34 protein-coding genes (1 of these 34 only partly in view) are annotated in these 43,915 nt (G+C 42.7%); 18 read left to right on the forward strand and 16 right to left on the reverse strand.

Annotated features, from left to right (window positions below; genetic code table 11):
• Window positions 1–1,288: the 5' portion of a D-lactate dehydrogenase gene (gene dld, locus JFC08_RS04970; RefSeq protein WP_445260950.1), read on the reverse strand. 485 nt of this gene lie to the left of the window's left edge; the window shows 1,288 of its 1,773 coding nt (coding positions 1–1,288); it begins with the start codon at window positions 1,286–1,288; the stop codon falls past the left edge of the window.
• Entirely contained in the window at window positions 1,285–2,991 is a 1,707-nt protein-coding gene (locus JFC08_RS04975; RefSeq protein ID WP_193007398.1) for an L-lactate permease, read from the reverse strand. Before JFC08_RS04975 ends, dld begins: the two co-directional genes overlap by 4 nt.
• 294 nt (window positions 2,992–3,285) lie before the next feature.
• Between JFC08_RS04975 and JFC08_RS04980 the strand changes: the two genes are divergently transcribed.
• Complete coding sequence (locus JFC08_RS04980) at window positions 3,286–4,191, forward strand: LysR family transcriptional regulator (protein WP_198329931.1); 906 nt, start codon at window positions 3,286–3,288, stop codon at window positions 4,189–4,191.
• Window positions 4,192–4,454: 263 nt separating this feature from the next.
• Here JFC08_RS04980 and JFC08_RS04985 read toward each other — a convergent pair whose 3' ends face one another.
• The 7 genes from JFC08_RS04985 to JFC08_RS05020 all read right to left on the reverse strand — a co-directional run bounded on the left by JFC08_RS04985 (window position 4,455) and on the right by JFC08_RS05020 (window position 15,299).
• Window positions 4,455–6,845 (reverse strand): TonB-dependent receptor, encoded by a 2,391-nt coding sequence (locus JFC08_RS04985; protein WP_198329932.1) that lies wholly within the window; start codon window positions 6,843–6,845, stop codon window positions 4,455–4,457.
• Between the two features lie 1,046 nt (window positions 6,846–7,891).
• Window positions 7,892–10,189: a TonB-dependent receptor gene (locus JFC08_RS04995; RefSeq protein WP_198329933.1), complete on the reverse strand. Its 2,298-nt coding sequence runs from the start codon at window positions 10,187–10,189 to the stop codon at window positions 7,892–7,894.
• A gap of 174 nt (window positions 10,190–10,363) precedes the next feature.
• Window positions 10,364–11,350, reverse strand: a complete 987-nt coding sequence (locus JFC08_RS05000) for a siderophore ABC transporter substrate-binding protein (protein WP_198329934.1) — start codon at window positions 11,348–11,350, stop codon at window positions 10,364–10,366.
• Window positions 11,347–12,123, reverse strand: a complete 777-nt coding sequence (locus JFC08_RS05005) for an iron ABC transporter ATP-binding protein (protein ID WP_198329935.1) — start codon at window positions 12,121–12,123, stop codon at window positions 11,347–11,349. Before JFC08_RS05005 ends, JFC08_RS05000 begins: the two co-directional genes overlap by 4 nt.
• Window positions 12,120–13,070 (reverse strand): iron chelate uptake ABC transporter family permease subunit, encoded by a 951-nt coding sequence (locus JFC08_RS05010; protein ID WP_198329936.1) that lies wholly within the window; start codon window positions 13,068–13,070, stop codon window positions 12,120–12,122. Before JFC08_RS05010 ends, JFC08_RS05005 begins: the two co-directional genes overlap by 4 nt.
• Window positions 13,067–14,005: an ABC transporter permease gene (locus JFC08_RS05015; RefSeq protein ID WP_198329937.1), complete on the reverse strand. Its 939-nt coding sequence runs from the start codon at window positions 14,003–14,005 to the stop codon at window positions 13,067–13,069. Before JFC08_RS05015 ends, JFC08_RS05010 begins: the two co-directional genes overlap by 4 nt.
• Window positions 14,006–14,342: 337 nt before the next feature.
• Entirely contained in the window at window positions 14,343–15,299 is a 957-nt protein-coding gene (locus JFC08_RS05020) for a helix-turn-helix domain-containing protein (RefSeq protein ID WP_198329938.1), read from the reverse strand.
• Between the two features lie 35 nt (window positions 15,300–15,334).
• On the opposite strand from JFC08_RS05020, the gene JFC08_RS05025 reads away from it, so the two are divergent.
• Window positions 15,335–15,808 (forward strand): cupin domain-containing protein, encoded by a 474-nt coding sequence (locus tag JFC08_RS05025; RefSeq protein WP_198329939.1) that lies wholly within the window; start codon window positions 15,335–15,337, stop codon window positions 15,806–15,808.
• A gap of 542 nt (window positions 15,809–16,350) precedes the next feature.
• On the opposite strand, the gene JFC08_RS05030 is transcribed toward JFC08_RS05025, so the two are convergent.
• Both JFC08_RS05030 and JFC08_RS05035 read right to left on the reverse strand, forming a co-directional pair.
• Complete coding sequence (locus tag JFC08_RS05030; protein WP_198329940.1) at window positions 16,351–16,866, reverse strand: hypothetical protein; 516 nt, start codon at window positions 16,864–16,866, stop codon at window positions 16,351–16,353.
• 340 nt (window positions 16,867–17,206) lie between these two features.
• Window positions 17,207–18,163 (reverse strand): hypothetical protein, encoded by a 957-nt coding sequence (locus JFC08_RS05035; RefSeq protein WP_198329941.1) that lies wholly within the window; start codon window positions 18,161–18,163, stop codon window positions 17,207–17,209.
• 237 nt (window positions 18,164–18,400) lie between these two features.
• On the opposite strand from JFC08_RS05035, the gene JFC08_RS05040 reads away from it, so the two are divergent.
• The 12 genes from JFC08_RS05040 (at window position 18,401) to JFC08_RS05095 (ending at window position 34,499) form a co-directional block, all read left to right on the forward strand.
• Window positions 18,401–19,414, forward strand: a complete 1,014-nt coding sequence (locus JFC08_RS05040; RefSeq protein ID WP_198329942.1) for a LysR family transcriptional regulator — start codon at window positions 18,401–18,403, stop codon at window positions 19,412–19,414.
• Window positions 19,415–19,700: 286 nt separating this feature from the next.
• On the forward strand, window positions 19,701–20,999 hold the full coding sequence (locus JFC08_RS05045) for an NRAMP family divalent metal transporter (RefSeq protein ID WP_045454703.1): 1,299 nt from the start codon (window positions 19,701–19,703) through the stop codon (window positions 20,997–20,999).
• A gap of 354 nt (window positions 21,000–21,353) precedes the next feature.
• Window positions 21,354–22,244, forward strand: a complete 891-nt coding sequence (prpB, locus tag JFC08_RS05050; protein ID WP_198329943.1) for a methylisocitrate lyase — start codon at window positions 21,354–21,356, stop codon at window positions 22,242–22,244.
• A 93-nt stretch (window positions 22,245–22,337) separates the two neighbouring features.
• Window positions 22,338–22,991 (forward strand): DUF2059 domain-containing protein, encoded by a 654-nt coding sequence (locus JFC08_RS05055; protein ID WP_087815417.1) that lies wholly within the window; start codon window positions 22,338–22,340, stop codon window positions 22,989–22,991.
• 112 nt (window positions 22,992–23,103) lie between these two features.
• A complete protein-coding gene (gene prpC / locus JFC08_RS05060) occupies window positions 23,104–24,243 on the forward strand; it encodes a bifunctional 2-methylcitrate synthase/citrate synthase (protein WP_198329944.1) in 1,140 nt (379 codons plus the stop codon).
• 248 nt (window positions 24,244–24,491) lie between these two features.
• Window positions 24,492–27,125 (forward strand): Fe/S-dependent 2-methylisocitrate dehydratase AcnD, encoded by a 2,634-nt coding sequence (gene acnD, locus JFC08_RS05065; RefSeq protein ID WP_198329966.1) that lies wholly within the window; start codon window positions 24,492–24,494, stop codon window positions 27,123–27,125.
• Between the two features lie 237 nt (window positions 27,126–27,362).
• On the forward strand, window positions 27,363–28,040 hold the full coding sequence (locus JFC08_RS05070) for a tetratricopeptide repeat protein (RefSeq protein WP_193007419.1): 678 nt from the start codon (window positions 27,363–27,365) through the stop codon (window positions 28,038–28,040).
• 13 nt (window positions 28,041–28,053) lie between these two features.
• Window positions 28,054–29,283, forward strand: coding sequence for a 2-methylaconitate cis-trans isomerase PrpF (gene prpF, locus JFC08_RS05075; RefSeq protein WP_198329945.1), 1,230 nt, complete (start codon window positions 28,054–28,056; stop codon window positions 29,281–29,283).
• Between the two features lie 14 nt (window positions 29,284–29,297).
• On the forward strand, window positions 29,298–30,236 hold the full coding sequence (locus JFC08_RS05080; RefSeq protein WP_193007421.1) for a 5'-nucleotidase: 939 nt from the start codon (window positions 29,298–29,300) through the stop codon (window positions 30,234–30,236).
• 22 nt (window positions 30,237–30,258) lie between these two features.
• Window positions 30,259–32,112 (forward strand): ABC transporter ATP-binding protein, encoded by a 1,854-nt coding sequence (locus JFC08_RS05085; protein WP_227697651.1) that lies wholly within the window; start codon window positions 30,259–30,261, stop codon window positions 32,110–32,112.
• A 71-nt stretch (window positions 32,113–32,183) separates the two neighbouring features.
• Window positions 32,184–32,810: a GNAT family N-acetyltransferase gene (locus tag JFC08_RS05090; protein WP_060491140.1), complete on the forward strand. Its 627-nt coding sequence runs from the start codon at window positions 32,184–32,186 to the stop codon at window positions 32,808–32,810.
• A gap of 144 nt (window positions 32,811–32,954) precedes the next feature.
• Window positions 32,955–34,499: a bifunctional 2-methylcitrate dehydratase/aconitate hydratase gene (locus tag JFC08_RS05095; RefSeq protein ID WP_198329946.1), complete on the forward strand. Its 1,545-nt coding sequence runs from the start codon at window positions 32,955–32,957 to the stop codon at window positions 34,497–34,499.
• A 117-nt stretch (window positions 34,500–34,616) separates the two neighbouring features.
• Here JFC08_RS05095 and JFC08_RS05100 read toward each other — a convergent pair whose 3' ends face one another.
• Window positions 34,617–35,408, reverse strand: a complete 792-nt coding sequence (locus tag JFC08_RS05100; RefSeq protein WP_198329947.1) for an SDR family oxidoreductase — start codon at window positions 35,406–35,408, stop codon at window positions 34,617–34,619.
• A 240-nt stretch (window positions 35,409–35,648) separates the two neighbouring features.
• Here JFC08_RS05100 and JFC08_RS05105 point away from each other — a divergent pair, with 240 nt between their 5' ends.
• Both JFC08_RS05105 and JFC08_RS05110 read left to right on the forward strand, forming a co-directional pair.
• Entirely contained in the window at window positions 35,649–37,013 is a 1,365-nt protein-coding gene (locus JFC08_RS05105) for a DUF2868 domain-containing protein (protein ID WP_198329948.1), read from the forward strand.
• A gap of 130 nt (window positions 37,014–37,143) precedes the next feature.
• Window positions 37,144–38,775 (forward strand): DUF3482 domain-containing protein, encoded by a 1,632-nt coding sequence (locus JFC08_RS05110; RefSeq protein WP_198329949.1) that lies wholly within the window; start codon window positions 37,144–37,146, stop codon window positions 38,773–38,775.
• 38 nt (window positions 38,776–38,813) lie between these two features.
• Here the strand turns inward: JFC08_RS05110 and JFC08_RS05115 are convergent, their stop codons facing one another.
• The 3 genes from JFC08_RS05115 to JFC08_RS05125 form a co-directional block, all read right to left on the reverse strand.
• Complete coding sequence (locus JFC08_RS05115; protein ID WP_198329950.1) at window positions 38,814–39,830, reverse strand: ArsA family ATPase; 1,017 nt, start codon at window positions 39,828–39,830, stop codon at window positions 38,814–38,816.
• A gap of 33 nt (window positions 39,831–39,863) precedes the next feature.
• Window positions 39,864–40,175, reverse strand: coding sequence for a cory-CC-star protein (locus tag JFC08_RS05120; RefSeq protein ID WP_160021768.1), 312 nt, complete (start codon window positions 40,173–40,175; stop codon window positions 39,864–39,866).
• A 115-nt stretch (window positions 40,176–40,290) separates the two neighbouring features.
• Entirely contained in the window at window positions 40,291–41,973 is a 1,683-nt protein-coding gene (locus JFC08_RS05125) for a carbon starvation CstA family protein (RefSeq protein ID WP_198329951.1), read from the reverse strand.
• A 296-nt stretch (window positions 41,974–42,269) separates the two neighbouring features.
• Between JFC08_RS05125 and JFC08_RS05130 the strand changes: the two genes are divergently transcribed.
• Both JFC08_RS05130 and JFC08_RS05135 read left to right on the forward strand, forming a co-directional pair.
• Window positions 42,270–42,938 (forward strand): hypothetical protein, encoded by a 669-nt coding sequence (locus tag JFC08_RS05130; protein WP_198329952.1) that lies wholly within the window; start codon window positions 42,270–42,272, stop codon window positions 42,936–42,938.
• A gap of 102 nt (window positions 42,939–43,040) precedes the next feature.
• Window positions 43,041–43,604, forward strand: a complete 564-nt coding sequence (locus JFC08_RS05135; RefSeq protein WP_045447249.1) for a hypoxanthine-guanine phosphoribosyltransferase — start codon at window positions 43,041–43,043, stop codon at window positions 43,602–43,604.
• An 80-nt stretch (window positions 43,605–43,684) separates the two neighbouring features.
• Here the strand turns inward: JFC08_RS05135 and JFC08_RS05140 are convergent.
• Window positions 43,685–43,915: MepB family protein (locus JFC08_RS05140; protein ID WP_198329953.1), on the reverse strand; the 231-nt coding region annotated here is incomplete at its 5' end.

Here is a 43,915-nt window from a genome sequence, read left to right on the forward strand (position 1 = left end):
CAAAAAACGTCTTCAGAAAATCTTGAGCCTCTGCTATACCTTCATCACTCATTTTTATGATGAGGTGATGCTCGTATTGATTACGGTACTCCATCATGCGCTTGGGCAAATGCTTTGGAAATAGAGTAGCGATAAACTGCATGACTTTGTCAGTGAAATGCTTTGGCATCCATGACCACTTATGAAATTTTGCATCCATAGCGCCTTTGATAGAGAACAGTCTAGGTAAAGCATTTGTACCGAGATGCTTGATACTCAAGAACGTGTCTTTACCGTATTTAGCGGAGACATCAAATATATCACGATGCATATACTCGCCCACTTCAGGGATATTGTCGAAGCGGGATAGTATCTGTCTTCTGAGCTGTGCAAGCTCACTCACACTGTTGGTGCCTATGTAGAAAGTTTGCTCTTTTGCCGCTATTGGATAAGTGTCAAGACGTACTGCAAATACGGCAAGCTTGCCAGCACAGCCGCTTGCTTCATACAGTCTGCGCTTGTCCGCATTAAAGCGACTGGGCGTGCTTGCATCAACATCTTTTACTCGGGCGATGTACTCTCTGTCAGATGCGAGCTTACCAGTGTCAGGTAATTCTCTTCTATCAAAATGACCGTTTTGCAAATTCGTTAATATTTCTTCAGGAGTATCACCCAACTTGACGTCTAGATGATTGACTAGCACCAGTTGACCGTGTTCATTTATTTGGGCAAACAATGCAAGCTCGGTGTAAGCAGGCCCTCTTTTAACCAGAGCTCCACCAGAGTTATTAGATATACCACCAATAATAGACGCACCTAACGTCGAGGAACCGATGACAGAGTGAGGCGCTCTATTGACAGCATTAAGCTGACTTTGCAACTGATGCAATGTCGCCCCAGACAAGCTAATCACTTGCTCGCCATCATTCACCAAATACAACTGGTTTATGGCAAGCGTATTAATCACCACAACGGGTCTATCGTAGTCATTACCGCTTGGTGTTGAGCCTTCAGTCAGGCCTGTTTTTGCCGCTTGCATAATGATAATACAGTCGCCTTCAACGCACACTTCTAGGCTACGCCAAATGTCCAGCAATGTTTGCGGAAACAAAACCGCTAAGGCACTGCCGCCACCAGAGCGCCACCCCATTCTATAGTGCTCATTTTTCTCTGGATCAGCTTGTACATTACTCGCGCCTAGCAAGTTGGTTAGTTTATCTAACACCTGATCAGGACTAAGCATGCCTTGAGAAGCTTGATTTGACGAAGATATATGACGCTCCTTATCTTGTAATGGTGTGTCACTCATGATGCCAAGGGACCTTGAAAACCAAAAATATAAATGGCGGCCATGACGATGATGCCACAGAACAACACATAGTATATGGTGGGTAAAATAGTACGCCTAAGTGTGGCGCCCTCCATACCAAGTAAACCCACCGTTGCTGATGCAGCCACCACGTTATGTATGGCAACCATATTACCGGCTGCGGCACCAACCGCTTGCGCTGCGATGATTAGAGAAGGTGAAATATGTAAGCTCATGGCGGCTTCATATTGGAATTGACTGAACATCATATTAGATACGGTATTAGAGCCTGCGATAAATGCACCTAAAGCACCAATGGTTGCACTAATCAATGGAAAAACATTGCCAAAAGTACCTGAAAACAACTCTGCACTGGCGACTGGCATACTCGCCACATCTGATAAGTTTATGCCTGAATTAATAAAAATTCTAACCATTGGAATCGTAAAGATAAGTACAAAACCTGCCCCTAACACAGTCTTACCTGATTCTTTAAAGGCACTGTTTAGTGCGCTGACGGGCTTTCTAGTTTGAAAAGCGGCGGCAACCAAAGCACTAATTAGTAACAAGCCGCCCGGTAAGTATAAAGGACTAAAACTGGCACTGATATCTGTCTCACCTAAAATCGAGGTTAGGTCTACTGCTACACTGTTAAGTAAAGACTGAAAGCCTGTAAATACTCTTGAAAACACCAGTAAAAGGGCAACCAATAAATAAGGGAACCACGCCATAAGGGTGGACATCTTCTTATCACTCAAGGTTAGCGTAATATCTTCTTTACTGACCACTAACTTACCAAGCCATTCACTCGGCCAGTTTTTTTGCGGTTCAAAATCCCATGTGGTTTTTGGTACCAAAAACCCTCTTTTAGCAGCATTAACAACGACAGTAATACTGACCAAGCCACCGACCAGTGACGGAAACTCTGGCCCTAAAAAAACACCGGTTATCATATAAGGGATTGTAAATGCCAAGCCTGCAAAAATTGCAAACGGCCAAATCGCAAAGCCTTCCCGCCAGCTTTTGTTTTTACCAAAGAAGCGAGTGAGCATCATCACCATAAAAAGTGGCATAAACGTACCAATGACACCGTGAATAATGGCGACTTGACTGGTAATCAGTTGTAAAAATTCGCCCCACTGTACTCCTTGTTGTGCCAGTTGAGCACTAATGGCAGCTTTATCTAACCCATCATTTACCCCTATCACAATAGGCGTACCGACCGCACCAAATGATACAGGTGTACTTTGTATCATCATTCCCATCAACACCGCACCCAGCGCCGGAAATCCTACTGCCACCAGCAAAGGCGCTGCAATAGCGGCAGCTGTACCAAAACCAGAGGCGCCCTCAAGAAAGCAACCAAAGCACCATGCAATAATAATGGCTTGCACACGCCTATCTGGCGATACATTAGTAAACCCAGCACGGATAACGGCGATTGCACCAGTATGTTTTAATGTATTCAACAAAAAAATAGCACCAAAGACTATCCACAATACCGAAACCGTAATGACCAAACCCTGAATAATAGATGATGACACTCGGTTAAGCGTCATATCCCATATAAAAATGGCAAGCGCAGCGGTAACCACTAAAATGATAGGCATTGTTTTTTTAGCTGACCATTGCAAACCTATCAGAAAAATACCACAGAGAACGATTGGCAGTAATGCCAAAAGCCCATATATTGTTTGATTCAAAATTACATCCTTTTGATTGTGTGATCTTCCTTGAACTAAGTCATCGAAGCCTTTATTTTGACGAATCTATGATGACTAAGTTGTATTAAATATTCACAAATAGGGACTGCTTATTTACTAAAGCTGTCTTGTAGACAAAGCCGAGCACGACTTGCGACAGTTTATGTCCCAATGTTAAAAATGCCCTGAAATAGTCTACGCCTTGTTAATTCATTGATATATTGCATCAATGGACAATGTTATTTTCCTTTTTTGCTATAATTAGAAACACATTACTAAAATTGGAGAACAAGTGTGACCAAAGCTGACGACATGATTTTATTCGTTCAAGTTGTCGAAGAAGGGTCATTCTCTAGAGTCGCTGAAAAATTATCATTGACGAACTCGGTAGTGAGCAAGCGCATTGCGAGATTAGAAGAGAACTTAAATATACAACTGCTTTATAGAACCACTAGAAAGTTGAGCTTAACCGATGCAGGCAGGGCGCTTTATAACAAAGCTAAAATTGCTAAATCCGCCTTTCAAGAAGCTGAAAATGCTGTCACGGGTTACGGCGAAGATATGAAAGGTCATATACGTATAACCATGCCTGTGGTCTCTGCGAATTTCATATTTAGCGAATCTATTGCCGAATTCTGTAAACAACACCCTGAAGTATCAGTAGAGTTACAAATTACCAATCGATTGGTTGACTTGATAGAGGAAGGATTTGATTTGGCACTAAGGACCGCTGTGCTTGAAGATTCTTCACTCATTGCAAGGCGCCTTATAGATAGCCAGTGGATTATATGCGCGACTCCAGCCTATTTAGAGCAACATGGTGCGCCTCAAACTCCTGAACAGTTACAAAATCATGAGTGCTTGGTTTATAAGTTTGATAATACGGCTAACAGTACATGGCCGCTATATATAGACGGCAAAGAGCAATTAATATCTGTCCATGGTCGGTTTCATAGCAATCATCTGAGTGCAATTAAACAAGCCGCGCTTAGCGATTTAGGTATCGCTTTTTTACCACAAGTGTTGATCTATGAGGAGATACAGAAAAATACACTCACGCAGATTTTACAATGTTTTACCAGCAAGAAGCTGGGGCTATATGCGGTTTATCCTAAGGCCAGACAACCGGATCAAAAGTTAAAACTGCTCGTTGCACATTTACGAGACTCATTACATCAAAAACAGGCTTACTACTACTAAGTAATAAGCCTGTTTTTGATGTATATAAAAAAACTAATAAAGCGGTCTTAAAATTAAAGAGATGGTGAAGAATTTTTTATAGATAAATTAGATTTTTAATCATATTCGAAGTTCATGAACTTAGTCACTGAATGCCTGTTTAAATACAGTCTATATGATAATGCTATAGGCTTACTATTATAAGAAATGGCATTGATTTTGAAAAATGTAAAAACCTTTTACGCTATCCAATAATTAGCGTAAAAGGTTTTCTGATATTATTTTTAATAATCCACAGTGTAGCTCAAGCCGTAAGTTGTACCCGAGGCAGGCAAACGATTCAAATCGCCATAGGTTGTTTGATGATAGACCGTTAGATAGTCCTTATTGAGTAAGTTATAAATCCCATAGTCTACTCGACCTACCGGCATTTTGACTTGTCCTAATACATCAAGTGTCATATAACCTGTGACTGGCAATGCGCTAGAATCAGGGTCTTTTTGTTGATCCTTAAAGGCTTTATCATCACCGCCAATTGCCAATGCTTGTAGACGTATATTACTGCCTTCATCGAAGTTGTATTGTGCAAATGCGGTGCCTTTAAGTGGTGTCAAGCGTACGGCATCCAGCTCCAACCAATCACCATCTTTATCATACTGGCCACGAGTATAGGCGACACTGCCACCCACTTGCCATTGATCATCAATATCATGGCTGAGCGAGCCTTCTACGCCGTAGACGCGCTCATCGGTATCGACGACTTCTACCGTATAGTCATTGGTAAAGCGTACCGTTTTATCTGATTCATTGTAAAAACCGCTCAATCGTGCAGCAGTACTGCCATGCTTACCTTGCCAGCCCAACTCGTAATTGTCGATCGCAATAGGCTGTACGTTGTCTGAGTTGACGACAAAGCCTGCTCGTACATCACGTAGCGCACGCTGAATGTCAGCAGTGGTAAAGCCTTGTGAGAAATTGGCAAATACTTGGTCATTTGGGGTTAATTGATAGCTGGTACCGATATTAAATAGGGTTTTATCGTGGTCTGTATGGCCCTTTTCCACTTGACCAGCCTGATAGTCAATGCCATAAGCATCACTGACACCGTTGATGAGAGGATCATTAAAATACTCTTCGAGCAATTGCTCATAAATGGGCGTGAAAGTAGCCGTTTCTGCTTTGAGTTTTTGATAGCGCACGCCAGCACTGGTATGCCATTTATCAGTGATATCTATATCCGCATTGACAAAAGCGCCCCATTTATCAATGGTGGTATCTGGTCCACCATTATAGCTAAGACCATTTGGCTGAGCACTTAGACCGTTACTGGTTTTAAATTTATCTAAGTCTTGACCTTCATAAGTTTGCTCGCTTTTTTCGCGTTCAAAATCAGCCCCATAGCTAAACAGCGTTTTTTTACCACCAATTTCACTATCTGTTTGCATGGCGGCGCGTAGACCCATCACCTCAATGTCAGCTTCTGATTGAGTGACGACGACTGCCCCGCCCAGTAATTCTTTTAGCGTACTCTCATCGGTAAGGCCATTAGCCACCCAGACTTCGCCCGCTTGTGCAGGGAAAACTTTACCAGAAGGATAAAAACGGCCTTTTTCGTCTCGATAGTACCCTGTGACGCTCAAATTTGAGCCCGCAATATCATCATTATTATAGTTAAGGTTCACTGATGTTTTGGTGGTATAAGGCTCGTTTGCTACGTCAGCACCATCAATCGCTTTTAAAGATGGTGGTAATTTTTTCGGTTTTAATAATACTTGTAAATTTTTACCATAATCTGGACCGTAGTCCGTATCCTGCTCATCTTTGTAGTAAGTCACTGCCAAATCGAGACGCTGACTGTCAGTGAGCTCTATACCCAAGCTACCGTTAATACTTAGCGACTCAGTATCTTGTTGGTCAGTTTGGTTAACGTCTGGGCTGATGCGATTATCATGACTATCGAACTTGCCGCCTTTCGTTTCATAATCCACATCTAGGCGACCATAAACTCGCTCACCGCCATAGCCTAATGTCTGCCCCACATGATAACCCACTGAATCTGAGTCAAAATTACGACTGCTACTGACGCCGACTCTGGTTTGCCTGATAGAGCCATACCCCACCATAGATTTTGTGACGAGATTAATCAGACCACCAGCCGCGCCAGCCCCATAAATACTGGTCGCACCAGAGAGCACCTCTACCCGCTCAAGCTGCGAAGGGTCGATACTGTTTAGCTCGCGTGACAGGCTGCGTGAGCCACTCAATGGCACACCATTCAGCAAAAACTGCACGGGACGGCCATGCATGGTCGTGCCGTAGTTACTGGTTGAGCCACTACTTGCCCCCAAACTTGGAATCAGCTGAGCCAATATATCTCCAGTAGTACGATTGCCTGTCGCCTGCATCTGCAGCTCATTTTCGGTAATTACCTGCGTGACGGCAGGCATCTCACTAATTTTTTGTGCCAAAGCCGTTCCTGTCCTTGCTTTAGCAGTGACCGTAATGGTATCTAAAGTCACGTTTGGTAACTCACTTGAGGCGGCGTTGACAGCTAAGTCTTCTGAAAGCATCGTATTTGAAGCGATGTCCATAGCACTGACATTGTTTTGTGCATATAGTTGCTGGCTGATACAAAAGGTAAGAAAGGATAGAGCAACTTGATGGTGGCGTTTCATATTCACTTCACTTAATTGGAGGATCAAAGAGTGGTAAAAGTTATATTTAGCTAATAATGCTGTGTGTACTAACTTTGTGAACAATATTGTAAATGATAATCATTGTTGTTTCTATAATTATTTACAATATCGAAAACCCTTATTGCTCCCAAAAAATACTGCTCCAGCGTCACTCAAGATTCGATATCTAAGCGGTATCCATAATTCAATTAATAGCTCTCTATATGGCTCAACACTGATATATTATTCATATCACCCAAGCGCCTGAACAAGGCTTCTTAGAGCATATGATGGCCTTGGTACGATAGAAGATGCCAAACGTACCAGAACGCCAAATGAGATTGAACTGACTATATTGCCGTCCTCTCAAAAGGCAAACTCATTGCTATTTTTATTTCAGTGGCTTTGTTAGTTTGCTTAATTTCGACAACGATTGGCGTAGTAGTCATGAGCTGGATGCTCAAGCTAAGGTGATTGTGATCTTGGGACGAGCGGTGGAAGCTGCTGGCGACGTCGATGTACTATGGATTTAGAACAACAATTACCAGAAGTGGCTCGCCGTGGTAGTACGCTACTGCTCATTTCATTAATATTAGACCAATACGGTCTTATGAATTTGCCGGCAAGAGAGATAAATACTGGGTGTTCAGTAGGTGTCACTTTCGTTCTGCTAGGCATGATCATGGAGCTGTGGCTCACTCCTTCATTTTAAGTGCCATAAAAAGCACTCCAATAGGCACCGCTAAATCTACTTTTCATCTTAAGAATTAATCGGGTGCGTTAATATGATGTGTTTAAATATAATTCAGTAAGCCTATAACAAGCTTTCAATGAGCACCATTCTATTTATGCTTTAGGTAACAACTTGCCAGTAGAATAACGAGTAATTATTGATATCGCTAAGTCTACGTCTCATCTACTTTTTGAGCCTTGAACTCACAGAAGAGTGAATTATATGCTAATAAATTTCCTATTTGGGTGCGGCAAATCTTTAGCACTATAATTCACTAATCTATAATGATATTACAAACACGCCTTAACTCAAATCAAAAATCCATTGTGGCTGACAGCATAAATGTACGCGGCTCACCCAAGCCAAGACTGGTATAATGCGGCTTTGCCCAATAAGCTTTATTAGTTACGTTAGCAACACTCGTTCTTAATGTCAGCGGCTTTTTATCAATAGAGGTGGCATAACGTGCACCTAAATCATATACAGTGCGACCTGGTAATGACAGTGAGTTGCCTGCGTCAAGATATTGCTTAGATATCGAGTTTGCATTAGCTGTCAATGTCAAGTCTTGAATAAAAGGTAGATCCCATTCAACACCAAGCTTAGACTGCCATTGTGGGACACCTGTAGCTCTATTACCCTCATTAACGCCACCAAGCGTCTTGGTTAGCTTCGCATCAATATATGAAACCCCACCCATTAGGCGTATATCTTCAATGGGTGAGCCAAAAAACCCCCATTCAACACCTCGGTTACGCTGTTCGCCAGCATAAGAAAAGATATTACTAACAGGGTCTAAATAGCTATTAGGTTTCTCTATTTCATAAACACTTAGGGTATGTGAGAACTCACCAAGATCAAGCTTTACGCCAACTTCTTTTTGTTGCGTCTTATAAGGGGCAAACATTTCACCAGCATTTTCTGCATCTATCGGTGCAGTAGAACCTTGGCTCAAACCTTCTATATAGTTAGCATACAAAGAAACTTGATCGTTTACTTTACTTAGTAGCGCTATTGATGGCGTAGTCGCACTTTCGTTGTAATCCTTTGCTGATGCCAGCATACCTGCTTGTTTACTTTCTACCTGTTGATGTCGCAGTCCTAAAGTCAGCTGATATTTATCCTCAGCAAAAGACAGTGTGTCTGCAAGACCATAGCTGGTCAAATTCGTTTTTGTGTTCAGTAGCGCAGGAGAATTGAAGGGAATATTACGCGACTCCCATACTGGTTTATATATGTTCGTGACCCAGTCTTCAGCTAATAAACCCCTTCTAGCACTTAAATCATAATCTTCCTGATAGTCAACGATGTTAAATGCCAATTGATGATTAACTCGTCCTGTTTGGAATTTACTTTTTAACCCTATCTCAGCAGACTGTCTTTCGACTTCATCATCAACTTCTCCAAGGTTAGTCCGATAATCTCCTGCGGCATTGATAATCTGCGCGACAGAGGCACTCTGCGACTTAAATTTTGTTTTACTATTTCCGCCCGCACCATAAATCATTAAATCGTCAGTCACATCATATTCACCACGTATCATTAGCCCCTTATCTTCACTATCATTAAATGCCCAGCTTGGGTTCAGTAGCGTCTCTGGTTTGGGCGGCTTAGGAATCGACAATCCTGGTGCTAGGGTGAGACCGCGAGTCGGTCCATCGACACGATCTTTACTATGATAAAGATCTGTCGATAATCGAGCACGCTCTCCTTTCCAGTCCAGTGCAACAGAAGCCAGTTGCGCTTGTTTTTTTTGATCATTTACTGCACTATCACCCTCTCTATAAGCACCATTAATCCGAACACCAAACTGCTTGTCTTCACCAAAACGACGTCCTACATCCACATGCCCACCAAGTTGTGAGTCTGATAAATATCTTGCCGTCACTCGCGTCAACGGCTCATCGCCTGCTCGTTTAGGCACTAGGTTGACTGCACCGCCTACTGAGCCTTTGGGCGGCATACCATTCAATAAAGCTGAGGGCCCTTTGAGTACTTCGATACGCTCAAACATCTCAGGTGAGCTACGATAATAAGGTGCCATACCGAATAGCCCGTCTACCGTAACATCACCAACGTCTGAAGAGAATCCACGGATAGAATAACTTTCAAGATTCTGGCCACCAACCCCACTGCTAAAGACGGCAGGATCAGTAGCAGCGATGACAGCCGTAATATCGGTGGCTTGCTGATCTTCAATAAATTTATCGGTATAGCTGATGGCACTAAACGGCGTCTCTAAAAAATCCTTATTTCCCAAGAATCCAGCGTGATTGGTATAGGTCACCTGCCCACCTGAGTAGATAGGATTGTCGTTGCGTTCTGCCACTACTGTTATCGCAGGCAAGGTCACTGTAGGAACGTTGTTATCCTCCTCTAACGGTGGGTTTTGCGCTCCATTGCCAGACTCAGTGGTTTGCTCACTATGTGTCACATTACTATTTGTCTGTGCATACGCTGATGGCATACAGATGAATACCGTCCCAGCGACTAGGCTCAAAGACATGGCAAGTCTTGCTGATACGATATAATTGAGCGCGAAAGAAGGTTTGGTCAGTGTCGCCCGCTGTTTGACCCTATTTTTATGATCTAAGTGTTGAAGTTGGTGCATGGAAACGTCCTCTTGTTTTGATGGAAAATAATAATGCGAATAAAAACACAAATGATAATCATTAACAATTTAGGATAAAAAGAGCCCTCTCTTTCTCACTTAATTATTCACTAGAGCGTGTCCTAGTCCTACGTTAAAAAACATCGTTCGTCTTAGAAGGTTCCTAGAGTGTCTCTAGGACGTTGGCTGATAGCCTTTGAGGACATCGTCCATTATGATGTTTAATGAGGTTGGGCTAGCGGCTGCTATATACCACGCATCTGCATCAACAAAAACAACACGACCATTTTTCCATGCTGTTGTTTGACGAAGTAAAGGGTTGCTCACATCATCAGGATTGATAATAGCGCGATGCTCCATGACAGCGGTACGGTCTACAATATAAAGAATGTCTGGATCTGCCTGCTGTATAAACTCACTAGAAATCGGCTGTCCATGTAGGCTGGTCTCTACAATCGTACTCGCAGGCTTGACACCCAAGTCATTAAAGATAAAACCATAGCGTGATTGCAGCCCAAAATTGCTAAAAGCCCCATTATTGTGTAAGACAACCAGTGCTTTTTCTGAGCGGTTTTTTGTGAAGTCCTGAACCTCTTTGACTCTTGCATCTAACTGCGTGGCTTTTTGTTCTGCCAATGCCTCTTTATCAAAAATACGACCTAGAGTTAATAAGTGGCTTTTAACACTGGCTATATGCTGCTGACTGTTATTAAAATTCACATCGAAATGCAGAGTCGGTGCAATCTCTGACAGCTCTTGATAGTTAGCGGCGTGAAGCGGGGTCATTAAAATCAGATCAGGATGTAGCGCATGGATACGTTCCATATTTGGCTGAACAATAGCGCCCAAGTCCTCTACTGCGGCATCCGCTTTGTACTGCGAAAGAAAGTGCGGAATATAGTCTTTGACCATTCCTGCAATCGGAACATCGAGCTGATCCAAAAAATCAGCTTCATTCATATCCAGTACCGCGACGCGTTGCGGTCGAGTATTGATGACAGTAGTACCAAGCTCATGCTTGATCGTGATGGGCGTCTCAAGTTTTTGTGACGCGTGTGCTGGCTCATTTGTCAGCTCAGTAGATTTTTTTTCGCATCCTTGTAATGATACGGCGGCCGACATGACCAGTATCCAAACCCAATCTCTCTTACTCAAATTCATACTGCATCCCCTGATAAATTGAAGTAGTTGCACAGGCAACCACGTTCACTACGAATGATCTCAAAATCAAGATCGTATAACTCACTTAAATTGGTTTCTGTCACGACCTGCTCGGACAGTCCGCTAAAGCTAAGCGTGCCATTTTTTAAAGCCACAATATGGTCAGAATAGTTGGCTGCAAAATTGATATCATGAATCACCAAAATCACCGTGCGCCCCCGCTCATCACATAGACGGCGTAAGGCTTGCATGATTTGCACTGCATGCTTCATGTCAAGATTGTTTAGTGGCTCATCCAATAACAACACATCTGTCTGTTGCGCGATGGTCATCGCCAAAAAAGCCATTTGCCGCTGTCCACCACTTAATTCATCCAGATAAGAATGACGTAGAGGCTCTAATGCCAAAAAATCAATGGCCTCATCAATGATGCGTCGATCTTCTGTGGTTAGCGCACCACGGCTATACGGAAAGCGTCCAAAGGAGATCAGCTCCTCCACGGTTAATCGTAGATTAAACCCTGGAGACTGCCGCAGTGTCGCAACATGATGCGCGTATTCAGAAGTACCAATCTCACGGATGTTGCGATCATTGAATGATATCTCACCGCTACTTGTTTCCAATAGCCTTGCCATCATCATCAACAAGGTGGATTTTCCAGCACCATTAGGACCAATTAAAGAGGTAACACTGCCAGCCTGAAATTCTAGGCTGATATCTGATAGCACAGATTTTTTGCCATAGTTTTTATGGACATGGTTGATGGTAATCATGTGAACCCTCTAGTACGGACGGTCAGCGCAAGAAAATAGATGCCACCCACAAGGTTGACGAGAATACTGACACTGGTTTTATAATTAAAGACATGCTCAACAAATATTTGAGCGACTAAAAATATGGCGATAGTAATGGCACAAGCGATGGGTAAGGTGACTTTGTGTTGGTTACTCCCTGCAAGCGCATAAGCGATGTTGGCAATGAACACACCCATAAATACCGTAGGACCAATCAAGCTCGTTGACACAGCCACCAAAATGGCAATTAAAGCCAGATATAACTTAACATATCTAGGATGGTTTACACCAAGAGACAGCGACTGCTCACGGCCAAGCGCCATCACATCTAAGACAGGCAGTGTCTTACGACTAACCCATAGTACGGTGGCTACCGCAAGCGCTCCATAAAACAGAGTCTCTGGCTGAGATCGATTAAACGAGGTGTAGCTTAACCCCTGAAAAACCGAAAACTCGCCAGGGCTAATACGCAGCTGAATAAACTGCGTAACCGTACCGATGACCATCGTCAACACCAAGCCAAATAACAACAAGGTATAGACATCATTTTTACATCGAGGGAAAAGCCAGTGATGAAGTGCCCAAGAATATGCCAGCATCAATACGATTGATACGATAAAATTACCACTGACACCTAGCAGCATCAGTCCATTTGTACCCATCACAAAGAGCAGCAGCACTTGCCACAATAAATAAACAGCCTCATAGCCCATGATAGAAGGCGCCAAAATACGATTGCCAACAATAGTTTGAAAGATTATAGATGAAAAAGCTAAGCATATACTACCGAGAACAATAGTCGCTAGACGCATCAAACGCTTAGGAATTAAGTAATCAAAATCTAAATCAGAGCCTATCAATAAGAAGATAAGCGCCAGCAATATAATCAGTATCACGGTCGCCCAAACCTTTGCCGCAGCACTCATCTCACCCCCTTCATGATTAACACAAGGAATATTACACCGCCTACCCCGCCTGCGGTAAGGCCAATGGGAACCTCAAAAGGATAAATGACGAGCCGCCCAAAAATATCACAAATCAGCAGCAAACAAGCACCGCCTAAGGCGACTACTGGCAGTGTCCGCGACAGGTTTTCCCCGTACTTTAGAGCGACTAGATTTGGAATAACCAGCCCCACAAAAGGTATGGCGCCGATGGTGATGACTGAAGCGGCCACCGTTACTGAGACTAGCATAAGCCCTAAGGCAGCTGTCGCCGCATAGCCGAGTCCTAGACTGGCGGCCATGTCCTCGCCCATACCCAGTACCGTAAAGCGATGGGCATAAATATAGGCTAATACAATGATGGGCAAAATAATATAAATCAGCTCGTAATGACCTTGTATAACCCTTGAAAAATCTCCCAATAACCACCCTTGCATACTTTGTAAAATATTATGGCGATACGCATAAAACTCCGCAATTGATCTCAGCACACTGCCATACATCAACCCAAGAACAGGAATAAGCACAGCGCTCTTAAACTTAATACGACTGATAATGAGAATAAAAAGTAAGCTTGCGGCAAAGCAAAAAACCAGCGCAAAGATCATTTTACTACTCGTACTGGCATTAGGAAGCATGGTGAGCGAGACCAAAATGCCAAGTTTGGCAGCATCCAAACCCCCTGAAGTTGCGGGCTCAACAAACTTGTTACGGACGATGTGCTGTAAAATCACGCCGCTAACAGACAAACCCACTCCTGTCAGTACCAGCGCAATCAGCCGTGGTATACGGCTCGCCGTTAAGGTCAACCATGCATCGTTGGAGAAATTAAAGAGAGCTATAAGTGAGGTCTGTTTTGAGCCCAGCATAAGAGAAACGGCACAGAGTAAAATGAGTAACAAAGATAGTGAGCGCATTATTGAAGTTCTTCTTACTTATTACGAATGACTTTTTACTACGCTGAAACATACCACCAACAGTCTATAAAACTCATTGCTAGGATTTTTCATTAAAGCATAAATGAGAATCAATCATACTATGCTTGTTTGAATAGGTAAGTTGAATATAAGGTGAAATTGGGAAGTTATACCGTGAATAAGGGAACTTATTCGGAACGATACCTCAGCATTTACCAAGGTTTAAAGATTGAATTAACTCAGGCGCAACATAGGTTTGGCATAAATAAGTCGTATATCAGCAATGCTTATTTAGCTGATTTCAGAAGATTGTGGCAGCTTGACATCTATTGGTTGGCTAGATAAGTTGTGTGGGTGTAACGCCATAAAATTTGGCAAAAGCTTTACTGAAATTGCTAGGATCACGATAGCCAACATACCATGCAGTCTCTTGGACGCTTTTATATTCATCTAGCAACAAACGCATTGCTTCCTGCATACGCAGTTCACGGATAAAGCTGCCGATTGTTTTACCCGTTTGTTGTTTGAACTGTTGCTTGAGATAGCATTCGTTTATACCCACTCGTTGAGCCAACAAGGAAATTGTTAATTTATTACTGTACTCTTGGCGAATAATATCAACGGCCTGATCAATTTGGCTTTTTTGGTTTGCTAATCGGCCTGATATATCTTGAATGCCTAAAATATCTTGGCAAAGCAGCAATGCTTGACTCTCTAAAGCTAATCGATCACTCAAAGTACAGCAAGGTAAAGAGAGGATATAAGCTGCACGAGCAAGTAGACGTGGCTGGTTGGATAAGCTGACTTGAACCATTTCAGGATCTTGATTATTAGAAGGTAATAGCCATGTTGGAACAGCGAAGCTTTCTGCCCAGCGCGACAACAATGTTTGATTAAAATCGATTGTTACGATATGGCTATTTATAGGGGAATTCTGCAAATATTCAGTATCAACTATAGAGTTTATATCACCAAAATCTCCTGATCGTCGCCAAATTTGCTGCGAATGAATACTTGTATCAGTCCGTAAATTACTAGCATGTAAGGTATAGTTCGCATCTACAATTAAGTGCATCCCTACATCACAAGAAAATGGTGCGGCGGGTTCCACCAAAGATTGGCTGCTAGCAATGCTGTTTCGACCGAGCACGATACCATTATGCAAGCTCAGTAAGTCACCATAACCAGAGCTGCCATCATAAGTTGGACGTTTAATCAAATAGTCCGAATCAGGATGATCGAAAGACCAGTATTCGGTCTGATAGTGGTCGTAAAATGCATGTAAGTTTGCCATATAAATACAATCAAGATGTTTTGGTATGTGTGTTTATGTTATATCCAGCTAAAAATAGCTTTACACGTATAAATAGCCAGTTCTCCAGTCTTGAAGCAATAATAGCATTATTAGTAATAAACAATCATCTTAATGTTAATGATTATCAATTAAATATAATTAAATATAATTCAATGGTATTCACATACCAAAAAGGAGTAAGCATGAGTCTGCTTATAGCGAATATAAAAAAAGAGCTTGATGATATTGAACAGTTTTGGAAGCCTACTGATATTGCTCAGTTTAATCAATTAACCGTAAAACTGGCTAAATTGAAAGGTGAGTATGAATGGCATAATCACGAATATGAAGATAAGTTATTTCACGTATTGTCAGGCCAGCTATTTATTATATTAGAAGACAAAACCGTAGAGGTGAACGCTGGTGAAGTTGTCGTTATTCCTAAGAACAGTAACCATAAACCTTATGCGCCTACTGAAACGAGTGTAATGTTTTTTGAACCTTTATGAATATATAGCCGGTACAATATAATTCAGATACAAGGAAGGCGAGCGAAAGTACTACAAATAGTAGACTAAGCGAGCCTGACACAGTATCTGATTTATATAGGATTGACTATAGAATTAAATCTATAACAATGTTTCTATTACAGCTATTTGATTGAAATGCATCTGAGCACTCAGTATTAATAATTTGTAAAGCCGTTAAAAATACCGCCGCCTTTGTAAATTAAATATCGAAAATGCAACATGCATAACAAACTTATCAACCATTTATTGAATACGCACTTTGCTTTTTAAAGAGTGGTTAGCCAATCACTCTTGCAGATTTTTCTCCTAATGAAGGTGTGAATATTAGCATTCTCATTACTCGCGTTTATATTATTTCAATATCAGGATATAACGAGGCTAAGTTAACCAAATCCCTCCAATGAGTAGGAGCTTCTCTGCCTGCTTATAAAGCTATCTGGAGATATGCATATGTCAAATAGATGGTTTTAAATAAGTCGTCATCTGCGTTTCAATTCTATTGTATTAGCATATAAACTTGATTATTTTTCCTCACGGTATAAGATGTTTTTTGCTTCTATTCTAAAATCTTCATGACTAATGGCAGGCTCAATGCTAGCTGTACTTAGGTTTATATGTGAGACAGACGCTTCTGGCTCACGATATAAGATATTCTGTGCTTCCTGTCTAAAATCACCATAACTAATAGCAGTCTCGGCTTGAGCATACTTAGCTTCAACATTAGCCTTAATATGATTGTTTTTAACTTCTACTAGCGGTGAGCTATCTGCTACCGTCTCGTTGATTTGATGAGTAGCTACCGTAACAGGTAGATGAACACTTACCATGGATGTTTGAGGAATTGTTGAAAAAAAACGAGCAGACACAAATATAGTCGTTAATAACAAGACACCCACTATGGCAAACCATTTTACATGACTCAGCAAACTGCCTTTTGCTAGCTTTGCTGTGTCGGTTGCTAATAGTGGCTCTTTATTAGAATTACTGGATAAGCCAACACTTTTATTGATATCACTTTTATTGTCTGAGATAGTCATAATTCAATACCGAGTCAATCCATGTTATGAACGGCCTATCACCGTATCCTTGATCTCAGGATACGGGCTCTCGGGTATGTTGCAATGATTTTTGGTATGAGCGATAGAATTGACTGATAAGCGGCTTGAAAGTACTATTATTGTATGGCTAGTTGCTGATGAGCAATTTGAAAAATGGTAATAAAAATGAGATGAATTGCAGTCTAATAAGCAAAATAGCACAGGTTATCTCGAGGTATTAAGCAGATATTTAACGCTGCTTGGCAAAATTCAGTCCATTTGAATTGATAACATGCCTTAGATTGAATGACTAGTTGAAATTATGAATGTGCAACAGACCCTAATCATTGGTCTCACGATACAAGGTACTTTGAGATTCTTCTCTAAAGTCATCATAAGTGATGGCTGCATCAGCTGCTGGCATGGTCGATGGGGCTTCAGTAGTCTCTACCCCATTAGGATTAGTGTCTGGATTCTCAGTGGGGGATTCATCTGGTTGCGATATCACTGTCGATTTGTCTATCGCGCCTGTATCCGCAGAAGGTTGGTTGTCATCGGTTACTACTGCTTTGCCAGTGCTAACAGCTGGTGCTGCATCTGTCGTTGTTGTTTTCGTCTCTGCACTATCAGGTGCAATCGTTTTCGTTGAGGTCGATAGAACGCCGGTGAAAATTAGTGTCGCTACAATAATAGCAATCAATAATGAGCCAAATATCATGCCAATAATAAGCGGTTTTTTGCTACTTACTTGCTTTTCCTTTGATTTTGCTAATTGTTTAGCAATGGCACTGTCATTTACAGCGTCGTTATTATTAGATAGTTGTTCGTTTCTAACTTTTTCCGCTGCTGATCTTTCTGAATCTTGACGTTTTAAATCATCAGTATTCGCGCTATCCGCCATATATAAAGAAGATTTATCGTTATTTGCATCAGAATCTAAAGAGTTGTCAGTATTAGCTATCGGTGCATGATTTTTCGAAAAACCCTCGTCTTTATCGTCATCAGAAAAATCTACATTAATACCTGTGCTCACGCTTTCTTGCTCTAAATTAGCAAATAATTCTAGCTCTGTGGCGCTTAATGGCTCATACGATGAAAGGTGATCGGTATTCTTTAGTGGCTTTAATGCATTTTCTTTGAAAGTAGCGTTATCCTCATTACTATCGACATTTTCGACACGCGTGATGAAACGCTCGTAGATATTATCTTTACGCATACGCTTACGTGGCTTAGTATTAGCAATTTTGGCTAAATTTGCCTCTAACTGCGCATTAGGGCTATTTTTTTTGTCGCTCATGAAGTAATACCAAACCAGTTTTTACCGCGAAAAAGTAGATGACGGCTAGAATTAAGAATAAAGTTTTTATTGTTTGCTAAAGTGTAACACTAACGTTAACAAACAATATAGTAGCTCGCCTCGTTCGCTTCAAGCATAATTTGTCGCTTGCTGCTCTTATTCGGATAAAATAATCAAGATAGCCAAAAAAATAAGCCACAAGCAACGATGACATCATAAACAAGTGAGCATAAAGATATGGATTTAAAACAGCTCAACGCTTTTATTGCTATCGCAGATTCACGGAGCTTTAGTGCCGCAGCGACTAAAACTGGATTGTCACAACCAAGCTTGAGTCGCCTGCTTAAACAGCTTGAAACAGATATGGGTGTGGAATTGGTCGATCGCTACCATAGACCGCTACATCTGACTGAAGCTGGTACATTCTTTTACGACAAAATCAGCGCCATATTGACAGAGATTGATACCGTCACCAGCATGACGCAGCGGCTATCGACGCCCAGTAGCATGCTGAATATTGGCTTTGTCCCATCCGTGCTTTATGGATTGCTTCCTGAAATCATTGCCATGCTGAAGCAATCCAGCCCCGATATCGACGTCAATCTCAAAGACATCAGCTCATATCAACAAATAGAGGCGCTCAAATCTGGTGAGATAGACATCGGATTTGGGCGTTTCCCCCATCAAGATCCATGGATTCAGCAAATACTAATGCGTCATGAGCGTTATGTCGTCGCCTTACCAAAAGCCCATCCTTTGGCGCATATAAAGGAGCAGCGATTGATAGACTTAGCAAACAATCGACTGATTCTCTACCATCAAACCCATTTACCGATAGCGACGAGCGTAAGGTCAACCAGCGCAAAGCTGGATAATAATACAAAATCCAGACGCACAAGCGCTGAGCAATCCGCACATAGCGCGCCTATTACGGAGCCTTTACTACACTTATTCGCACAATACGGTATTTCGCCTTTTATGACTACGACGGTGAGTGACTTGCAAGTAGCGCTAGGCTTGGTGGCGGCTGGCGAAGGTATTACGCTTGTGCCTGCTAGCCTAAAGACCGTGCGTACCGACCAAATCAGTTATCAACGTTTAGTACACGAAAACGTCACCTCCCCTATTTATCTGCATACGCTCAAAGATTTCGTTCATCCCAGCATTTCTGATTTACTGCGCGCCACCTATCAGGTATATGAGCAGCGCGGCATCACTTATCGGCAGCAAAAATTTGTGTCACAGCCTTAAATTATCAGATATTGAATGGATATTGTGTTATAAAGAACCGCTAAAAAATAATCAGCCTTAATGCTTGATATTAGCAACTGATTATGCTAACTAAAAAGAATGGCAATGCAAACAAATAGTAATAACAACTAGAATAATCATTCTCCTGACTGGCTTCGGTGTGCTAAAGTTGATACAAGATGAATCGTTTTATATTTAAGCAGTTTATAAAGCGCTTCTCTCATGATCATTGGCAAGCTGACACAGGTAAGTGATAATTTGCCGTTTTAACCATTTAGAGGTATTCATGACCACACAACCACTCAATAACCCACGCACCAACCCAAATGCCACTGACGATACTGCGACCTCGCCGCAAGAAGGCTTTAGCTGGCGCATCTTTGGTCCCGGTATTTTGATGGCAACCGCTGCTATCGGTGGCTCACATTTGATTTCATCGACGCAGGCTGGCGCTATATATGGCTGGCAACTGGCCATTATGATTATTTTAGCCAACGTTTTTAAGTATCCATTTTTTCGTTTTGCAACCGACTACGTCTATGACACTGGCGAGAGTTTAATTGCAGGCTATGCCAAACGCTCAAAAGTATATCTGTGGGTATATTTTATACTCTCTATCCTATCAGCCGTCATTAGTACGGGCGCAGTCTCATTAATAGCAGCGGTTATCTTAGGTTTTATGCTACCCGCTTCTCTTGGGCTATCGACGATGGCACTGTCTCTAATCATCGTGGCGGTTTCTTGGTTCTTTTTAATTGCGGGTCACTATAAACTGCTTGATGGTGTGACCAAATGGATTATGATTGCCTTGACGACTGCGACCGTCGCTGCTGTCATCATTGCTGCTGGCAAGCCGACAGTCATGGCTGCTGACTTTGTCGCCGCCTCTCCTTGGAATTTAGCAACTTTAGGTTTTATTGTGGCACTCATGGGCTGGATGCCAGCACCGCTTGAGTTTGCCGCCATTACCTCGATGTGGACATCTGCCAAAGTCAAAGCCGATCACACCACCCATCGCCAAGGTTTGCTTGATTTTAACGTCGGTTATGCTGTCTCAGCAATTTTAGCCTTATTTTTTTTGTCATTAGGCGTGTTTGTACAGTATGGCTCAGGACAAGAAATTGAGCTGGTCGGTGGCGCTTATATCAATCAGTTGATCAACATGTATACCGCAACTATCGGTGAATGGTCACGTCTATTGGTCGCTTTCGTCGCCTTTATGTGTATGTTTGGCACGACGATTACCTGTGCAGACGGTTATGGCCGTGCCAACGCTGAGTGCTGGCGCCTAATAAAAGGAGAAAGCGAAATCAACAAAAAGCAAATCGCTTTTTGGACGACCTATGCTATCGGTGGTGGGTTGATGATTATCACTTTCTTTACTGGACAATTAGGTACTATGCTTAAGTTTGCCATGATATCGGCGTTTGTCTCAGCGCCTATCTTTGGCTGGTTAAATTACTCACTGGTTAAAAACCATAAAAAACTGTCTTTTGGCATGAATGCACTCTCTATCGCGGGACTCATCTTCTTAACGGGTTTTGCGCTGTTATTTTTAGCCAATCTTGCTGGACTATTTGGCTAGGTATCGGTTTTAAAAATATCTATTTATATCATAAAAGCCCTTTTAGCTTAGCTATTAGGGCTTTTTGGTAAGCTAAAACTATGAATCGATAAAAATAAGCGCAACCGCTATTGTAAATAAATGTAAATAATGGGCTATACGTGTCTTTGCAAATTCAGCAATATGAATAATAGTTTGAGCAAACCATTACTTTATAGATAATGCTATTTATATATTGAATAATGTTAATTTTAATAAAATAGTTGTTTAAATTATCTAATTTATCGCACTCAAACAATGCTTTTTACTCACTGATTATTGGGTATAATCGAACACAATAACGATAATACTATCTCTCTATGCAAGGACACTCACATGACTCTATCATCTGCTGGCGCACGCTTTCGCAGTGCCCTCACTCAAAAAAATGATAACAACCAGCCACTACAAATTGCAGGTGCTATCAATGCCTATACTGCAATGATGGCAACCCAAGTCGGTCACCAAGCGTTATATCTCTCTGGTGCTGGTGTGGCAAATGCCTCATTTGGTCTTCCTGATTTGGGTATGACTAGCCTTGATAATGTGCTAGAAGATGCACGCCGTATCACTGACGCAGTTGATACGCCGTTATTAGTCGATATCGACACTGGTTTTGGTGGTGCGTTTAACATCGCCCAGACCATCAGAAAAATGGAAAAAGCGGGCGTGGCAGCGGTACATATCGAAGACCAAGTGGCGCAAAAGCGCTGTGGTCATCGCCCAAATAAAGAAATCGTCAGTATTTCAGAAATGGTTGATCGCTTAAAAGCGGCATTGGATGCCAAAACGGATCCTGATTTTGTGGTCATGGCACGTACAGATGCGCTATCGGTAGAAGGCTTAGACGCTGCTGTCGAGCGCGCCGTTGCCTTCCAAGAAGCAGGCGCAGACATGATTTTTGCCGAGGCGTTAACCGATATCGAAATGTATCGTCAGTTCACTGACGTATTGGATATCCCAGTACTCGCCAACATGACAGAGTTTGGTCAGACCGACCTTTACACCACTGATCAACTGTATAGCGTGGGTGTAGAGATGGTGTTGTACCCGCTATCAGCATTCCGTGCGATGAACAAAGCGGCATTAAACGTTTATCAGCATCTATTGACTGATGGCACCCAAGAAAAAGTTGTTGATACCATGCAAACCCGCATGGAGCTGTATGATTTCTTAAATTATCATGAGTTTGAGCAGACGCTAGACAAGCTATTTGCTAATAAGTAGTTAGGCATTCTTCATTGGCAATACTGAAAAGATAGCTCACCTTTGAGTGTGTTATTTTTTCGAAATCCGTCTTCATTTACTTTTAGGTTATTTATGCCATTTTTTACTGCTAATACTGCTCTTAAAACGTCACTACTGAGCAGCACGCTTGCGGCGCTATTATTCATGACGGGCTGTGATAAAACACCAGAAACCGCTGATGATACGACCAGTGGTGCAAGCACTGCTGAAGTTGATACTACCAAACAGGCTCCTGCACCTGCCACTCAAGATGACTTGGTCATGACGACGATTACGCTAGATACCGTCGACAGTCTATTGTTCGCACCAGTTATCAATAGTGGTGCGCTCAGTGCAGAGCAAGTCAGCTGTCTCGAATCACGCGACAAAGACTTGGGTAAAGCCGAAGTCGATAGCTTCTATAAGAGTCAGTTTACCGATGCAGAGTTACAAGAGTTGGATGACTTTTATACGTCAGAGGTAGGGAAAAAGCTGATTACGTTTGGTAATGAGCAACTGCGCGTCATGAATGGTGAAGAGATTGCAACACCAATGGCTGACCCTACTCCAGAGGAGATGACTGAGATTCAGACATTCATGGAATCACCACTGGGTGTCAAGTACATGAAAATCAATAATGCAGAAGGCGAAGGCAGCGCAATGGAAGTCTTGAACGTTCCTATTGAAGCCGAATTCAAGCGTTGTAATGTCGATTTAGATGGTCCACAGCCTGAACAGCCTGCGTAATACTTGACTGGCGCTATAGTCAGTCATCAACTGACAAATTTATTATTAGAAACTTAGAAACTTAGAAACACCGGTTTTCACCCAAAAAGCTACCCACAAAAGGAATTTCATCATGGCAGCACAAAACCCATCAACAAAAGTATTGTCAGGCGCAGGTCTGCGCGGACAAGTCGCTGGCAAGACCGCGCTATCTACCGTCGGCAAGTCAGGATCAGGTCTGACCTATCGCGGTTATGATGTATCAGAACTGGCAGACAAATGCATCTTTGAAGAAGTGGCCTACTTGCTGCTTTATGGCAACTTGCCAAACCAAACTGAGCTTAATGCTTATCAAGCCAAGCTCAAAAGCTTACGTGGTCTACCACAGTCATTAAAAGACGTGCTTGAGCGTATCCCTGCCGAATCGCATCCAATGGATGTATTACGTACAGGTTGCTCTATGCTGGGTAACTTAGAAACCGAAATGAGTTTTGATGAAGAAAACGACCAAGCAGATCGCATGCTTGCGGCATTCCCTTCTATCATCAACTACTGGTATCGTTTTACCCATGACAACGTGCGTATCGAAACCGAAACTGATGATGCCACCATTGGCGGTCATTTCTTGCATTTGCTAAAGGGTGAGAAACCAAACGAGCTACACGAAAAAGTGATGAACGTGTCTCTTATCTTGTACGCAGAGCATGAGTTCAACGCCTCGACCTTTACCGCTCGTGTGTGTGCTTCTACGCTATCTGATATCCATTCTTGTATCACTGGCGCGATTGGTTCACTACGCGGTCCTCTGCATGGTGGCGCTAATGAGGCGGCGATGGATATGATTGAAGGCTTTAGCTCACCTGATGAAGCCGAAGAAGAAATGATGGGTATGCTAGCGCGTAAAGACAAAATTATGGGCTTTGGTCATGCCATCTATAGCGAATCAGATCCACGTAACGTCGTTATTAAAGGCTGGGCTGAGAAGCTAGCTGCTGACGTTGGTGATGAAGTGCTATATCCAGTATCAGTACGCTGTGAAGAAGTCATGTGGCGCGAGAAAAAGCTGTTCTGTAATGCTGACTTTTTCCATGCCTCAGCCTATCACTTTATGGGCATTCCAACTAAGTTGTTCACGCCAATCTTTGTTTGCTCGCGTCTAACAGGTTGGGCAGCACACGTATTTGAGCAACGTGCTAATAACCGTATCATTCGCCCAAGTGCGGAATATACCGGTGAAGAGCTGCGTCCAGTACCAGAGATGAGCGCGCGTTAATCCATATATATTTACTATCTCGGATAAGTGCTTATGCGAGATAACCAGTTTAACTGCTAGATATATTCACAATTTAGCAGTTAAACTTTTTCTTAATAACCTCACTTTCTTTTTAGCCATATTTTTTTAGCAAAGCCTTCTTCTAACTTCTAATTCCACTAATGACTTTGCTAAAAGAATGACTATTTTTTAAATTTAAACCAGCCAACTGCCAAAGGTGAATCATGGACAACGCTCTAGTACAACCAATGAATGATCAATTCAAAAAGCCCCTGCCAGATACCGACCTCTATTACTTTGACACCCGCGAGGCTGTCGAAAATATTGAAGCTGGCGCGTATGACAAGCTACCGTTTTGCTCAAAAGTACTATGTGAAAACTTGGTACGTCGTTGCCCACCAGAAGAGCTAACAGCTGCTTTAAAACAACATATTGAGGGCAAACAAGATTTAGATTTTCCTTGGTACCCTGCCCGCGTGGTTTGTCATGACATCTTAGGTCAGACCGCGTTTGTCGATTTGGCAGGTCTACGTGATGCCATCGCTGAGCAAGGTGGCGATCCGTCTAAAGTGAATCCAATCGTGCCAACGCAATTAATTGTTGACCATTCACTAGCCGTTGAACATGCCGGCTTTGAGGAAAACGCTTTTGAGAAAAACCGTGCTATCGAAGAGCGCCGTAACGATGATCGCTTTCACTTTATCAACTGGTGCCAGTATGCCTTTGATAATGTCAACGTCGTACCGCCCGGTAACGGCATCATGCATCAGATCAATCTAGAAAAAATGTCGCCTGTCGTCCAAGTCGTCCAAAACAAAGCCGGTGAACAAGTAGCCTTTGCCGATACTTTAGTCGGTACAGATAGCCATACGCCTATGGTCGATGCGCTTGGCGTTATCTCTATCGGTGTTGGCGGATTGGAAGCTGAGAGCGTTATGCTAGGCAACCCGTCTTATATGCGCCTACCAGATTACGTTGGTGTTAAATTAACTGGCAAGTTGCAAAAAGGCATTACTGGTACGGATCTCGTACTTGCGATGACTGAGTTTTTACGTGATGCAGGCGTTGTCTCTACCTATATTGAATTCTTTGGTGAAGGTGCACGTCAGCTGAGTGTTGGTGACCGTGCTTCTATCTCCAACATGACGCCTGAGTATGGCGCAACTGCTGCCATGTTCTATATCGATGAGCAAACCATCGATTACTTACGCCTAACTGGTCGTAGTGAAGATCAGATTAAACTGGTTGAGCAGTATGCCAAGCAAGTGGGTTTATGGGCTGATGGCATGGAAAAAGCTGAATATGCTCGCGTGCTTGAGTTTGATCTATCAGCAGTTGTACGTAATATGGCAGGGCCGTCGCGTCCGCATGCTCGTGTCTCAACCACGGATTTGGTTGCCAAAGGTATTGCTCACGGTGCTGATGAAAAACTACCAGAACCCAAAGACGGCATGATGCCAGATGGCGCAGTTATTATCGCGGCTATCACCAGCTGCACCAACACCTCAAACCCACGCAATATGGTAGCAGCAGGCCTCGTTGCCCGTAACGCCAATGCTAAAGGCTTGTTACGTAAGCCTTGGGTAAAATCATCATTAGCACCAGGCTCTAAAACCGTCAAAATGTACCTAGAAGAAGCAGGCTTGATGTCTGAGCTACAAGAAATCGGCTTTGACGTGGTTGGCTTTGCTTGTACGACGTGTAATGGTATGAGTGGCGCACTTGATCCTGATATCGAAAAAGAAATCATCGATCGTGACTTGTTTAGTACGGCAGTATTATCAGGCAACCGCAATTTCGATGGTCGTATCCATCCATACGCCAAGCAAGCATTTTTAGCGTCACCACCATTGGTGATTGCCTATGCTATTGCCGGTAACATCCGTTTTGATATCGAAAAAGACTCATTAGGAAAAGACCAAAACGGCAATGACGTTTATCTAAAAGACATCTGGTTCGATGATGATGAAGTTGATGCCATCGTGGCTAAAGCGGTAAAACCTGAACAATTTAACGCTGTTTATATTCCGATGTTTGACGAAGCCAAAAAAGACACGGGTAAAGCATTAAGTCCGCTCTATAACTGGCGTGAACAGACGACTTATATCCGCCGTCCGCCGTATTGGGAAGGCAAAATGGCAGCGATGAATAAGCTAAAAGGTATGCGCCCGTTAGCGGTGTTAGGTGACAATATCACTACTGACCATTTATCGCCATCTAATGCGATTTTGGGTGACTCAGCTGCTGGCGAGTACCTTGATACCATGGGTCTGCCGGCGGAAGACTATAACTCATACGCCACGCATCGTGGCGACCACTTAACGGCGCAGCGTGCGACCTTTGCCAATCCTAAGCTATTGAATGAGATGGTACGTGACGAGAAAGGTGAAGTAATACAAGGTTCGCTTGCTAGAGTAGAGCCTGAAGGTCAAGTCATGCGTATGTGGGAAGCAATTGAAACCTATATGAACCGCGAGCAACCATTGATCATCATCGCCGGTGACGGCTATGGTCAAGGCTCAAGCCGTGACTGGGCTGCTAAAGGTGTACGTTTAGCAGGTGTTGAAGTAGTGGTTGCTGAAGATTTTGAGCGTATTCACCGCCAAAACTTGGTCGGTATGGGCGCACTACCTTTGCAGTTTAAAGAAGGTGTCAATCGTAATACTCTAAATATCGGTGGCACCGAAGTATTTGATATCGAAGGCGAAGTGTCTGCTGGCGGTGAGATGACATTGGTCATTAACCGCACAGATGGCACTGTCGATAAAGCCTCAGTGAAATGTCGTTTAGATACCGCTGATGAAGTTAAAATGTATAACGCTGGCGGTATGCTACAGCGCTTTGCCAAAGAGTTTATCGAAGGTACGTTAGATATCGTTTAATAGAAACGAATAAACAACAACGATAGCTGCCGTACACGTGACAAAAGCCAATGTTATGTTTATATGGCATTGGCTTTTTTAGTAGTCTCACAATAGATTCTGATACTCTTTAGTCTTATTAGGCTTCTATCCATTAAATACATTACTTATAGTATTTTATTTAAATGAATTTTCTTAAAAAATAAACATTTGTTTTTCTATTTAGTATAATTGTCATTTTTTATCATAAGAAGTGGCATGAAAAACATCCATAGAACTTTTATTATTTTGATTTCTGTATTGAATCTTAGCGGTTGTAGTAGTCTCACTGATTTATCAATGGTAGACGTCTCTATTTCCATTTTCGTTATTGCTATTATTATTGGTTGTTGGGTTTCTAATGTACGTACCGGCCGCGATATACAAGAGTCCGTTGATAGTATTATACAAATTCGACGGGAACAACTTGAAATGGCTAAGTCCGATTTGAGACCTGGCATTGATGAAGGCGACCCAGTTTCGCAGTATCTCTTGGCGCTTAAATTTCATACTGGTGATGGTGTCGGTCAAGACTTAGTAGCAGCGTGTTACTGGTACAGTTTGTCCGCTGAAAGTGGATTTATTCATGCCGTGACAACTTTAGCCCTTATGTATATAAAAGGATGGGGTACCAAGCAAGATTTGACTAAAGCTGCTAAGCTTTTGTCTATTGCCTCAAAAGAAGGCGATCTGCAGGCACAGAACTTTTTAGCAGCAGCCTATTTAAACGGATGGGGTGTTCGAAAAAATGAAGAAAAAGCACGTTATTGGCTGCAACAAGCAGCTGCACAAAGCTCTGAAGAATCTAGTGAGTCTATAAATATGTTGTCGCCGCAATCTATTGAATCATTAACAATGGTCATTCAAAACGGTGATGAATATATCGTACTAAAATAATAGGAATACAAAAATGACCCGACCAAACCCTGCTTTTGTCCCACAACTATCTGTCCCCGCCACCTATATGCGTGGCGGCACCTCAAAAGGTACATTCTTTAAACTATCTGATTTACCTGAGCGTTGCCAAGTCGCTGGCGAGTCACGTGATAAGTTTTTGCTACGTGTCATCGGTAGCCCTGATCCTTATGGTAAGCAAATAGACGGCTTAGGCAATGGCAGCTCCAGCACCTCTAAGACAGTCATTCTCTCTCAATCTGATAAAGCAGATCATGATGTGAATTATCTGTTTGGGCAGGTTAATATCGCTAAGCCAATGATTGATTGGGCGGGTAACTGTGGCAACTTAACTGCGGCGGTTGGTGCCTGTGCCATCAATATGGGCTTAGTCGATACTGATAAGATCGTAAATAGTGCGAATACTGGCATTTGCGAAGTACGCATTTGGCAACAGAATATTGGTAAAACGATTATCGCTCATGTACCTGTTTACATGGACGCACAAGGCAAAGTGCAAGTACAAGAAACTGGCGATTTTGAATTAGACGGTGTAACCTTCCCAGCGGCTGAAGTCAAAATTGAGTTTATCGATCCTGTTGATGCTACCAGCGATATGTTCCCTACTGGTAACTTGGTCGATGATTTTGATGTCTCTGGCTGTGGTCTAAATACTGATAGCGTCAAGGCAACTTTTATTAGTGCTGGTATCCCAACCATCTTTATGAAAGCAGAAGATTTAGGCTTTACCGGTACTGAGCTACAAGGCGACATCAATAGTAATAGCGAGCTACTTGCCAAGCTTGAAAACATCCGTGCCAAAGGTGGTGTTGCTATGGGACTATTTAAAGATGTGAGTGAGGCGCAAACCAGCCAACATATTCCAAAAATTGCATGGGTTGGCGCTGCACAAAGTTACAGCGCATCAAGTGGTAAATCAGTCGATGCAGACGATATTGACTTAGTCGTACGTGCCATGAGTATGGGTCAATTGCATCATGCGATGATGGGCACAGCAGCGGTCGCTATTGCCGCCGCAGCGACCACGCAAGGGACATTGGTCAATGAAGCAGCAGGTGCAGGCGAGCTGACCGAGGTGCGTTTTGGTCACCCTTCAGGAACCTTACTTGTAGGTGGAAAAACCGAGCAAGTCGATGGACGCTGGCAAGCCAAAAAAGTCTCGATGAGCCGCTCGGCACGCCGTATTATGGTTGGTGAAGTGTTTGTACCAGCGGATGCTTTTTAGTTAAGGAGACTTAAATGGCTTACGATCTTACAGAAAAACTAGTTATCGGTATTTCATCAAGCGCATTATTTGATCTTAAAGAATCAGATAGTATATTCAGGACAGAAGGCGAGCAAGCCTATAGAGAATATCAGAGAAAGAATCAAGATGATGCTCTTAATACTGGGGTCGCCTACCCTTTTATCAGGAGACTATTGAAGCTAAATGAGCTGCTTAAAGATCCGTTAGTAGAAGTTATTTTATTATCACGCAATGATCCTGACACCGGCCTCAGGGTTATTAACTCAATTGAACATTATAACCTTTCTATTACTCGTGCGGTTTTTTTGCAAGGTCGATCAGCACACGAATATATTCCAGCCTTTGATATTGAATTATTTTTATCTGCTAATGAGGGAGACATTAAACAAGCAATAGAGGCAGGTTACCCAGCAGGTCAGATTTTACATGGAGATATTTCTGATAATATTGAAGATACGCAATTGAGAATAGCATTCGATTTTGATGGCGTGATAATCGACGATGAATCTGAAAGTGTTTATAAAGAAAATAAAAACCTTGATGAGTTTCACCTCCATGAGTCTACTAAGGTTGATATAGCTCATAATCCAGGACCACTAAAGAATTTTATTGACCGTATTTCTCATATTCAAAAACTTGAAAATGATTATAAGCTTGAAAACCCTAATTATGAACCAATGGTAAGAGTCTCTATCGTCACTGCAAGAAACGCACCTTCACATAAACGTGCAATTAACACAATGCGTGAATGGGGTATTCTTGCGAATGAAGCTTTTTTTATGGGCGGAGTAGACAAATCAAAGGTTCTTGAGATATTAAAGCCTCATATCTTTTTTGACGACCAGATGACACATTTGAAATCATCTGGTGTATTGCCATCAGTTCATATTCCTTTTGGAATCGCTAATAAAGTAGTACATAATGAAAGCTAATTACTAATATTCATAAAAATACATGCCAACATCTCCCCAGCCACGCCATGTGCAGTTAGATAAGAAGCCGCCACTCAAAAAAACGGAGCGGCGCGCTTTGCTGTGGGATATCCTCAAAAAGCTTGCCGTCTTTGCCGCGCCATATAAAGTTTTAATTATTGCCACACTGATACTAACGGTGCTTGGCTCCTTTACAGCGCAAGTTAATGCCTTTGTGCTGCGCTATGCAGTTGATACCTTGACCGAAATTGCCACGCTTGCCGAGCCGTGGCAGGCAGGCGTGCGTATGCTAGGTATCATCAGTGCCGTACTCTTAACCAAAGAGATACTGTCGATATTTATCTCTTTTGGTCAGCGCTTTTATGGTGAGAAAATTCGTATCAATCTCTCGCGTGATTTATCGCAAAAAATCATTGAGCGCATCCTCACCTACCGCATGGCATTTTATACCAGTAGCGAAAACGACAGCGGCAAGTTGCAAACGCGTATCGATTATGGCGTTAGTAGTCTTACAAGCTTAGTGCAAAACTTCTTTATCGATATGCTGCCACTGTTTGCTAGCGCGATCGTCTCACTCATCATTATGTTTTCGACCAATTTTTGGATAGGCTTGGTCGGTCTTATTATCATTCCGATATATTTTTTCATCAGTCAAAAACAAGCACGGCGTCTACAAGGATTCCGTCGGCAGATGCGTGGCTATAGAGAAGCCAAAAGTGGCTTGGTTATCTCCTTGATCAACTCCATCAGCGTGGTGAAATCCTTTGTTCGTGAGTCGATAGAAGCAGAAAAGCACTTAACCATTCAAAAAGACATGACTGACAATCAGCTGCGCATTCGCAGTATTGGTTTTATTTATGATGCGATAAAAACTTTTATTGAACAAATTGGCGTGGTGGTAATCATTCTGCTGACATCCTACTTTGTTTTAAAAGGCGAGATGACCATCGGTATGATTTTATTCCATGTCATGCTATTCCAAAACGTCGCCGCCCCTATCCGCCAATTGCATCGTATCTATGATCAGATTAATAATGCCCTGACTTACGCTGAAGGTTTCTTTGATATATTAGAAGATGAAAGCCAAGTTGAAGATATCGCGGGCAGAAGTAGTAAAAATTTAAAAGGTCATATTGAGCTAAAAAACGTTGATTTCACGTATCCGAATGGCACGCAAGCGCTAAAAGATGTCAGCTTTACTATCAAGCCCAATCGTATTACTGCGCTGGTGGGTTTAAGCGGTGCTGGCAAGAGTACGATTATCAGCTTATTGGTAAAGTTTTATGCGCCAGATAGCGGTACCATATGGCTAGACGGACATAATTTAGCCGACTGCGATACTCATGAATTGCGTCAAAAAATCGGTTTAGTACTACAAAGCAATCATATATTTTCCGGTACGATTAGCGAAAATATCCGCTATGGTGATATGAATGCGACTGAGGAAGATATTATCATTGCAGCAAAAAAAGCTTCCATTCATGAGCAAATTATTAATTTAGCAAAAGGCTATGAGAGTACAGCAAAGTCATTGTCTGGTGGTCAACAGCAACGTATCGCGCTGGCACGGATGTTTTTAAAAGATCCACCCATTGTGTTTTTGGATGAGCCAACCGCTAGCCTCGATGCTATCGCCAGCCAACAAGTGAAGAAAAGCCTAGATCTCATCAAAAAAGATCGTACCGTGATTATGGTTTCGCATAATATTGCCCAAATTATCGATGCGGATGACTTGGTCGTGATAGAAGATGGTCGCGTGGTTGAAACTGGTACGCATGAAGCGCTGTATGAGAAACACGGCAAGTATTTTGAGATATTCAATGCCATGTCGGATAGCTTAAATTTGGATAAAATCAGCCAGACTCTAAAGGGTTAGGAATGGTTAATGTGTGCCTAAATCGTTATAATGCCAATCTTTTACCGCCTATTTCCAGAAGCTAGCCCACTATGACTTGTGAATTTTCTATCAAAACCTTTGATGAGCTGACCTCAGTTGATCTCTATCATATTTTAAAAGCCCGATCACAAGTGTTTGTGGTTGAGCAAAACTGTGCCTATCAAGATATGGATGAGGTGGACTTTGATTGCCTACATCTTATCGCGCATCAAAACGAGGCGTTGGTAGGCTACTGCCGTATCATTCCGCCTGAATTTAATAAATTAAAATCCAATCTATCGGTCGCCGACCCTACGATTAAGACCAATCATACTGCTATGCCTGCCATCGGTAGAGTGTTGGTATTATCAGAGCACAGAGGTGAGGGTATCGCACGGCAGATGATGATTCATGCCATTGCGCACTGCCGTAAAAAATATGGTAAGAAGCGCCCGATTATACTCTCTGCACAAGCCTACTTACTCAGCTTTTATGAGTCCCTGGGTTTTGTCCCTGAAGGCGATCATTATCTCGAAGACAATATAGAGCATGTAAAAATGGTTCTATACGTTGCCAAGAAAAACAAAGTACAAAAAGAGCGTACTGAGTCTGCCTCCACGACGAACAAAGTCTTAAGTTTTCTGCTGTTTATCATGGCGGCTTTATTTGTGTTAGGTCTACTATATTTGATGATTTAAGCGCGCCGCAAGGTTTTAATTTTTAACATAATTCAGTTTGGTTGTTTCATATTGAGTATGCTACTTTTAAATGATGGCTAATTTAAAAAAATGACCGAGATAATGGGTCAAGGAAGCAGCACACTCAAGGAAGAGGAGACAACCATGTCAAATGATAATTCAGATACAACACATTCAAATAAAAATGAGGCAACGGTAGAAAGCAATGTCCGTCCAGAATATGACATTGAGATTCAAAAGATTGCTGATTATGTGCTTAATTATTCGATAGATAACGACTCCCCCAATAGCGTAGATGCTTGGAATACTGCGCGTCATTGCTTGATGGATACGCTTGGCTGCGGTCTGCTTGCGCTACGTTTCCCTGAATGTACTAAGCATCTGGGTCCTGATTGTGCCGATCAGCTCACACCTAATGGCGCGCGCGTTCCGGGTACAGTCCACAGACTAGATCCTATCAAAGCTGCCTTTGATATCGGCTGTATGGTGCGCTGGCTAGATTATAATGACACGTGGCTGGCTGCTGAATGGGGACACCCTTCGGACAATTTAGGCGGTATCCTAGCAGTCGCCGATTATATCAGCCAACAAAATGTCAGTCGCAATCATCCGCCATTAACCATGCGTGAGGTGCTTGAGGCTATGATTATGGCGCATGAGATTCAGGGTGTCATTGCACTCGAAAACTCATTCAACCGTGTGGGTCTTGATCATGTGTTTTTAGTTAAATTAGCCTCTACTGCTGTGGTCGCCAAGCTCTATAAATTGCCACGTGAGCGTATCATGGCTGCCATCTCGCAGGCGATCGTCGATGGTCAGGCGTTGCGTACCTATCGTCATGCACCCAATGCCGGTAGCCGTAAATCTTGGGCGGCAGGCGACGCGACCAGTCGTGCGGTACGCTTGGTTGATATTACTCGTCGCGGTGAAATGGGTATCCCTGGGGCACTCTCTGCACCGCAATGGGGGTTTTATGATGTATTGTTTAGCCATACAAATAAAGACTTAGCCCTTAAACCTGCAAACGAGCGCCGTTTTACTTTCCAGCGTGAGTTTGGCAGTTACGTGATGGAAAATATCTTATTTAAGTTAAGCTTTCCTGCCGAGTTTCATGCGCAGACTGCTTGTGAGGCTGCTGTAATTTTACATCCACGTATTGACGATAGAATCGACAATATTGAAAAAATTGTCCTGACCACTCATGAATCCGCGATTAGAATCATCTCTAAAGAAGGCACATTGGCCAACCCTGCGGATCGCGATCATTGTTTGCAATATATGGTCGCGGTGCCTCTGCTAACTGGCGATTTAATGGCAGAAAATTATGAAGACGATTATCATGCACAGCACCATCTTTTAATTGATGGTCTACGCCGCAAAATGATCGTAGAAGAAGATGCGGGTTATTCAAAAGATTACCATGACCCAAGCAAGCGCTCGATTGCCAATGCCATTCAGATATTTTTTAAAGATGGTAGCAGTACCGACAAGGTTGTTGTCGAATACCCTATCGGACATAAGCGCCGCCGCAAAGAAGGTATTCCTGTATTAGAAGCCAAGTTTCGTGCCAGTTTAGCAACGCGTTTTATCGACAGTCGCTGTCAGGATATTTTTGCGCTTTGTAGCGATCAAACCTGCTTAGAGCACACTCCTGTACATGAGTTTATGAACTTGTTTATGGCGAATTAAGCATTTGCCTATTTGAAAATTACCTTTATCTTATCAATAACATAGCGCGTGTTATTGTCTTTAATATAATGACAACGACACGCCTTTTTTTATCCATTAATAGCTAGTTTCTAAAAACTACCAAGGTATGGATTCCCCTGCCCAGTCAACAAAACTGCCTGATTGCAACGCCGTCATACGGTTAAGCACTTCTAATAAGCATTCTGCGCTGTAGGCTGGCGAGAACAACTGACCTTCAGCCACATTACCTTGAAAAGGGGCGGATAGTTGCGTATTTACCGTTCCTGGTTGCATGACAACCACGCACACGTCTTTAAGCGAGCGACTCCATTCAATACTCAGGTTTTTCATGCCCATATTGAGTGCCGCTTTACTCATACGATAGCTATACCATCCGCCCAGCTGATTGTCACTGATACTGCCAACGCGCGCGGATATCGTCGCAAAGATTGCGGGCTTGTCATTACTACGCGCAGATTTGGCTAATAGTGGTCTAAAATGCTTGGCAATGAGTAAGCTGGCTAAGGCATTCACTTGCATGTTTTGTAAAAAGAAATCAGTCTCAACTTGACGCAGCGCTTTTTCTGGCTGCTGCGTCGCCGTATGTAATAACCCTGCACAATTGATAATCCAATCAATATGAGTGGTTTGCTGCTGAATAACCTCGGCTGCTTGTTGGATACTCTGTTCGTCGCAGAGGTTCATGGATATCCAATGCAGATTGTCAGCCTCAAAATCAGGTATGTTTCGATGATAAGTGGCAAATATATGGATATCTTGTTTTCCACCATTATCGGTATTCGCATTCTCATCCTTATTGCCACTGGCAGTGCCATCTACTAATTGCTCAATCATCGCTCTACCAATGCCGCCTGTACCACCAACGATTAGATACGTTCTGTTATTCATGATGATTCCTTTTCTGGATTTTCTTTAACAGCGTTTTTTCACCCTCTGTTTTTTTACACTATTGTCATTATCATTTCGTTCATTATTCATTTTGGCTGATTTTTATTGTCTTTACCATGATAAAAATGCTTAATAAATGTTCATTTTTTAACATTTGGCGAAGGCGTGTCCTCATATATACGCTACAATAATCAAGAATTATCTCCTACATAAACGCCTTTATATGGATGTTATCGCATTATGCTATCACCCCAAGATCAATTGACTGAGTTGGTACGCACGCTTGAGACGCAGCAACATGTCTTTGCCACTGACCCGCTACTTATCACGGAAAAACTACAAGGTGAGGATGGCAAACCCATTCAAAAATTGCACCGCCGAGCCTCACGTATCGATAGTAACGGTGCGCTGGCACGAGTATTGGGCAAAATTGACGGGCGTATCAAAGGCATCATGGTAGTCATGAGCGTGGTGTGGTGTCTCTCGGGATTTTTGGGCTTATTCACCTTACTACAGACCAATGTGGTGAATTTCTTTTATGTATTGGTTTGCTTGCTGGGTTTTCATACCATTATGCTGTTAGGCTGGCTGGTGATGACCCTGATTAATCAAGGCAAGCAGTCTTCGAATTGGTTTGCCAATTTTGTCAGTCCCAGTTATCTGATACGTGGTAAAGACGATGTTACCAAGGCGGCTGTCGACTTGTACGAGCGCCAATTACAGCATAGCGGGATGCGCTGGTATTTGGGGCGATTTAGTCATCAGTTATGGCTGGCAACGTTGACGGGCATGCTGCTGGCGATTATTTTTCTGTTGATTGTGCGTCAGTATAGCTTTAGCTGGGAGTCGACTTTACTATCCGATCAAGCGCTAATTACTTTAACACAGGTACTTGGCTGGTTACCAAGTATGGTGGGATTCGATGTGCCAGATAGCACCGCTATCGTACAAAGTCGCTTGGTGACTGATGCGATGCCATTGACTGTTGCGCGGCAATGGGCAGGCTTATTGGTTGGTAGTTTGCTGATGTACGGTATTGTACCAAGAGCGATTGCTTGGGCGTTTTGCTCATTGATGTTCCGTCGTAAAAAGATGCGTTTGGACATCAAGCAGCCCTATTATCAAAAGATTTTAAGCTTTTGGCAACGTCAGGTGGTAGATGCTGATGACTTTAATGAAGTGCCCGTTCCTATTGCGCCAAAAGCAGCCGTCAGCGCTGGCAAGAAGCTGGTTGCTTTGCTTGAGTATCCCTCAGATCAGGATAACTGGTGGCTTGCAGGTCTGGATGCCAATATTAATAATAGTGAGATAGAGAATTTCGGTATCGTTGATGATCGTGACGATATGGCACGTTTGAAGACGTATTTAGACAGTCATCCAGTGCAGGTCTTACTTGGTATTCATCATAAAGCCTTACCTGACCGTGGTACATTGCGCAAACTTGATCAAATCGCCCGCCATGCAAAAGATGGGCTCATTGTGCAGTTGCTGAGTGATTCAAGCGCTTTAGACTTAACCAAGCAGGTTGCAGACTATCAAGATGTTCGTTATCAGCAGTGGCAAACCGCACTCTCTGCCCGCAACATTGGTCTAGTGAATACTTGATTGACTAGCCAAAATGGGATTATCAGTTACTTAAGACAAATGGTTAGTATTAATACCGAAATATCACACAATTTGTTCTACAATAAAAGCCACTGTATGTTTTGATCATTAATAAATATAAGACGATATTATGAATAATGATAATAAAAAAGAGAATTATGAATACAATAAGCCTGCGGGTGTCTTTGCAGATAAGGCTTATGAGGCAACCTCTAATACCACAAACAGCACTTTAAAATCAGCTGTAACTCAGTCAGCGGAAACTCAAGACAATCAACCTTTATCAACTGAACCATTAACAACAACGACAAGTATGACAAGGAAAACCATCGCCAGTGGTGAACCGTTAAAATTGGCGGTCGTTGGTCATACCAATACGGGTAAGACATCCATACTGCGTACACTATTGCGTGACGTCTATTTTGGTGAAGTCAAAAACGAAGCCGCAACTACCCGTCATGTAGAGCAAGCCAAATTAACAGACAGCCAAACGGGCGAAGTGTTGGTGGTATTGTATGACACACCGGGTTTAGAAGATGCGTCAGGATTGATGGATTGGTTAGAGGACAATACCGCCAGTCGGCGTGATGGCATTGAGCGTTTGCAACAGTTTTTGGCAGCAGACATTGCCCAAGGTGGTGATGCGCTAAATAGCAATGAGGACTATAGCCAAGAAGCCAAAGTGATTCGGCAGTTGCTGGCAAGTGATATGGCTATTTATGTCGTCGATGCACGTGAGCCAGTACTCGGTAAATATAAAGACGAGTTAGCTATTTTATCTTGGGCAGCGATTCCTGTCATGCCGGTATTCAACTTTATGGACGCTCAGGATGCTAATATAGATGAGTGGCAGACCATGCTGGCAAGACGTAATCTGCATATCTCGACGCGCTTTGATTCAGTGGCTTTTGAATTTAACGATGAAATGCGTCTATGGCAAAATCTTGCGACTATGCTCACTCACTCAGAGATGCTTGAGCAATTAATGGCTCGCCGCACGGAGAATTGGGCGCAACTCTATGATGAAGCCAATATTATCATTGCGGACTTTTTGTTAAATGTCGCCGCTTTCGTACGAGAGATTGGCGAAGATGATGATCCCATGCCGGTATTGCAGCAAATGCAAGAAGCGGTCAGACAGAGCGAACGCGCAATGCAGCATAATTTGCTAAGTTTATATAAGTTTTATGATAATGCTGTAGCAGCAACACCACTTGAGCTACAGGCCTATCAGCAAGACCCATTCGACCCCGAGCTTCTCAAAAGCTATGGCATTCGTACCACTTCTGGTGCTGCGGCTGGCGCGTTACTAGGATTAGGGATTGATGCGGCCGCTCTTGGGACAACCTTGGGTTTGGGCGCGGCTATCGGTGGTATCGCAGGTGGATTGCTATCTAATACTGGCAGTATCGCCGATAAAATATCAGGGGTTAAGCGGTTATATATTGACCCTGCAACATTGACCTTGCTAGCTACTCGGGCGATAGATTTGCTCACTGCGCTACGTCATCGTGGGCATGCGGCAACAGATGCTACGCAGCTAATATATAATGGCGAGGCATCAATTGCTAATACTGATGACGAGAATAGTAATGTCATAACGCCATGGGCAACACACAAACTGCCAAGCGAGCTCAAAAAAGCTCGTGGTAAACCGCAATGGTCATCACTCAGTAGTGGTAAATCTGAACAAGCGCAGCTATTACGAGCAGATATGGCATGGTCGCTGGCAAGTAAGCTACAGTTATATAAATCTGAGTAATGATAGCCAAGCTTGACTAAAGTGGTAGATATGGTTGCTTAAGGAGATGGGTGTAACAATGCACTTAATGCTTCTGTACCGCGTACGTCGGTTTGTTGCAGATATATTGGATATAGCGGATACCTGGGAAAGCTCTGCTCAATATCTTGCATTAATTGTTGTTGGCGCTCAGCACGACGACGCCAAAACGCATCAGACTGGGTCGGTGCTATCAACTGATTGATAACGATTGCGGCTGGCATAAGCTTACTGTCTTCTAACTGCTCTATCGCTCGCTTTGTTTCAGCCAGTGGCAATACATCAGCTGTCATAACCAATACTATGGCGGTTTGTGTACGGTCATGCAGTAGCAACCCTGACTGACGAAACAGCTGTTTGCGCTTTTCGAGTACGGATACTGCCTGCTCCCAGCGGTCGGTTTTTTTTTCGGCAAACGGATTGGCTAAATCATTTTTGTTATTGTGTTGTTCATGACTGCCCAAATGATTTGCCACTGAGCGAAGTTTTGCTTGCCTTCGCTGCTGTGCCAGTAGCCCATCCGTCCACGCACCCATCATTTCAGGCAGCACTAATAAACGCAGTGTATGTCCCGTCGGTGCGGTATCAAAAATAATATGCTCATAGCCGGCATCTGCTGCTGCAACCAAGTGCTGGCACATAGATTCGAGCATGGCGGCTTCTTGTGCACCAGGCGCTGATTTTGATAGCCGTAGATGCTCGCGAATTTTTGGTATCATGTCTGGATTGGCATAAGAAGTAATGGTGCGTTCAACTTGGGCAAAATGCTCATCAACGATGATATCAGGGTTTAGTTCAATAGCATCTAGACAAGGAGTTACTACTGTTTTTTGGTTTTTGAGCGGGACGTTTAACACATCGCCCAAGCTGTGTGCTGGATCGGTCGAGACAATCAGTGTCTTTTTGCCTTGGTTGGCATAATAGCTGGCAAGTGCAGCGGCAGTGGTGGTTTTACCGACACCGCCCTTGCCACCGATAAATATAATTGGCTGCTTTGCCAGTTGCTCTACCAATGCGGGTAAAGGGTGTAATGCCATACTTATATCTCATTTTGATGAATTCAACGTAAACTAGCAGCAACCTACGTGGTCAAAAGGGCATCTATCCATGCCCATACGTGTATGCCACTCATGGAAGTTTTCTAAAAACAATGGCTGCAACTCTAATGTATAAAAGCTTGCTGGATTGTCGATACCCAAGCTTTCCGCAAACATGAGTAGCATGAAAAAATCTTCTTCATCACGTGCCGCGCGTGCCATCGTCTGACGATAAGGCGCATGATAAAATTCATTTAATCCACTCTTAAACCGTTGCCACCATGGTTGAGTGTTCTCTAGTGGTTGAACATTTTCTATATTATCTGATGTGTTTTTATTTTCCATAATGTGCTCGTATTTTACTTAATTCTTATGATCTATCATGCCTATATGATATAAAAAACGCCAGCAATTGCTGCTAGCGTTTTTTATTAAACAGACACTCAATATGGTTTAACGTTTAAACCTCACCGTTTTTACCTTTATGTAGTGACCACTCTTTGCGTAGTACAGACAAACTCTCAAACGTCACCAAAATGGTCGCGATTAAGATAATAATATCCATAATAATAAGTAGCCAATTACCATCAGTAAAGAAGGTTTTGAGCTGAATCAATAGTGCAAAGACAGTCATAACCAACAAGAACGACAATGGTGCTAAGGTGTACCAAACTGGCTTGCCCTTACGTAACAAGATAATGGTAACGATCATCAAGGTTAAGGCAGCCATTAACTGGTTGGTTGTACCAAATAGCGGCCAAATAATCATACCGCCTGCGCCATCGATACCACCAGCACCAAATGCTAATAACAAACAGCTACCAACGGCAAGCAATGTTGCCACCACACTTTTATTTAGGACAGGCAGTTTATAAATTTCACCAAACTCTTGGAAGATATAGCGTTGCAAACGTACCCCAGTATCCATCGTAGTACCCGCGAACAATGCTGCCATTACCGTCAGCATCGTCTGTGATAAAACCATATCAATGCCGACACCAGCATTCAATATAGTTGCACCGCCATCAATAAAGGCACCAATAGAGCCATCGCCAAATTTTTGATAAACGGCTTGCCAGTCGCCAAGGGTTGCAAAGCCTGCTGTTGCCGCGAGTATCGCACCAAGTGCTAGCATACCCTCACCCATGGCACCGAAGTAACCAACGAATCGTACATCCTCTTCTTTATCAATCTGCTTAGACGTCGTACCCGTTGCCACCAAACCATGAAAGCCTGAAATTGCACCACAAGCAATGGTGACAAACAATAAAGGCACCATAGATGGTGTACCGATTGGCAATGCCGTGTTTATCGCTGGCGCGACAATATTAGGCGTCGCAATAAAGATGGCGGCATATAGTAAAATTAGACCGACAAATAACTGTAAGCCATTGATATAATCGCGCGGCTGCAAGAGCATCCAAACCGGTAATAAAGAAGCGATTGCCGCATAAGCAAACAAGATAATAATCCAAACAGCATTGTCAGGTAACCCTAAGAATGTCTCAGGTAATACGACAGGGAACATAGGACCAAGATAGATAAGCCCATATAAAGCCGTGACCCCAATGATTGATACCCAAACCAGATTCATCTTATAGCGATAAATACACTGACCGATAATAAAGGCGACTATCAAAGCCCCCCAAACAGGTAGCACAGCGGATGGGGTTTTTATCATCATATTAGCAATAGCGACGCCGAATACCGCATTTACCATGAGTAATAATAAGAAAATAACGATCATCATCAAGCTACGCACACGTGTACCCATGACGGTACCGGCAATCGAACCAATCGACTGACCTCGATTGCGCATACTAGCCCAAATGGCTGACATATCGTGGACACCTGCCATAAAAATCGTGCCCAATACTACCCAAATGATAGCAGGTACCCAGCCCCAAATAACGGCAATGGCAGGACCAATAATCGGCGCCGCTCCTGCGACTGAAGTAAAATGATGTCCCCATAGCACGTATTTATTGGTGGGGATATAATCCACCCCATCTTTCATAGTATGCGCTGGCGTGGGGATACTGTTATCCAATGCCAAGATTTTAGTAGCGATAAATTTTGAGTAAAACAGATAACCGCAAAGCATCGCGGCAACAGCAAACACTAGCACGATTGCACTATTCATCTTATCTCTCCTTAGACAAGTAATAGGTAGCCTTATAAGTTCAAGCTTTTTAATTTAGAATATAAAAAATATGTTAAATTAGTCGGCGACTAGTGACTTAGCGCACCTGTCCAAAGGCTGTTTATAGAAGTACTGTGGTATCATCATCCATTAATAAGGCTTTGCATTCTATCGTTAGCACATGTCACTAGTCAGCATATGGTGAGTCTTTGACTGCAACCCATTTAGATACTAACTGATTTAACGACAAATGTAACGCTGGTTAAACATGAAAAACAACAAATAAAGGAAGCACCATGGCGCATTATTTTGGGTTTGCACCTTCAGATAAATTGAAAGCATTAATCATTGACGCTGAGCAAGTGATTGCCTCAAATGAGGAGGTCGAATACTACCCATATCGTGATGCCCTGACGCATCAAACAGCACGTGATCTAATCGACAATTTGTTGATTGGATTGGTAGATATTATTCCAAACCCTGAACGTCAAGCCTCGATGCGCAAAATTGTTGGCACAGTTGAAAAAGCAACAGATACGCTGCTTAACATCTTACTCGGTAAAGAGAATAACGAAGAAGTGATGCCAAGCTTTCACTTCTTGAGAGATCGGGCAACGTTTATTGATAATGAAGGCGTAAAACGAGTGGGTTTCAAATTATCTGATGCAGATGCACAAACCATCGAAAAAGGCTTTGCTGCTATCACACCTGAGCAAGTAGATATGAAAGCATTTAAAACAGCGCTTGAAACCATGAATGAAGAGACATTGACTCATTTTATCAGCCGCTATGCTGAAACGCTGAAACTTGGCATGATTAAACGCAAAGCTGTCCCAGTGGCCAAAGCCGCCATTGATAAAGGCATGAGTATGGCCTTAAATAAGTTGCTACCCGACCTACCTGATCGCTCTTTAAATCGTTTAGCAAACTATTACCGCCCTTTCATCGTAGAAAAGCCGGAATAAATGCCAGTATTTGATTAATTTTGTCTCAAAAGACAGATGGCATTGGGCAAATTCACTAAAATTTGCTAAAATAAGCGGCACTTTTTACCGAAGGCGCACCCGATGACCCAAATCAGCAACCAAGAAATTGAAAAAACATTACGCAACTCAGAGTGCCTTATCAGTAGCATCGAAGTAGCCGCTGCTTATGAGCGCCTTGCCGCCCAGCTCAACCTACATTATGCTGGTTTAAACCCAATCGTTATGGTGGTTATGAATGGTGGACTTATTCCAGCTGGTCAACTATTGACTCATTTGACGTTCTATCATCGCATGCATTATATTCATGCATCACGCTATCGTGATAATGCAGGCACCAATGAGCTAGATTGGAAATTCAAACCTGATGTTAGTATCGAAGGTGAGCATGTATTGCTGATTGACGATATTTTTGATGAAGGTATCACGCTAAAAACAGTTGTCGAAGAATTAAGTAAAGAAAAACCTTTATCACTTGAATGTTGTGTGTTGCTTAATAAAGAGCATGATCGTAAAGTTGAAGATTTTGATGTTGATTTTGTCGGTATCAATGTTGCAGATCGTTATGTCTATGGCTGTGGTATGGATTTCCATGGTTACTTGCGTCATCTGCCTGGCATCTATGCCATCAAAGAAGACAAAGTTTAAGTTCTACATTTGAGTTCAAAAAAAGTATCCAATTTGGATGCTTTTTTATTGCTTAGATTTTGCACTTACTGTTAATTTTTCTACTCATACAATGCCCGTATTTTTTCTGTAGGCAGTATGTTTGTACCAGTCACCACGAAGAAATAATCGAGTTGCCAATTCTGTGTCTTCTTAGCGGTATTACTGGTTGGCTTATCCCAGCTAGGATACACCCTGATACCCATCTTACCTTTTGTAAAATGAGACTGAAGAATATTAGACCTCTTGCAAAAGTAGCAAAGAGATTTAATATAAGAAACACATCCACAACT

The organism is Psychrobacter cibarius (assembly GCF_016107535.1).
Classification (GTDB): domain Bacteria; phylum Pseudomonadota; class Gammaproteobacteria; order Pseudomonadales; family Moraxellaceae; genus Psychrobacter; species Psychrobacter cibarius.

Bases quoted from the DNA above. Each gene is read 5' to 3' on its own strand.
- JFC08_RS04985 (WP_198329932.1), bottom strand. From the start codon at position 6,845: ATGAAACGCCACCATCAAGTTGCTCTATCCTTTCTTACCTTTTGTATC.
- JFC08_RS04995 (WP_198329933.1), bottom strand. From the start codon at position 10,189: ATGCACCAACTTCAACACTTAGATCATAAAAATAGGGTCAAACAGCGG.
- JFC08_RS05000 (WP_198329934.1), bottom strand. From the start codon at position 11,350: ATGAATTTGAGTAAGAGAGATTGGGTTTGGATACTGGTCATGTCGGCC.
- JFC08_RS05005 (WP_198329935.1), bottom strand. From the start codon at position 12,123: ATGATTACCATCAACCATGTCCATAAAAACTATGGCAAAAAATCTGTG.
- JFC08_RS05010 (WP_198329936.1), bottom strand. From the start codon at position 13,070: ATGAGTGCTGCGGCAAAGGTTTGGGCGACCGTGATACTGATTATATTG.
- JFC08_RS05015 (WP_198329937.1), bottom strand. From the start codon at position 14,005: ATGCGCTCACTATCTTTGTTACTCATTTTACTCTGTGCCGTTTCTCTT.
- JFC08_RS05020 (WP_198329938.1), bottom strand. From the start codon at position 15,299: ATGGCAAACTTACATGCATTTTACGACCACTATCAGACCGAATACTGG.
- JFC08_RS05025 (WP_198329939.1), top strand. From the start codon at position 15,335: ATGTTATATCCAGCTAAAAATAGCTTTACACGTATAAATAGCCAGTTC.
- JFC08_RS05030 (WP_198329940.1), bottom strand. From the start codon at position 16,866: ATGACTATCTCAGACAATAAAAGTGATATCAATAAAAGTGTTGGCTTA.
- JFC08_RS05035 (WP_198329941.1), bottom strand. From the start codon at position 18,163: ATGAGCGACAAAAAAAATAGCCCTAATGCGCAGTTAGAGGCAAATTTA.
- JFC08_RS05040 (WP_198329942.1), top strand. From the start codon at position 18,401: ATGGATTTAAAACAGCTCAACGCTTTTATTGCTATCGCAGATTCACGG.
- JFC08_RS05045 (WP_045454703.1), top strand. From the start codon at position 19,701: ATGACCACACAACCACTCAATAACCCACGCACCAACCCAAATGCCACT.
- prpB (WP_198329943.1), top strand. From the start codon at position 21,354: ATGACTCTATCATCTGCTGGCGCACGCTTTCGCAGTGCCCTCACTCAA.
- JFC08_RS05055 (WP_087815417.1), top strand. From the start codon at position 22,338: ATGCCATTTTTTACTGCTAATACTGCTCTTAAAACGTCACTACTGAGC.
- prpC (WP_198329944.1), top strand. From the start codon at position 23,104: ATGGCAGCACAAAACCCATCAACAAAAGTATTGTCAGGCGCAGGTCTG.
- acnD (WP_198329966.1), top strand. From the start codon at position 24,492: ATGAATGATCAATTCAAAAAGCCCCTGCCAGATACCGACCTCTATTAC.
- JFC08_RS05070 (WP_193007419.1), top strand. From the start codon at position 27,363: ATGAAAAACATCCATAGAACTTTTATTATTTTGATTTCTGTATTGAAT.
- prpF (WP_198329945.1), top strand. From the start codon at position 28,054: ATGACCCGACCAAACCCTGCTTTTGTCCCACAACTATCTGTCCCCGCC.
- JFC08_RS05080 (WP_193007421.1), top strand. From the start codon at position 29,298: ATGGCTTACGATCTTACAGAAAAACTAGTTATCGGTATTTCATCAAGC.
- JFC08_RS05085 (WP_227697651.1), top strand. From the start codon at position 30,259: ATGCCAACATCTCCCCAGCCACGCCATGTGCAGTTAGATAAGAAGCCG.
- JFC08_RS05090 (WP_060491140.1), top strand. From the start codon at position 32,184: ATGACTTGTGAATTTTCTATCAAAACCTTTGATGAGCTGACCTCAGTT.
- JFC08_RS05095 (WP_198329946.1), top strand. From the start codon at position 32,955: ATGTCAAATGATAATTCAGATACAACACATTCAAATAAAAATGAGGCA.
- JFC08_RS05100 (WP_198329947.1), bottom strand. From the start codon at position 35,408: ATGAATAACAGAACGTATCTAATCGTTGGTGGTACAGGCGGCATTGGT.
- JFC08_RS05105 (WP_198329948.1), top strand. From the start codon at position 35,649: ATGCTATCACCCCAAGATCAATTGACTGAGTTGGTACGCACGCTTGAG.
- JFC08_RS05110 (WP_198329949.1), top strand. From the start codon at position 37,144: ATGAATAATGATAATAAAAAAGAGAATTATGAATACAATAAGCCTGCG.
- JFC08_RS05115 (WP_198329950.1), bottom strand. From the start codon at position 39,830: ATGGCATTACACCCTTTACCCGCATTGGTAGAGCAACTGGCAAAGCAG.
- JFC08_RS05120 (WP_160021768.1), bottom strand. From the start codon at position 40,175: ATGGAAAATAAAAACACATCAGATAATATAGAAAATGTTCAACCACTA.
- JFC08_RS05125 (WP_198329951.1), bottom strand. From the start codon at position 41,973: ATGAATAGTGCAATCGTGCTAGTGTTTGCTGTTGCCGCGATGCTTTGC.
- JFC08_RS05130 (WP_198329952.1), top strand. From the start codon at position 42,270: ATGGCGCATTATTTTGGGTTTGCACCTTCAGATAAATTGAAAGCATTA.
- JFC08_RS05135 (WP_045447249.1), top strand. From the start codon at position 43,041: ATGACCCAAATCAGCAACCAAGAAATTGAAAAAACATTACGCAACTCA.